Here is a 55,463-nt window from a genome sequence, read left to right on the forward strand (position 1 = left end):
CCGGCGGGTAGGCGGGCAGCCACCTGCGTAGCAGCGCCCACACGAGCGCGAGCTTGAGCACCCCGTGCAACGCCAGGTAGACGACGACGAACGTCCGGTCGCCGCTCGCGAACTCGTCGACCGCCCGGACGAGGTGCCGCGCCGGGGGAGCGTCCGGCGGCCCCACCAGGTCGCGGGCCAGGACCAGGACCACCACCCGGTGCATCCAGTCACCGGAGACGAGCAGCAGCGCGATCGCGCCGAGCAGCTCCGCGGCGCCGTCGACACCCTTGACCAGCAGCGCGACGCGGAACAGGCGCTCGGTCCACCGGGCGTTCTCCGCCGCCGGGCCCGTCATGCGGCGAGCGTAACCGCGGCGCACGCACACCCCGCCCCTCGTCGTGCTCCGGTGCGAGCAGAGCGGGAGGGGTGCGCGTGCGGATCGGGTCAGCCGGTGCCGACCTCGGTGCCGTCCTGGGACCAGCGGGTGTGGAAGGCGCCGTCGGCGTCGGTGCGGCGGTAGGTGTGCGCTCCGAAGTAGTCGCGCAGCCCCTGGATGAGGTTGGCCGGGCCGCGCTCGCGGCGGTAGCCGTCGTAGTAGCTCAGGCTCGACGAGAACGCGGGGATGGCGACGCCGTTCTCGGTCGCGGTCAGCACGACCCGGCGCCACGCGTCCTGCGCGTCGGCGACGGCTCCGGTGAAGTACGGGACCATGAGCAGGTTGTCGAGGTCGGGGTGCTCGGCGTAGGCCTCGGTGATCCGGTTGAGGAACTGGGCGCGGATGATGCAGCCGCCGCGCCAGATCGTCGCCATCGCGCCGAGGTCGAGGTCCCAGCCGTTCGCGTTCGACGCGGCGCGCATCTGCGCGAAGCCCTGCGCGTAGGCGACCACCTTGGACGCGTACAGCGCCTGGCGCACGTCCTCCACCAGCCGGTCCACATCGGGCGACCGCTGCGGGGCCGGACCGGCCAGCGTGGCCGACGCCGCCCGGCGCTCGTCGCGCAGCGCTGACAGCGTCCGCGCGAAGACGGCCTCGGTGATGCCGGTCAGCGGGACGCCGAGGTCGAGCGCGTCGATCGCCGTCCAGCGCCCGGTGCCCTTCTGCTCGGCCTGGTCGACGATGACGTCGACGAGCGGCTGCTGCGTCTTCTCGTCGGTCTTGGCGAGCACGATGCCGGTGATCTCGATGAGGAAGGACTCGAGGTCGCCGGTGTTCCACTGCTCGAAGATCTTCCCGATCTCCGGCGCGGACAGGCCGCCGACGTGGCTGAGCAGGTCGTAGGCCTCGGCGATGAGCTGGATGTCGGCGTACTCGATGCCGTTGTGCACCATCTTCACGTAGTGCCCGGCACCCCCCGGCCCGACGTGCGTGCAGCAGGGCGTGCCGTCGACGTCCGCGGCGATCGCGGTGAGGATCTCCTCGACCTCGCCGTAGGCCTCGAGCGGCCCGCCGGGCATGATGCTCGGCCCGTTGAGCGCGCCCTCCTCGCCGCCGGAGACACCGATGCCCATGAACCGCAGGCCGCGATCGGCGCAGTAGGCGGCGCGCCGGTCGGTGTCCGGGAAGTGCGAGTTGCCGGCGTCGATGATGATGTCGCCGGAGTCGAGCAGCGGGGCCAGCTCGTCGATGACGGCGTCGACCGGCTTGCCGGCCTTCACCATGACGACGATCTTGCGCGGCGTCTCCAGCGCGTCGACGAACTCCTGCAGCGTCTCGGCGCCGGTGAAGGCGCCCTCGTGGCCGTGGTCCTGCATGAACTCGGTCGTCTTCGACGTGGTGCGGTTGTGCACCGCCACTCCGAAGCCGCGGCGGGCCATGTTGCGGGCGAGGTTCGCCCCCATCACCGCCAGCCCGGTGACACCGATCCGGCTCTTCTCCGCCATCGTGCTCCTCCGTACTCGCTTCACGTGCCCCGGCCGCTGCCGGCGCTCCCGCGCCCGCCCCGCGGCCGGGTGGGGCCGAGCCCCATCCTGCCGGTCCCCCGCGGCCCGCCCGTTGTCCCCTTGGTCACGGTCCGGCGGGCCTCGCTCGGCGACGGCGTCGCGAGCCGGGCTCAGCGTCGGAGGAAGTCCAGCAGGAGTTCGCTCGCCTTCTCCGGCGCCTCCTCGAGGATCCAGTGCCCGCTGCCCTCGACGCACTCGAACCGGAAGTCGTCGACGAACTCCGACGACCGCCGCATCTGTCCCTCGGTCAGCGCCATGTCGCCGTCGCTCCACACCCCCAGCACCGGGATCCGGATCGGCGGCACCTGCGGGACCTCGGTCGGCACGAACGTGGCCGGGTCCACGTTGGCCCGGTACCAGTTCAGCGACGCGGTCAGCGCGCCCGGCCGGGACAGGTCGGCGATCTGGCGGGCGGGAAGCGCGTGCCCCTCCGGGAACGACGCGTGCGCCCAGGCCCGCAGGAACTGCCAGTCGTGCGCGGGAAGTGCCTGCTCGGCCACGCCGGGGAACTGGAACCAGAGCATGTACCAGGACATCGCTTTCTGCCGGAACCCGGCGGAGGCGAAGGCGACCGGGTGCCCGACGGAGAACGCGGCGTAGCGGGTCACCCGGTCCGTACTCATCGCGAGCGCCCAGCCGAGCGCGGAGCCCCAGTCGTGCCCGGCGAGCGCGAACCGCTCCACGCCGAGCGCGTCGGCCAGCCCGAGGACGTCGCCACGCAGCGCGCCCATCCGATAGTGCTCGACCTCCTCGGGACGGTCGGAGTCGCCGAACCCGCGCAGGTCCGGTGCGATCACCCGGTACCCGGCCGCCGACAGCGCCTCGACCTGGTGGGTCCAGAGCGTCGCCCGGTCCGGCCAGCCGTGCAGCAACAGCACGGGGTCGCCGGGACCGCCGGTGTCGTGGACGGAGAGCGTGACCTCGGGCAGCGTCGTTCCGGGGACGGTGATCCGCTGCGGTGCGGGGAGAGCCATGGCCGCGACGGTATCGGGCTCCCGGCCGGTAGGACGCGCGTGCGCGCCGATGGTCCCGGCCGGTGGGCCCACCGTGCGCGGCCGGGCGACCCCGGTGGGCCCACCGTGCGCACCCGAACGGTCCCGCGCCGAGAATGGCCCGATGGCCCGCAGCGACGCGACACCGCCCCCGGGGCCCGGCCGTCCGGGACCAGGTGGATGCACGACGAGCGAGGGCGGCGCGGCACGGCCCCCGGCCACCCCGCATCGCAGCGGCCGGAGCGGGGTCGTCGGCACGATCGGCGCGGTGGGCGGGGTCGTCGGCGGTCTGATCGGGGGCGGTAGCGGGGTCCTGTTCGTGCCCGCCCTCGACCGGTTCACGGCGATGTCGCGGGCCCGGGTGCACGGGACGTCCACGATCGCCAACATCGGCGTCTGCGTCGCGGGGGCGGCGGGTTACGCCGCCGGCGGTGGCGCGCTGGACCTGCGGGTCGGGGCCGGGCTGATCGTCGGCGCGACGATCGGCGGCGTGATCGGCCCACGGCTGCTGGCCCGGGCGTCGGAGAACCTGCTGCGGGTACTGCTGATCGCGATCCTGGTGCTCACCGCGGCGAAGCTGGCCGTCGACGCGTTCGCGCCGGCGCTGCTCTCCGATGCCCTCGTGCCGGATCGGTTGATCGCCGACCCGTGGTTCCTGCACTCGGCGACGACCGTGGTCGGGCTGGTCATCGGCGCGTGGGCCGGGGCGATGGGGCTGGGCGGCGGGTTGCTGGCGGTGCCGGCGATGGTGCTGCTGTTCGGGACCGAGCTGCACGTCGCGGCGGGGACGTCGCTGCTGATGTTCATCCCGAACTCGATCGTCGGCACGGTCGTGCACCTGCGCCAGGGGACGGCGTCGTGGCGGTGGGGCCGGTTGCTCGCGATCACCGCCGCGCCCGGGACGCTCGCCGGCGTCGCGCTCGGGCTCTCGCTGGACGCGGTCGTGCTCGGACTGGTGTTCGCGACGTTCGCGGCGGTGATGGCGGTGCGGGAGACGGTCCAGCTCCTGCGACGGCGACGCCACAGCAGCAGCTGAAAACACGTGCGCCCGGGGCCTCGGGAGCGCTACTCTGTGGAGTGCGCTCAAGTGGAGAACCGACAGCCCTACAGGCACAGTTTAGCACGGATGGGAAGAGCGTGAACAGTCCCCTGCTCGAGAGGGAGACGGCGGCGGAGACCGGACGGATCCGCCGGTTGCACGCGATGCTCACCGCTGAACTCGAGGACGCCACGGCCCGGGCACAGGGCAGGCTCGGCGCGGCGACGGGCGAGGAGCTCAGCGCCCGCTGGGAGCGCGACGTCGCGGTGCACCGCTGGTCGGAGCGGGCGCACGCGCTGCGGGCCGCCCGCTCGGGGCTGTGCTTCGGCCGGCTCGACCACGCCCCCGGCGCCACGAGCTACATCGGCCGCATCGGGCTCACCGACCCGTCCGACGGCGAGAGCGCGCTGCTCGACTGGCGGGCACCCGGCGCCCGGCCGTTCTACTGCGCCACGCCGGTCACACCGCTCGGGGTGACCCGGCGACGGCATTTCCAGCTCGCCGGCACCGCACCCGACGAGCGGGTCGCCACCTTCCACGACGACGTCCTGGACCGGTCCGCGCTCTCCGGAACCGACGCCGGCGCCGCGTCCGACCCGGCGCTGTTCGCCGCGCTCACCGCACCGCGCGGGTCGACGATGCGCGACATCGTGACGACGATCCAGGCCGAGCAGGACGAGATCATCCGGCTCCCGCTCTCCGGAACCGTCGTGATCGAGGGCGGCCCGGGGACCGGCAAGACCGCGGTCGCGCTGCACCGCGTCGCCTACCTGCTCTACACCCACCGCGAGCGGCTGGCCCGCAGCGGCGTCCTGGTCGTCGGTCCGAGCGCCGGGTTCGTGCACTACGTCGGCGGTGTGCTCCCCGCACTCGGTGAGTCGGCGGTGGTGTTCACGACGCCCGGCCGGCTGGCCCACGGTGTCGTCGCGACCGCCCTCGACGCTCCCGGAGTGGCCCGGGCGAAGGGCGGTCTGGCGATGGTGGACGTGCTGCGCCGCGCCGTCGCCGACCGCCAGGAGCTCCCGCGCGAGACGATCGCGATCGAGCTCGAAGACGTCACGGTCGAGCTCGACCGGGCGACCGCCGAACAAGCGCGCCGCCGGGCCCGGGCCACCGGTCTCCCCCACAACGCCGCACGCGCGACGTTCCGCGACACCCTCGGCCGGCTGCTCGTCGACCAGGGACTCGAGCGGCTCGGCCACAGCCTGGAGGACCCGCCGGAGATCGCCGAGCTCCTCGCCGGTCTCGGTGACCTGCCGGAGATCGAACCGGCGGGCGCGGCCGAGGTGACGGCCGAGATGCGCCACGGGTTGCGCGACAACCTGCGCTCGGAGCCCGGCTTCCACGCGGCCGTCGAGCGGCTCTGGCCGGTCCTGACGCCCGAGCGGGCACTGGCCGAGCTGCTCGCGTCCCGGGAGCGGCTGGCCACGGCAGGTGCCGGCACCGATCTCTCCGGGCTCTACCGCGCCGAGGGATCCCGGTGGACGGTCGCGGACGCACCGCTGCTCGACGAGCTGGCCGAGCTGCTCGGTGCCCCGCCCGCAGGCCCCACCGCAGCGACCGGCGAACCCGACGGCCACTACGCCACGGACGTGCTGGCGATCCTGGACTCGGCCGACCGGGACCTGGCCGGGGAGGACCCCGACGAGGCCCGCCCGACCGACTTCGTCACCGCCGACGTGCTCGCCGCCCGGCACGTCGCCGGCCTCGCGGGGACGGTCGCCGAGCGCGCGGCCGCCGACCGGGACTGGCGCTACGGGCACCTCGTCGTCGACGAGGCGCAGGAGCTGTCCGCGATGGACTGGCACGTGCTGCTGCGCCGCTGCCCGTCCCGCTCGATCACCGCGGTGGGCGACCTCGCCCAGCGCAGCGCCCCCGCCGGTGCGGACAGCTGGGCCCAGGTGCTCGGCCCGCACCTCGCCGCCCGCTGGACGCACCGCACGCTGACGGTCAACTACCGGACACCGGCCGAGATCATGGCACCGGCCGCCGAGGTGCTGGCCACGTTCGCCCCCGGCCACCGCCCGCCGGAGTCGGTGCGCGAGACCGGCGAGCACCCGTGGGAGCGCACGGTGCCCGCGACCGAGCTCGCCGCCGAGGTGCGCGCGGCCGCCGAGGACGAGCGGGCGCGGGCGGACGGCGGGACGGTGGCCGTGATCGCCGCCGACCCCGGGGAGCTCACCGGGCTGCCGGTGCCGGTGCACAGCCCGGTGTCGGCGAAGGGCCTCGAGTTCGACGCCGTCGTGATCGTCGACCCGGATCGGATCCGGGCGAAGCAGCCCGCGGACCTCTACGTCTCGATGACCCGGGCCACGCAACGACTGGGAATGGTCCGGCCCGGCTAGAAGGCGGGCCAGGGGATCGCCGGGCCGTATCCCTCGGGCCCGGGGAAGCGCGGCTCGACGAGGAGGTGGTCGATGCGCGAGCGCAGCGCGGCCACCTCCCGCCGGGTGACGTGCTCGCCCAGCGTGTCGGCGGCGTCCCCGGCCAGACGCGCGCGCAGCTCCTTGAGCTGCGCGGTGTGCTCCTCGCCGATCTCGTCGCCGATCCAGCCCCACAACACGGTGCGCAGCTTCGGCTCGGTGTGCAGGGTGAGGCCGTGGTCGACGCCGTACACGTCGCCGTCGCCGGCCAGGATCACGTGCCCGCCCTTGCGGTCGGCGTTGTTGACGACGACGTCGAACAGCGCCATCGCCCGCAGCCGCGGGTGGTCGGCGTGCACCAGCACCACCGGGTCACCGGCGCCGTCGCGGGCCCGCAGGACCGGCAGCCAGCCGTCCGGGACGCCGCCGGGCTCGCACAGCTCCACGAGGGACTCGGCGGCCAGCGCGATGGTCTCCTCGTCGATGTCGCCCTCGAGGTCGTCCGCGGGAGTCGGCTCGGTCAGCGCGCTCTCGTCCCCGGAGGACACCCACGCCTGGACCATGCCCGGCCCGAACGGCGCCTCCTGGCGCAGGACCGTCGGCGGCACGACGTGCAGCCCGGAGATCTCCGAGATGAGGTACGCCCCGACCTCGCGGCCGGCGAGCGTGCCGTCCGGGAAGTCCCACAGCGGGCGCTCCCCGCGGACCGGCTTGTAGACGCAGCGCAGCTCGACGCCGTCGGAGGTGACGGTGCCGAACAGGGTGGCGTTCGAGGCGTCGACCAGGCGCCCGGTGATCTCCATGCGACCGCGGTCCAGGACGTCGAGGACGGCCGGGTCCCGCAGGCCGGGAACCCCGCTCACTCGGCCTCGGCCACGGGGTTGCGGTCGTGGTAGCCGTTGAGCCGCACGCAGACGTGGCCCTCCGGGTCCAGCGGCTCCGCGCACAGCGGGCACGGCGCGCGCCCCGCGGAGACGACCTTCCCGGCGCGGTCGGCGAACGCCTTCGCCGCCGTCGGCGACAGGAACACCCGCAGCGCGTCCGGCCCCTCCTCGGTGTCGTCGAGGACGACCGACTCGTCGATCTCCTCCTCGGTCACCGCCAGGAGCTCGACGACGATCGAGCTGGAGTCCGCGTCCCAGCCCAGGCCCATCGTGCCGACCCGGAACTCCTCCTCGAGCGGAACGTTGAGCGGGTCGTTGTCGGACGAGCCGGACTCGGCAGGCGTGCCCTCGGCCAGGTTCTCCTCGCCGAACCGCTTCGCCACCTCACCGAGCAGCGCGGTGATCCGTTCCGCCAGCACCGTGACCTGCTGTTTCTCCAGCAGCACACTGATCGTGCGGGCGCTCTCGATCGCCTGTAGGTAGAAGGCCCGATCGCCGGGCTCGCCGACGGTCCCGGCCACGAAGCGGTCCGGGCGGCGGAAGACGTGGATGACGCGTGCCATGACCGTTGCCAGGGTAGGCGACACGGAACCCCGGGGCATCCCCGCCATCCCCCACCGGCGCCGTCACCACCGGCGATGCGAGATGGATCACCTTGTTCAGGCGTTGGTGGGCCCGCCGACGACGGCGTCGGACGGCGCCTGCTCCTCCGACGGCGGCTTCGGGACGAGGCTCGCCACGTCCCCGGACTGCTCGTTCATCCGGGCCACGAACGGGCGCAGTTCGGTGTAGGCGACGACGCTGACCGAGCAGGTGTCGACGACGATCCGCTGGAAGTTGTCCAGGTGGCTGGCCAGCGCGTCGGCCAGCACCGCCTTGATGACGTCGCCGTGGCTGCAGGCCAGCAGGATCGCGTCGTCGCCGTGCTCGGCACGCACCCGGGCGACCTGGCGGCGGACGGCCGCGACCGAACGGGCCTGCATCCCGGCCAGGGCCTCGCCGTCCGGGAAGGTCGCGGCCGACGGGTGCGCCTGCACGACCTTCCAGAGGTCCTCGGTGACCAGCTCGCTGATCTTCCGGCCGGTCCAGGAGCCGTAGTCGACCTCGGCCAGGTCGTCCTCGACGACCGGGTCCAGCCCGCGCGCGGCGGCGAGCGGCGCGACGGTCTGGCGGCACCGGATCATCGGCGAGGTGATGATCGAGGCGATCGGAAGGTCGGCGAGCCGGTCGACCACCGTCGCCGCCTGCTCCCGGCCGCGGGCGTCGAGCTCGACGCCGGGGGAACGTCCGGCCAGGACACCCGCGGTGTTCGCCGTCGAGCGTCCGTGCCGCAACAGGATCAAGGTCGCCACACGCGCAGAGGCTACGTGACGGGCCGGACCGGGCGTCACGTCGCGGAGATCGCCCCGATCGACAGTGCCGCCAGCAGGGCGACGCCCAGCGCGATCCGGTACGCCACGAACACGTAGACGGTGTTGTTCTGCACGAACTTCAGCAGCCAGGCGATCGCCGCGTACCCGACCACGAACGCGACCACCACGGCGACCAGCATCTGGATGCCCGACGGCCCGTCCCCGGCGAAGACGTCCGGCAGCGTGAACAGGCCGGCCCCGAACACCGACGGGATCGCCAGCAGGAACGAGTACCGCACGATCGCCGGGCGGTTCAGCCCGAGCGCCAGCCCGGCGGTGATCGTCCCGCCCGAGCGGGACACCCCCGGGATCAGCGCCATGGCCTGCGCGAAGCCGAGCAGCACGCCGTCCCGCACGGTGATCCGCTCGATCGGCTTGGTCTGCCTGCCGAACCGTTCCGCCAGGCCGAGCAGCACACCGAACACGATCAGCGTCGTCGCGACCAGCCACAGGTTCCGGGCCACCGTCTCGATCTGGGTCTTGAACAGCACCCCCAGGACGGCGATCGGGATCGATCCGATGATCACCAGCCAGGCCAGCCGGTAGTCGTCGGTGCGCCGGACCTGGGCATCGCGGAACCCGCGCACCCACGTCGTGAACAGGCGCCAGATGTCCTTGGCGAAGTAGACGATCACCGCGGCCTCGGTCCCGAGCTGGGCGACCGCGGTGAAGGCCGCCCCCGGATCGCGGTCGAAGAACAGCTCGGAGGCGATACGCAGGTGCCCCGACGAGGAGACGGGCAGGAACTCGGTCAACCCCTGGATGACGCCGAGGACGATCACCTCGAGCCAGCTCACGGGCGGCTCCTGACGGGTGCTCCGGCGGGCCGGGGTGGCTGAGCGATCACGGGCCGTCACCGTACCCCCGGAGATCCGGGTCACAGCGCGCGCCCTCGATCGTCCCGGCGCCCGCGCGCCTAGGCTCTGCAGACGTGCAGCGGAGACCGGTGGGGGCCAGCGGCCTGGAGGTGTCCCGGGTCGGTTTGGGCACGATGACCTGGGGTGAGGACACTCCCCCTGCCGAGGCGGCCGAGCAGCTGCGGGCGTTCGTCGACGCCGGCGGAACGCTGGTCGAGACGGCCGACGACTACGGTGCCGGCGCGGCCCAGCAGGTGCTGGGCGGCCTGCTGCGCCGGACCGTCGCCCGGGACGACCTCGTGATCGCCGGGCGGGGCACCGCCACCCGCGTCCCCGACGAGCGGGCCTCCCGTTCCGCGCTGCTGCGCTCGCTCGACACGACGTTGCACCGTCTCGGCGTCGACCACCTGGACCTGTGGCAGTTCCCCGGCTGGGACCCCCGGGTGCCGCTGGACGAGATGCTCTCCGCGGTGCAGATCGCCGTCTACTCAGGGCGGGTCCGCTACGCCGGGCTGGTCGCCCCGCGGGGCTGGCAGCTCGCCACGATCGCCGCCGGCGCCGCGGCCGGCCCGGACCCCGCGGTGTGCAGGCCGGTGTCGGCCCAGGTGGAGTACTCGCTGCTGGCCCGCGAGCCGGAGGCCGAGCTCCTGCCGGCGGCGCGCCACCACGGCCTGGGAATCCTGGCGTGGGCCCCGCTCGGGCGCGGCGTGCTGACCGGCAAGTACACCGACGGCACCCCGGCCGACTCCCGCGGGGCGAGCGCGCTGCTGGCGTCCTACGTCGAGGCGCGTCGCGGCGAGCACTCGGCACGGATCGTGCACTCGGTGCTGACCGCCGCCGACGGGCTCGGCACCTCACCGCTGGTCGTGGCGCTGACCTGGGTGCGGGACCGGCGGGGGGTGGCCAGCGCGGTCGTCGGGGCGCGGGACGCGGCGCAGCTGCGGGCGTCGCTGGCCGCGGAGGACGTGACCCTGCCTGCCGAGATCCGCACCGCCCTCGACGACGTCAGCGACCCGGTCTGACCGCTTCGTCCTGGCCGGGTGTCGGGACGGCGACCTATGGTGGTTCACGTCGGCGGCACCGGTCGTTCACCCGGTGAGCCCCGCCGGACGCGACACCGTGGCAGCACGAGCGGGAGGCACGGATGGTAGAGAGCGGACCTGAGGAGACCGGGACCGACGGGAATCGGTTCGCCGGGACTCGGGACGGGGAGGCCTGGACCGACGACCGGTACGAGTACCGCCCCGTCCACATCCACGGCGACGTCTCCCGGCTCACGGCATCGGTCCGCCTGGCCGTCCAGGCCGAGTTCTCCGGCTGGGAGCTGTCGCGCCTGCGGCTCTACCCCGGCGGGGTGCGCAAGGTCGTGCTGCGCCGGCGGTTGTCGCATCAGCAGGGGCTGCTCCCCGAGCCGACCTTCTGACCTCGGCCCCGCGCCACCCCCGCGACATGCACATTTCCGCCCCGCCAGGGGCCAATTTGCGTTGATCACCGCGCTCTGGGCCGGGCTGATCACCGCGCTCTCGGCCGGGGTGCGCCCGAGCAGACCGGGTCGGCCTCGGCGCCGGCGGCCGGTGATCACGGATCCGGAACCGAGACGGACGCTGGATGTCCAGATCTGTTCCGGATCCGTGATCACCGGGTCGGGCGGGCTCAGCCGCCGTACGGCACCGTGATGATCTCGAGCCAGTGGCCGGACGGGTCGGCGAAGTAGATCCCCCGGCCGCCGTCGTTGGTGTTGATCTCGCCGGCCCGGTTCGCGCCCGGATCGGCCCAGTACTGCTGCCCGCGAGTGGTCAGCCTGTCGAACGTGGCGTCGAACTCGGCGTCGGTGACCAGGAACGCGTAGTGCTGGGGCGTGATCTCGGCACCCTCATCGGCGTCGATGTAGTCGAGACTCACGCCGTTGCCCGTCTCGACGACCTCGAAGGGGCCGAACGGCTTCGGTTGCGGGAGACCCAGGATCTCGGTCAGGTAGAGGGCCCCGGCCCGCTTGTCCCGGGAGTGGACGATGGTGTGGTTCAGGTCAGCCATACGCCCAAGGGTGCGACCTCGACCACGGTTCAGGTCAAGCGCATATCTCAGTGGTCCTGCCAGCCGACCTCCGGCGGCCGTCCCGCCCCGCGCGGGCTCGGGACGCCGCGGAACCCGTACGGCGCAGGCTCCCGGCCCGGCTGCACGAACCAGCACTCCCCCGGCTCGCCGCGCTCGAGGATGCCCTCGATACCGGCCGCCACGTCGTCCGCGGTGAGCATCGGGAAGTCCCCGAACTGCTCGCGCACGCCCGCGATCAGCGGGGTGTCGGCGAACCCCGGGCACACCGCGTTCACCCGGATCCCCTCGGCGGCCAGGGTCGTCGCGGCGGACCGCACGTACCCGACGACGGCGTGCTTGGTCGCCGTGTAGAGGGCGCCCCTGGGCATCGCGACCAGCCCGGCCAGCGACGCCGTCGCGACCACATGCCCGCCGCCCGCGCGGCGCAGCGCCGGGACCGCGGCCGTCAGTCCGAACACGACGTGGTCGAAGTTGACGCCGACGATCCGCCGGTAGGCCTCCAGGTCGAGATCCTCGATCCCGGACTGACCCGCCGTCACACCCGCGTTGAGCAGCACGACGTCGAGGCGGCCGTACCGCTCCTCGGCCGCGGCGACCGACGCCGTCAGCGCCGCCGGGTCGGTGACGTCCGCCGGGAACGCCGAGCCGCCCACCTTGTCGGCGACCGCGGCCGCACCGTCGGCGTCCCGGTCCACCACGACGACCTGTGCACCTGCCGCTGCCAGCCGGTCCACCGCCGCCGCGCCGATTCCGGACGCACCACCGGTGACCAGGGCGACCTTGCCCGCGAGATCCATGCCGGACACCCTGCCACCCGCGACCACGGGCCGTCACGGGCCGGGCCGTCACACCCGGAGGGACGGCATGTGCCCGCTCACGCTGTTCGCAGGCTCTGCCCGCTGTTCCTGCTCACGCTGTTCGCAGGCTCTGCCCGATGTTCCCGCTCACGCTGTTCGCAGGAAGCGGTCGAGCACCCGGGTCCCGAACCGCAGCGCGTCCACCGGGACGCGCTCGTCGATCCCGTGGAACAGCGACGCGAAGTCCAGCTCCGGGGGCAGCCGCAGCGGCGCGAAGCCGTAGCAGTTCATGCCCAGCTTCGCGAAGGACTTCGCGTCCGTCCCGCCCGACAGCATGTACGGGACGATCTCCGCGGTCGGGTCCTCGGTACGCAGGGCAGCCTGCATCGCCTCGGTGAGTGCACCCTCGAACGGGGTCTCCACCGGCGGCAGGTCGCTGACCCACTCCCGCTCCACGTCCGGGCCGAGCAGCTCGTCGACCTCGCGCAGGAACGCCTCCTCCCGTCCCGGCAGCACCCGGCAGTCGACGACCGCCTCCGCCGTCGACGGGATGACGTTGGCCTTGTACCCGGCGTTCAGCATCGTCGGGTTCGCGGTGTCCCGGACCGTCGCCCCGATGATCCGTGAGATCGGGCCGAGCTTCGCCAGCGCGCCCTCGAGGTCGTCCTCCGGGTACTCGACGCCGGTCAGCTCGGTCATCCGCTCCAGGAACGCCCGGACGGTGTCCGTGATGACCAGCGGGAACGTGTGGTTCCCCAGCCGGGCGACGGCCTCGGCGAGGATGGTGACGGCGTTGTCGTCGTGCAGGAACGAGCCGTGTCCGGGCTTGCCCTTGGCGCGCAGCCGCATCCAGGCGATGCCCTTCTCGGCGGACTCGATCAGGTAGGCGCGCTGGTCCTCGCCGAGGGTCAGCGAGAACCCGCCGACCTCCCCGACCGCCTCGGTGCAGCCCTCGAACAGGTCCGGCCGGTGCTCCACCAGCCACTGCGCGCCCCACTTGCCGCCGGCCTCCTCGTCGGCGACGAAGGCCCAGACGATGTCGCGCGGCGGGACGACGCCGTCGCGCTTGAAGCGGCGGGCGACCGCCAGCATCATCGCGTCCATGTCCTTCATGTCGACGGCGCCGCGGCCCCACACGTAGCCGTCCTGCACGGCGCCGGAGAACGGGTGCACCGACCACTCGCCCGGGTCGGCCGGGACGACGTCGAGGTGCCCGTGCATCAGCAGCGCGCCCCGCGACGGGTCGGCGCCCTTCAGCCGGGCGATCACGTTCATCCGCTTCGGCATCCCGGACTCGACGAGCTCGACCTCGTAGCCGACCTCGCGCAGCTTCGCCGCCACGTAGTCCGCGGCCTCCGCCTCCCCGGCCAGCGTCTCCGGGTCCGCGGTGTTCGTCGTGTCGATCCGGATCAGCTCCGAACACAGCTGGACGACCTCGGCCTCGGCGCCGGCCGCCTCGCCGGTGGCCGTCGCGTCGCTGGTGGGAATGTCGCTCGCGTCGCCGGTCATGCCCGTCTTCCTACCACCGGACGCCCGTGCCGACCTGCGGTGACCCGCCGTGGCGACCCGGCCGTGGACCGGCCCGAACGCTCGGCTATGCTTCTCCCAGACGCGATCGGGAGATCGCGGCGTCCGAGTGGCGGAATGGCAGACGCGCTAGCTTGAGGTGCTAGTCCCCGTGCTAGGGGGTGGGGGTTCAAGTCCCCCCTCGGACACATCCACTATCTACACGGGGTCTCGCCGTGAGGTAGACGGCTCTTTCGGCTGGCTCGTAGCGAACGGCCAGATCTAGGGCCTTGTAGAGTCGTGCCAGGCTGGCGGGCTTGCCGTCGGCCAGCGTCGCGCCGATGTCGCCGAGTGAGTCGATCATCGCGTACACCTCGGCCCGGTCGAGGACACCGCCGGACGCGCCACGCTCGATCTCGGCCTGTGCGGCAGCGCGGTCCGCCTGTGCCTGGTTGACGGCCTCGACAAGGGCCAACGGGTCGATCCCGGCTTCGATCGCCTCGCGGTGGCGCCGCAACCGCTGCTCGGCGTCCGCGCGACGGGCCTTCGCCACCTCTGCGCCACCGGCCGACGTGGTGGCCCGCTGGTCCCCAACCAAGGTCGACACAGTCTCGTCCACGTTGTGCGGGGCGAACAGGTGACCGATCCATTCGTTGATCACTTGCGTGACGTGGTCCTCACGCAGGTTGACCGTGCGCGGATGGTCGGCCACAGCCGCAGATCCTGGAGCCATCGTTCTCGTGGCACAGCGGTAGTAGGCGCCCTTGCGGATCGTCGCACCCTGCATCCGCCGCGAGCACACCCCGCACCGCACCAGCCCGCGCAACACGTATGTCCTCGCAGTCGACCGCCCACCTCGCTCGACGGTGCGTGCAGTCGCCCCCTCTCTGTCAAGCTGATCATGGGCAGATGATCTACTCGAAACTGTTGGTTTGAGGGCGTGTGAAGGAGATCGTGTCCCTCGTGACTGAACGACCTGAGGGAGAGCCGGACCCGGAGGTGCGGGCGTACCGGCCGCCGCAGCGCTATAGCGCGGCGTACAAGCAGCGGGTCTTGGCCGAGTACGAGCAGCTCGACAAGGAGGGCAAGGGTGCTCTGCTGCGCCGGGAGGGTCTGTACACCCAGTTGATCTCGGTGTGGCGCAAGCAGCGTGACACGGGCGCGGCGGAGGCGTTGCAGCGTCCGGTCGGGCGGCCGAAGGCCGACCCGCGCGATCGGGAGCTCGCGCGGCTGCGGGCTGAGAAGGACAAGCTCGAGACGGACCTAGCCACGGCTCGGTCGGTGATCGAGGTGCAGGGAAAGCTCTCCGCGCTGCTGGATCAGCTCGCCACCAGCAGCCCCGAGCGGGACGGCGGCGAGCCGCGGTGACCACCCTTCCCGACGCTGAGCCCTCGACCGACACCGAGCCCGGTGCCACGGGCGAAGACGCCGGTGTGCACGTGTTCGCCCGGGCGCAGCGGGCGGCGTGTGAGCAGCTGAGCGAGCTGATCGGGCGCGCGGGGGCCTGCCGGGCGACGGGGGTGCCGCGGTCGAGCTACTACCACCAGCACCGGATCAGCCCGGCCGGCCCCGCCGCGGCCGGCGCCCAAGCCGCACCGCGAGCGGATTCAGCCGCGGGCGCTCTCGCCGGAGGAACGAGTACGGGTGCGCGAGCTGCTCAACAGCGAGGCCTACGTCGACGAGGCGCCGGCCACGGTGTATGCGAAGCTGCTCGACGACGGCGAGTACTACTGCTCGATCTCGACGATGTATCGCATCCTTCGTGAGCACGGCGAGGTCCGCGAGCGTCGCCGCCAGGCCACCCACCCGCCCCGGGTGAAACCCGAGCTCGTGGCCACCGGCCCGAACCGGGTCTGGACGTGGGACATCACGAAACTGGCTGGTCCGGCCCGGGGTGTCTGGTTCTGCCTGTACGTGCTCATCGACATCTACAGCCGCTACACCCCCGGTTGGATGGTCGCGGCCACCGAGGACGCCGACCTGGCGCACCGGTTCTTGGACGCCACGATCGGTAACCACGACATCGACCCGGACACGTTGACCGTGCACGCCGATCGCGGCGGCCCGATGAAGAGCAAGAGCGTCGCCGAACTGCTGTCGGACCTGCAGGTCAGCCGGTCGCACTCGCGGCCGAAGACCTCCAACGACAACCCCTACAGCGAGTCCCAGTTCAAGACGCTGAAGTACCGGCCGGCCTTCCCCGAGCGGTTCGACTCGATCGAGCACGCGCGCGAATTCTGCGGCGAGTTCTTCACCTGGTACAACCATGATCATCGCCACTCCGGCGTCGGGCTGCACACCCCGGCATCGGTCCACTTCGGAACCGCGCCGCAGATCCGCCGCCACCGCGGCACGGTCCTCGCCGACGCCCACGCCGCGCACCCGGAGCGGTTCGTCCACGGCACCCCGCAGCCCCCGAAGCTGCCCGGCACGGTCTGGATCAACCCACCCACCGAGAAGGAGGCGACGCCCGGCCCGACCAACTAATCCAGCGAAGAACTTGCCCAAACGATCTTGACAGGTACCGGTCGGCGGACTGCTGTCCTGCGGTGGGCTCATCACCCTCGCAGTAGCGAGCGCAGCCCAGCAGCTCGGGCTGATCACTCAGTCAATGCAGGTCGTGTTCGTGGCAACCGCGATCATCACGACCATGGCCACTGGCCCGCTGCTGAACCGCTTTCTCGGCCATCCATCGGCGGACTGAGCCTGGGTCCTACCGGGCTGGAGCCAGATCGGTGTCGAGGCCAGCGACCCGTCCCGCCGGTAAGTCCGCAACGCGAAGAAGCGATCTCCATGTGGGTCGTCGCGGAACTGAACGCTCATCGACCCAGTATCCGACTACAGGATTGATCGGCGCCATAGCCGTCGCCATAGGCCGTGTCGTCCTGGAATCAACTACGCCGTGCCACCAGCGGCCGGTGCGCGGCGGCGCGGGCTCTCGGCAAGGGCGGTGAGCAGCTCGTCGATGGCTGTCAGGCTGTGTGCGCTGACGATGGCGTCACAGTGTGGCCAGGCCGCGGCCATGCCGCCGACCAGTGGTCGGTAGCCGGTGTGTCGGGTGCGTGGGTTGGCCCACACGATGCGGTGCGCCAGCCGGGACAGCCGGGCCATCTGCCGGCCCAGGTGCTCCGGGTCGCCGGTCTCCCAGCCGTCCGAGACGATCAGGACGACGGCGCCGCGGGCCATCCCGCGCGCGCCGTGGTCGTCGAGGAAGCGGGCCAGCGCTGCGCCGATCCGGGTGCCGCCGGACCAGTCCGGCGGTAGCGCTGCCGCCCGGTCCAGCGCGGCCGGTGCGTCGCGGGCCAGCGCGCGGGTCAGTCGGGTGAGCCGGGTCGCGAACGTGAAGACCTCCGCGCCGGACCCGGCACGGGCGCACCAGAGAAGTTGGAGGAGCGCGCGGGCCCACGGCTCCATCGACCCGGAGATGTCGCAGAGCACCACGAGCCGCCGCGGCCGGGCGCGCCTGCGGCGCCGGACGATGGCGACCGGGTCGCCGCCGGTGCGCCGGGCTGCCCGCAGGCTCGCCCGCAGGTCCACCCTGTTACCGTTCGGGGCGCGCCGGGTACGGCGGGTCCGCCGGGGCGGCGTGGTCAGCCGGAACCGGCGCATCGCATCGGTGAGCGCGCGCAGCTCGACGCGGGTGAGCTCGTCGAAGGCCCGCCCGCCCAGGCGGTCCACTGCCGACGCGACGGTGGCCGTCGGTGTCTCCGGCGGCTCGGCGTCCGGTCCGTCCGGGGGCCGCGGCGCGGCCAGAGGCGAGCCTCCGGCCGCCTCGCCGGACCGGTCGTTCGCTGGCGGGCGCCCCGACTCGGACGGTCCGGTGGCCGCGATGTCCGGCGCGGTGGGGTCGCCACGGGGGCCGGACGGGTCGGCCAGACCGCCGAACACGGTATCGAGAACCCGGTCGAGCATAGGGATCTGCGCCGGGTCGGACACCAGGGTGGCCAGCGCGCAGTGCCGGAGCCGGGCCGTCGTTCGCGGGTCGACCGCGACGACCGCGTGGGCGAACCGCTCCGTGCGCTCCGGCCCGACCGGCAGCCCGGCCTCGTGGCAGGCCGCCCCGAACCGGGCCAGCAGCTCCGGCAGGTCGGCCGCCGGCTCAGCCACCGCCGACCATCTCGGCCAGTCCCACCGTCCGGGCCGTCGTGAGGTCCTCGTCGTACTTGAGGACCGTGCCCAGCGTCCGTTCCGCGGCGGCGACGTCTAGGTCGACGACACCGAGCACGTGCAGTGCCGTCGTCCAGCTGATCGCCTCCGCGACGCCGGGCGCCTTGAGTAGGTCCAGCCCACGCAGCCGGGACACGGCCCCGGCGACCCGCTCGGCCAGCCAGCCCGCCGACTCCGGCACCCGGCGCCGGACGATCTCGGCGACCCGGTCCGGGCCGGGGTAGCTGATCCAATGGTAGAGGCAGCGCCGCTTGAGCGCGTCGTGCAGGTCGCGGGTCCGGTTCGAGGTCAGGACGGTCACCGGGGGTATCCGCGCCCGACGGGTGCCCAGCTCCGGGATCGTCACCGTGGACTCGGCGAGCATCTCGAACAGGAATGCCTCGAACTCGTCGTCCGCGCGGTCGATCTCGTCGATCAGCAGCACCGCCGGTCGCGGCCCGGGGTGGTCGATCGCGGCCAGCAATGGGCGGGCCAGTAGGTGGTCGGGGGTGAACAGGTCGTCGTCGCGCAGGTCGTCGCCGCGGGACTCGGCCAGCCGGATCGAGAGCAGCTGGCGTGGGTAGTTCCACTCGTAGAGCGCCTCCGAGGCGGTGATGCCCTCGTAGCACTGCAACCGCAGCAGCGGGGTGTCCAGCAGTTCGGCAAGCGCCGTGGCGGCCCGGGTCTTGCCGACGCCCGGCTCGCCCTCGAGCAGCAGCGGCTGGCCCATCCGGACGGCCAGGAACATTGCCGTGGCTAGCGCGTCGTCGGTCAGGTAGCCGACGCCAGCCATGGCCTCGCGCAGCCCGTCGACATCGGTGGCGGGCAGGTCGGCGCCGTCCCCAGCCCCGGCGGTCGGCCGGCTCACCCCGTATACCTGCCCGGCTCGTCGAGGAACGCCTGCCGGCACCCGGATCCGCAGAACCAGTGCGTCGTGCCTGCGTGCTGTGCGGACAGGCTGGAGGGCACGGTCGCGACCGACATCCCGCACACCGGGTCGGTCGCCACGCTGCCGTCCGGATCGATGGTGTCGCGCTGGTCGGTGTCGGGCTCCGAACCGGTGGGCGTGGCCGGCTCCGGCACCACGGACCCGGGGGACGCGGGACGCGCGCCGACCCGTGCGGCGATCATCTCCGCGAACACCGACAGCGCGATCTCCGATGGCGAGCGGGAGCCGATGTCCAGCCCCGCAGGACTCGACACCCGCGCCACCTGCTCGTCCGGCACGCCCAGCGCGGCGAGCTCGTCCCGTACACCTGCCGCCCGCCGACGGCTGGCCACCAGCGCGACGTAGGGCACCTCGGCGGTCAGCGCGGCACGCAGCGCGGGAGCCTCGTCCCGGCCGTGCGAGGCCACGACCACCGCAGCGGTGTCCGGAGCGATCGTCTCGGTGGGGGACTGTCCGTTCTGGACGTCGTAGTCCAGGGCGGCACCGATCCGCACCAGCGCGCGGGCGACCGGTGCCTCGCCGAACACCGCGACCAGTGTGGGCGGGACCATCGCCTCCAGGAAAATCTCCAGCGTCCCGCCGGACAGGCACGGGTTGCCCACGGTCCGCAGGCCCTCCACCTTCTCGGCGCCCTCGTCGGCGTCCGGGGTGATCCGGAGCAGGCCCGACTCGCCGGCCCGCAGCAGGCGCAGGCTCTCCAGCCGGACGGTCGACTCTGCGCACGACCCGCCGACGAAGCCGTCGATCGTGCCGTCCTGGAGCACGAGAGCGCAGTCGCCGGGTTTGGCGCTGGTCGGCCGCTCGGCCCGGACGACGGTGGCGAGCACGAACGGCGTGCGGCCGGCGCGCAGGTCGCCGACGCGGGTGATCAGGGTGGCGTCCACGCCGATCACCGGATGGCCAGGTCGGGGCGGATCGGCCGCCCCTGGACGGCGCGCCAGACGTGTGCCGGCGTGAGCGGCATGTCCGCGTGTCGGACGCCGATCGCGTCCAGCACGGCGTTGACGACGGCGGCGGGGGAACCGACCGTGGCCGACTCCCCGACGCCCTTGGCCCCGATCGGATGATGCGGAGAGGGTGTCACGGTTTCTCCAAGTTCCCAGGCCGGGCAGTCCATCGACGTCGGCAGCAGGTAGTCCATGAACGACGCTCCGAGGTGGTTGCCGTCCTCGTCGAAGGCGACCAGCTCCATCAAGGCCATCCCGATCCCGTCGGCGAGCCCCCCGTGCACCTGGCCCTCGACGATCATCGGGTTGATCCGGACGCCGCAGTCGTCGACGGCGACGAACCGGCGGACCTCGACCTGCCCGGTACCCGGGTCGACGTCGACGACACAGATGTAGGCCCCGCAGGGGTAGGTCAGGTTGGGCGGGTTGTACACGTGCGAGGCGTCCAGATGACCCTCGACGCCCTCGGGCAGCTCGAGGTCGGAGTGCGCGGCCGCGGCGATCTCGCGGATCGACGCGCCGGCCGCCGGGTCGCCGCGCACCTGCCAGCGGCCCGCGGTCCACTCGAGGTCGTCCGGATCCACCTCGAGCATCGCCCCGGCGACCAGCCGGGCCCGCTCGCGGACCTTCCGCGAGGCGAGCACCGCCGCGGCCCCGGACACCGGGGTCGACCGGGATCCGTAGGTACCCAGGCCGAACGGGGTCCGATCGGTATCGCCCTGGACGACCTCGACCTCGTCCGGCGTGAGCCCGAGCTCCTCGGCAACCATCTGCGCGAACGTGGTCTCGTGGCCCTGCCCCTGACTCATGCACGAGACCGCGAGCACGGCCCCACCGCTCGGGTGCACCCGCAGCTCGGCGCCGTCGGCCATGCCGAGGCCCATGATGTCCATCAGGCGCCGGGGACCGGCGCCGACCGCCTCGGTGAAGAAGCTCAGACCCACGCCCACCAGACGCCCGCGACCGGTCCGGGTGTACTCCTCCCGCGCCCGCGCCTGTTCGGCACGTAGTTGCTGGTACCCGGCCATCTCCAGGGCGACCCGCAGGGTCTGCGGGTAGTTGCCGGAGTCGTACTCCCAGCCGGTGGGGGTGGGGTGCGGGAACTGTTCGGGACGCAGCAGGTTCGCCATCCGCAGCTCGGCCGGGTCCAGACCCAGGTCGTGGGCCAGCACGTCGACCATGCGCTCGACGAGATACGACGCTTCGGTGATCCGGAACGAGCAGGCGTAGGCGACCCCACCGGGCGCCTTGTTCGTGTAGACACCGGTGACCCGGCAGTGCGCGGCCTGCAGGTCGTAGGAGCCGGTGAACACGCCGAAGAAGCCGGCCGGGAACTTGGCGGGCTGGGACGTGCCGTTGAAGGCCCCGTGGTCGGCGAGGACCCGGACCCGCAGGCCCACGATCCGGCCGTCCCGGGTGGCAGCGATCTCGCCGTGCATGTGGAAGTCCCGGGCGAACGACGTCGCCATCAGGTTCTCGGACCGGTCCTCGACCCACTTCACCGGCAGGCCGGTGACCATCGACCCGACGATCGCGCACAAGTAGCCGGGGTAGATCCCGACCTTGTTCCCGAAGCCGCCGCCGATGTCCGGGGCCACCACCCGCACCCGGTGCTCGGGGATGCCGGTCAGCCGGGAGTAGAGCACCCGGTGGGTGTGCGGGGCCTGGGTGGTGGCGTGCACGGTCAGCCGGCCGCTGACGGGGTCGACGTCGGCGAGGATTCCGCAGGTCTCCAGCGGAGCCGGGTGCACGCGCGGGTAGACCAGGTCGCACGCGGACACGTGGTCGGCCGCCGCGAACACCGCCTCAGTGGCGTCCGGATCGCCGCTCTCCCAGTCGAACACGTGGTTGTCCGTGCGGCCCTCGATCTCGTCCCGGACCAGGGGCGCGTCCGGGTCGAGGGCGCTGCGGGCGTCGACCACGGGCGTCAGCGGCTCGTAGTCCACATCGATCAGGGCCAGCGCGTCCCGGGCGGAGTAGTGGTCCTCCGCGACGACGAAGGCGATCTCCTGTCCCTGGTAGCGGACCTTGTCCGTGGCCAGGACCGCGGCCACGTCGTGGGACGCCGTGGCCATCCACGCCATCCCGCGCGCCTCCAGGTCGGCGCCGGTCAGCACGGCGTGCACCTTGGGGTGTGACAGCGCGGCGCTGGTGTCCACCTCGAGGATCCGGGCGTGCGCGTACGGGCTGCGCAGGATCGCGCCGTGCAGCATCCCGGGCGCCGAGATGTCGTCGATGAACCGTCCCCGGCCGCGGACGAACCGCGCGTCCTCCTTGCGCGGGAGCCGTCCGTACGCCGTCGGTGCCGGTGCCGTGGGGACGACCACCGGGGTCGGTAGGGGCCGCGGAGCCACTGGCCGGGCCGTCACAGCGGGACCTGCACGATCCCGGGCTCCTGGCCTCGCTCGGGGAATCGGCCCGCCTCGGCCTCAGCCGCGTGCAGGACCGAGCGGACGATGTTCTCGTACCCGGTGCACCGGCAGGTCTGACCGACGATCGCCTCACGTACGTCGGCCTCGGTGGGGCTTGGGTTGTGGTCGAGCAGCCAGCGTGCGGTCATCAGCATCCCTGGCGTGCAGAACCCGCACTGCAACCCGTGACATGCGATGAACGAGCGCTGCACCTGGTCGAGGCCGGACCGCGACTCGAGTGACTCGATGGTGCGGACCCGGTGCCCCTCGGCCATCACCGCGAGCACCGTGCAGGCCTTGACCGGCTGCTCGTCGAGCCACACCGCGCACGCCCCGCAGTTGGACGTGTCGCACCCCCAGTGGGTGCCGGTCAGGCCCAGGTCGTCGCGCAGCAGGTGGACCAGCAGCAGCCGCGGTTCGACGTCGCGCACGTACTCGGTCCCGTTGACGCTCACCCTGATCTGCACCACGTCACCCCCGCGCCCGATCGACGGCCCGGTGCAGAGCGCGGACGGTGAGCTCCGAGGCCAGATGGAGCTTGTAGTCGGCCGGCCCGCGCTGGTCGGCGACCGGACGGCAGTGCGCGGCGGCGATCCGTCCGGCCTCGACGATCGCCTCCGACGTCGCCGGGCGGCCGCGCAGGTGGTCCTCGGCCTCGGGGGCGGAGAAGTTCGGTGCGCCGACCGCCGTGAGCCCGATCCCGACCTCTGCGACGTCGTCTCCGTCCAGCCAGACCGTGCAGGCGACCGAGGCCACCGCCCAGTCGCCCGCCCGCCGGTCGACCTTGAGGTGGGCACTGCCGCACCCCGGCCGCACCGGGACCCGTAGCTCGACCAGCACCTCGGCCGGGCCGACCGCGGTCTGGTACGGGCCGACGAAGAACTCGCGCATCGGCACGGTGCGGTCGCCGTCCCCGCCGCGGATCACCGCGATGGCACGCAGCGCGGTGAACACCGCGGACAGGTCCTCCGAGGGGTCGGCCTGGCAGACCGACCCGCCCACGGTCCCGCGGTTGCGCACCAGCGGGTCCGCGATCACCCGCTCGGCCTCGTGCAGCACCTCGAAGTGCTCACCGGCCAGCTCCGATTCCAGCAGCTCCGCGTGTCGGGTCATCGCGCCGATACGCAGCCACCGACCGTTCTCGCGGCTCGACTCGACCCGTATCCCGGTGAGTTCGTGGAGCCCGTTGATGTCCACCAGGACCTCGGGCTGGGCCAGCCGCAGCTTCATCATCGGGATCAGGCTGTGTCCGCCGGCGACCACCCTCGCCTCCGCGCCGTGCCGCGACAGCAGGGCCACCGCATGATCGACACCGGTGGCCCGCTGGTACTCGAACTGGGCGGGGACCTGCATCGGGACGGCTCCGGCTCGGCGCGGTGGGGTGTGCGTACCTCGTCATGGTGTCCCCGGACACATACCCGGGCAAGTGCCCTTAAGCCTTTGCTTAGGAGAGGTGTGTGCTCTGGGACACGACCGGGCAGAGTCCCGCGGATCATGTCGAACGCGAATGCTCCGTCGTCCGGTGCTCCGGGCGCGGACGACGGAAGGACGGGACCGACGATGACGACGGAACCCGATGGCCGAAGCGGCCGCAACCCCCGGATGGCCGAGTTGTTCGGCGAACCGGCCGAGGAGCCACCCCGACCCGGAGCGAGTCCGACGATCTTCGATTTTCCGGGGATGGTCGGCTTCCTGAAGGTCGCGGGTCAGCCGGTGGCCGGACCCTGGCCTCCACACCAGAACCCGCGGCCCGATCCGGAGGACGAGACCGGCCCGGTGGCCATCCCCGAACCACCGACGCTCGACGCCGGCCCACGCCACGCCGCGCACGAGGAGTAGAGACCGTGTACCCACCACGCTTCCGCTACGAAGCACCCCGGACGCTCGACGAGGCGCTCACGCTGCTCGCCGGGAACGACGAGTCCAAGGTCCTGGCCGGTGGCCAGAGTCTGGTCCCGCTGCTCAAGCTGCGGTTTGCGCAGCCCGAGCTGCTGGTCGACATCAACAACATCCCGGGACTCGCCTACCACCGGGAGACCGCAGAGGGCGGTCTCGAGATCGGCGCGCTGTGCCGGCACATCGATCTGGAGCGTTCGGCCCTGCTGCCGGGCCGCCATCCCACCCTGGCCGCCTGCGCACCGCTGGTCGCCGATCCGATCGTCCGGAGCCGGGGCACGCTGGTCGGCTCGCTCTGCCACTCCGACCCGCAGGGTGACTGGGCCGCGGCCATGATCGCGCTGGGCGGCGAGGTGGTCGCCCGCAGCGTGCGCGGCGAGCGCCGGATCCCGGTCGCCGAGTTCTCGGTGGGCCCGTTCCAGAACTCGCTCGAGCACGACGAGATCGCAGTAGGGGCACGGGTGCCCGCGCCCCGAGACACCCGGTACGGAACGTTCCTGAAGCTGGAGCGCCGGGTCGGTGACTTCGCGACGGCGGGTATCGCGGTCGCGTTGGAGATCGCGAACGACGGCCGGGTCACCCGGGCGGGCATCGCGCTGACCGGTGTCGGCGCCACCACGCTGGCGGCGACCGACGCGGTCGAGGCACTGGTCGGCGCCCGGCTGGAGCCCGTGGTCATCGAGCGCGCCGCCGAGCTCACGGCCGGGATCGCCCGGCCCAAGAGCGACCACCGCGGCAGCGCCGGGTTCAAACGGCAGGTCGTCGCGTCGTTCACCCGACGCGCGCTGTCCCTGTTCGCCCCGGCGGTGGCCGCCTGATGAGTACCCCGACGCAGAAGGAGGACGGTGTGGACCAGCGCCGCATCACGGTGTCCGTGAACGGGGAGTCGCGCTCGGCCGAGGTCGAGCCGCGACTCCTGCTGGCGCATCTGCTGCGCCAGGGTCTCGGACTGACCGGCACCCATATCGGATGCGACACCACCAACTGTGGGGCGTGCACGGTGCTCTACGACGGTGAGCCGATCAAGTCCTGCACGATGCTGGCGGTCCAGGCCGACGGTCACGAGGTGACCACGGTGGAGGGGCTGGGCACGCCCAGCGAGCTGGACCCGGTGCAGGAGGGCTTCAAGGAGGAGCACGGCCTGCAGTGCGGGTTCTGCACCCCCGGCATGATGCTCGCCGCGAAGGCGCTGATCACCCGGAACGACGAGCCGTCGGAGGAGGACGTGCGCTGGGCCCTGTCCGGGAACCTCTGCCGGTGCACCGGCTACCAGAACATCGTCAAGGCCGTGCTCTGGGCGGCCGACAAGGAACGGGCCAACGGGGGCGGGTCCGCAGAGGGCCCGTCGACCGCCGAGCACACCGACCTGACGGTCTGAGAGGGGTTCCGCGTGTCCCAGACACTGGACGAGGTCAAGATCGGCGGACTCGGCGCGAGCCGGAAACGAGCCGAGGACAACCGGTTCATCCGCGGCCGCGGCACCTACGTCGACGACGTGGTGATGCCCGGCATGCTGCACATGGAGATCCTGCGCAGCCCGCTGGCGCACGCCCGGATCAAGTCGATCGACACCTCCGCGGCATGGGCGATCCCGGGTGTGCGGCTGGTACTGACCGGTGAGATGGCCGCCCAGCGCAACCTGGCCTGGATGCCGACGCTGTCCTACGACACCCAGGCGGTGCTGGCCACCGACAAGGTCCGTTTCCAGGGGCAGGAGGTGGCCTGCGTCATCGCCGACGACCCCTACATCGCCCGCGACGGCGTCGAGGCGATCGTCGTCGACTACGAGCCGCTGACCCCGATCGTCAACCCGAAGCAGGCCATGGCTCCCGATGCCCCGATCATCCGGGACGACAAGGCGGGCCAGACCGACAACCGGTCCTACCGGTGGGACGTCGGGGACAAGGCCGGGACCGACACGGTGTTCGCCGAGGCGGACATGGTGTCGAAGGTGTCGATGCACTACCCGCGCAGCCACCCGTCGCCGCTGGAGCCGTGCGGCTCGATCGCCGACTACGACCTCGGCACCGGGAAGCTGACGCTCTACTGCACGTCGCAGGCGCCGCACATCGTCCGCTCCGCGGTGGCACTGATCGCCGAGCTGCCCGAGCACCTGATCCGGGTGATCTCGCCCGATCTGGGCGGTGGCTTCGGGAACAAGGTGCCGGTCTATCCCGGCTACGTGTGCTCGATCCTGGGCTCGATCCTGACCGGCAAACCGGTCAAGTGGGTGGAGGACCGGTCGTCCAACCTGATCTCGACCGGGTTCGGCCGGGACATGTACCTGGACGGCGAGATCGCGATGCGCCGCGACGGCAAGATGCTCGGGGTCCGGATGCACGTGACCACCGACCAGGGCGCGTTCTTCGCCGACGCCCAGCCCAGCAAGTTCAAGGTGGGCCTGCTGCACTCGGCGTTCGCCTGCTACGACGTCCCGGTCGGTCACATCACCGCGGACGGCGCGTACACCAACAAGTCACCCGGCGGCGTCGCCTACCGGTGTTCGTTCCGGGTCACCGAGGCGATGTACTTCCAGGAACGGATGGTCCAGGCCGCGGCCGACGACCTGGGGATGGACCAGGCCGAGTTCCGCCGGGTCAACCTGTTGCCCGACGACGCGTTCCCGGCCCGGACGCCGTTCGGGTTCCTGGTCGACTCCGGCCAGTACGGCAAGTGCCTCAAGGTCGGCCTGGACGCCATCGGGTACCAGGACTTCCTCGTCGAGCAGGCCGAGGCGCGCAAGCGCGGGCGGCTGCTGGGCATCGGCATCTCGACGATGACCGAGCCGCTCGGCGCGGGGAACAGCCGCGAGTACGACATCCTCGGCATCAAGATGTTCGACTCCGCCGAGCTCCGGGTGCACCCGAGCGGCAAGGCGATCCTGCGGACCGGGGCGCGCAGCCAGGGCCAGGGGCACGAGACCACCTGGGCGCAGATCGTCGCGCACGAGCTGGGCCTGCCGGCCGACGACGTCGTCGTCGAGGAGGGCGACACCGACACCGCCCCGTACGGGATGGGCACCTACGCGTCCCGGTCCACCCCGGTGGCCGGCGCCGCCGTGTCCATGGTCTCCCGCAAGATCCGGGCCAAGGCACGCAAGCTCGCCGCGCACCTGCTGGAGGTGTCGGAGGAGGACGTCGAGTGGGAGCTCGGCCGGTTCTACGTGCGCGGCGCGCAGGACCGCGGCGTGAGCATCCAGGAGTGTGCGGCCGCCGCGTACTCGAACATGCCGGACGGCATGGAGCCGGGCCTGGAGGGCAACGCCTACTACGACCCGCCGAACCTGACCTGGCCGTTCGCCTGCTACATCGCCATGGTCGAGGTCGACCCGGAGACCGGTGTGTGGGACGTGCTGCGGTTCGTGGCCGTGGACGACTGCGGCGTGCGGATCAACCCGATGATCGTCGAGGGCCAGATCATGGGCGGTCTGACCGAGGCGTACGCGATGGCCAGCATGCAGTTCCAGACCTACGACGCCGAGGGCAACATGGTCGGCTCGAACTTCATGGACTACCTGCTGCCCAGCACCTGGGAGACCCCCGGTTTCGAGCTGCACGAGGTCGTCACCCCGTGCCCGCACCACCCGATCGGTGCCAAGGGCGTCGGCGAGTGCGCGACCGTGGGCGGCCCGGCGGCGTTCGTGAACGCCGTGATCGACGCGGTCGGCCACACCGGGGTCCGCAACATCGACATGCCGGTGCTGCCGGACCGGGTCTGGGAGGCGCTGCGCACCGGACACGACTATTCCGGCGCGCCGCCGGTGAAGGGGGACTGAGCCATGCTGATCGAGATCGACTTCTCCGTCGGCGCCCCGATCGACAAGGTCTGGGCCGAGCTCCAGGACCTGCCCGGCCTGGTGCCCTGCCTGCCGGGAGCGGAGCTCACCCAGGACTTCGGTGGTGACCGCTACGAGGGCAAGGTGGTGCAACGCCTCGGGCCGGTGTCCCTGCGGTTCACCGGTGTCGCCGAGCTCGTGGACTCCAACGAGGCCACGCACACGCTGGTGCTGCACGCGGCGGGCTCGGAGGACAAGGGCAAGGGCAACGCCGACATGACGATGACCATGCGGCTGAGCAGCGTCGGCGGGAAGACCAAGGTCGACGCCTCGATGGACCTGCAGGTCTCCGGTGCGGCGGCGCAGTTCGGCCGCGGCATGATCGCCGACGTCTCCGGCGTGCTGATGCGCAGCTTCGCCGACTGCGTCGAGGCCAAGATCAACAGCGGTGGTGCGGGCGGGACCGGCACGATCGTGCGGGCCAAGCAGGCCAGCGCGATGAGCATCGGCATCTCCGCCGCGGTGATGGCCCTCAAGCGGGTCCTGCGCCGCTTCTTCGGCCCGAGTACACGGCCCTGACCTCACGAGGAGGACGACATGACTCTCTGGTGGATCGGAAACGCGATCCTGCTGCTGATGGTGTTCCCGGTGGTCGTGGCTCTGCTCAACCGCGTGCTCGCCGCGGTGGAGCGGATCCGCTGGGCCGCCGACGACATCCTCGCCGACGGCGGGCGGCTGGCCGGACGGCTGGAACCCGTCCCGCAGCTGCTGGCCACCACCGACGCGACGGTGAGGCAGGTGGCGGTCGGCGCCACCCGCTACGCCGGCAGCGTCGCCAAGCTGCTGTGAACGCTCCCGAACGGAACTCGCCCGAACGAGGAAGGAACGTGCCATGCCCGCTGCCGCCTGGGCGACGCTGATCATCGCGGCGCTCATCATCGCCGTCACCGGACTCGGACTGCTCCGGGTCATCCTGCACCTGCGACACGTCAGCACGACGCTCGCCACCCTGCCCGGGGGCGTCGAGTCGATCGCGGCGTCCACCTCGACCGTGCCCGATGTGGTGCCGTCGGTGAACGCCAACCTCGAGCCGGTCCGCGACTTCTGCGAGGCGGTATGAACCCCGGGGCCGATCTGACGGGGTGGTACGTGGGCTTCGCGATCGGGATCGTCGTGGTACTGGTCGTGGTCGCCCTGGTCGTCCCGATCCTGGTGCTCGCGCACCGGATCGGGAGGCAGGCACCGGTGATCAACGATGCACTCCGGGCGTCCGAGCGGAACACCCGCCCGCTCGCCGACCTGAGCACGACGATCGATCACGCCGACGTGATCACGGCCGGCCTGCGTCGCGGCCGGCAACGACTGGGAGGGTGACGATGGCTCCGGAAGAGATCACAGCGTGGTGGGTCGCCATCATCGCGGGCTTCGTGGTGGTGCTGGCCGTCGCGGCCCTGCTCAGCCTGCTCGTCTGGTTCGTGAAGATCATCGACCGGAGGGTGGTCGAGATCCGCGACACCCTGTCGACGGTCACGGACAACACCGGGTCGACGGCATTGATCCCGCAGACCGGTGACGCGGTGGACCGTGTGCTGGCCGAGGGCTTGGCGCACCACCTGTTCCTGGGACGGGTGCCGCTCGACCGTTCGGCTCCCGCGATGAACGGAGGTGGTCGGTGATGACCCTGATGGTCGTTCTGTCCGTGCTCGCGGTGGTCGCGCTGATCGCCGGGCTGGCCTTCTACCTGTTCTGGGTCGGCTCGCTGCTGACCCGGGTGGCCACCAACCTGGAGGAGAGCTCGGAGTCGGTGAGCAGGATCGACTCGGACGCCGAGAAGATCGAGCCCGGGCTGCAGCACATCAACCGCTCCGGCGCGACGGTGGCCGGTGCGCTGCCGCTGCTCTACGGCTTCGCGGAGAACATCGTGAAGGGCGCGACCCCGCAGCCCGAGCGCCCGGCGGTGGCCGTGCCCGCGTCCGGCAGGCGCCAGTCCCGGTTGATGGAGGCGGTGGGGTACCGGCCGCTCGGCTGACACTCCGCTCTTCCGGCCCCTGCGGCGCCGGCCCGCTCCCCGGGCCGGCGCCGCAGGGGCATGTCCGAAGAGCCGGCCCGGGAACGGGCGGCGCGGGCCCGGTGGCGGGCCCGCGCGCCGAAACCGGCTCAGATCCGCGGGGGCGGAAGCGGGGAGGTGCTCGGCGCGTCCGAGTACTCGCCGATCCACTCGTCACGCCATGACGCGTCGAACCGCTCCTCGTTGCACTTCGGCTCGTACATCCCGATCAGTTCCTCGGCGATCTGCTTGCGGTGCGCGGGACCACCGCCCGGAACATCGAGCGTCGCAATGTGCAGGTTCCACTTCGACCCGGCCCGTTGCACCCAGCAGGGGCTGCGCCGGTGTCGGAACGGCAGGCCCTGCGTGCTCAGGTCGTCGCAGTGGCCGACGTAGATCACCGCGAACCGCTCCCTAGCCTCATCGGGCTTATAGAGGATTGTGTAGACGGCGGGTGTCGAGGTCGGGGTCCAGCCACCGAGCAGCCGCGGCCCGGAGAAGGCGTAGCCGGCGAGCGAACCAAGGCGGATCACGGCGCGTCGTCCGGAATCGCGTCGGCTTCCTCGCTCAGCGCGTCCACCCGGGCGATCGGGAAGGCGGGCAACCCGACCTGCTCGACCACCTCGGTGAACACCGCCCGACCGCGTTCCACGGCCTCCGGCTCGCTGTCCGCCTCGACCACGATCTGCGCCCCGTAGCTCGGCGTGCCGATCCCGCTCGCGACGCCTTGATGGACGGCGACGGCGTCGGCCAGATTCAACACCTCGTCGTGGGTGATCGTCCGATCTCCCTCGGCCAGCACGCTCACGCTCCAGCGCACGCCTCGCTCCTCGCTCCTCGCTCCTCGCTCCGTCGATCAACGCAGTATCGGCAGCAACTCGGCCAGCCTTTCCAGGCTGTCCAGGTCGTGACCCGGCAGAACGACGTCCACGTACGGTTCTGCCACCATCATGCCCACCGGGAGCGGTCCGCGCCGCTCGGCGGCCCCGATGTGCGGGCTGACCCAGACGATCCGGTGGCAGAGGCGGTCCAGTCGCTGCATCGCCGTGGACAGCACATCGGGCGAACCGCGGTCGTGCCCGTCCGAGCAGATCACCACGACCGCCCCCCGGGCGAGACCGCGCCGGCCGTAGCGCCGGACGAACTCGTCCACGGAGTCCCCGATCCGGGTGCCACCCTCCCAGTCGACCACCCGATCGGCCGCGCGGCGCAGCGCGTCGTCCGGGCGCCGTGACCGCAGCGGATCGGTCAGGTGGGTCAGCCGGGTGCCGAAGCAGAACACCTCGACCCGGAACAGCGAGCGGGAGGCCCGCTGGGTGCTGTAGGCGAACTGCAGCAGCGCCCGGGAGTAGTCGGCCATCGATCCGGAGATGTCCAGCAGCAGCACCAGGGGCCGCATCCGCATCCGGCGCCGTCGCCAGGCCAGCTCGATCGGCACGCCGTGCGACCGAAGGCTGCGACGCAGAGTGGACCGCACGTGTGGCACCGACCCGGAGCGGGCCGGACGGCTCCGGCGGGTCCGGCGGCGCGGCGGGGACAGCCGGATCGTCGCCATGATCCGGCGCAGCGCGGCCAGCTCCTTCTCGGTACAGGTGGCGAACGAGCGTGTGCGCAGCAGGTCGATGTTCGAGGCGACCAGGCCGAGCTTGCCCGCCTCGTCCTCCTCCTCATCGTCCCCTGGTTCGGCGGCCGGGATCTCCACCGCGGTCTCGGCGGGCGACTCGGTGGTGGCGTTCACCCGGACCAGATCGTCCACCGGGTTGTCCCGGTCCAGAAAGAACTCCGCGAAGATCCGGTCATAGGCGGCGAGGTCGTCGCGGCGGGTGACCAGCGAGACACGCCCGGCCCAGTAGAGATCCATCAGGTCGGTCGGATCCAACGTGCCAGCGGCCGCGGAGAACGTCAGCATGTCGCCGGAGCCGACCGTCAGCCCCTCCGCGCGCAGCCGCCGGCCGAACTCGACGAGGATCCGGACGAGGTCGCCGCCCGGCCCGCTCACGTGGGGGCGGTCAGGTCGTCGAGCCGGGACCGGACCAGCTCCTCATCGTCGTGGTCCTTCACCACGGAGCCGAGCGTGAGCCCGGCGCTGTCCGGGCCGAGGTCCTCGCCGAGGAAATCCAGGGTCCGGGCCCAGTCGATGGTCTCGGCGACGCCCGGCGGTTTGGCCAGGTCCAGCTCGCGCAGGCGGTTGACCGCGCTCACCACCTTGCGGGTCAGCTCGGCGGGGATCCCCGGCTCGCGCACCGTGACGATCTCCACCTCACGCCCGGCGTTCGGGTAGTCGAGCCAGTGGTAGAGGCAGCGCCGCTTGAGCGCGTCGTGCAGCTCCCGCGTCCGGTTCGAGGTGAGCAGCACCAGCGGCGGGTCCTCGCTGCGGATCGTCCCGACCTCCGGGATGCTCACCTGGAACTCGGCGAGCAGCTCCAGCAGGAACGCCTCGAACTCGTCGTCGGCCCGGTCGATCTCGTCGATCAGCAGGACCGCGCCCGCGCCGGCCCGCACCGCCGACAGCAGCGGGCGTTCCACCAGGAACTCCGGACCGAACAGTGTAGAAACCACCGTATCGGGTGAATTTGCGGCCCGGCCGGTCTCTCCCTCGCTCATCGCCTGGATGTAGAGCATCTGGCGGGCGTAGTCCCACTCGTAGATCGCCTGGCTGGTGTCGATGCCCTCGTAGCACTGCAGCCTGATCAGCCTGCGCCCGAGCACCGTGGCCAGCGTCTTGGCCAGTTCGGTCTTGCCGACGCCGACCTCGCCCTCGAGCAGGATCGGCCGGTGCAGTGACAACGCCACGTGCACCGCGGTGGCCAGCCCACGGTCGGCGAGGTAGCCGCCGTCGCGGAGCATCCCGGTCAGCTCGGGAACCGAACCGGGGTTCGTCCCTGGGGGGTCCGGCGAGTCGGGATCAGCCATCGGCGCGCGGCTCACCCGCGTTGTCGATCAGCTCGGCCACGCTCACGCCCCGCGGATGCAGCTTGCCCTCCTGCGCCAGCCTCTCCCGCCAGGCTGCCCGGATATCGGTGTCGACCGGGGTGTTCGTGGCCTCGCCCTGGCTGACGGTCTCGGGGTCCATGCCGCCGAAGCCGATCGAGCGCATGTTCCGGCACACCTTCGGCCGGTTCTCGCGCAACTGTTCCTCGACTTCGTCCCGGGATCGCGCGTTGGCCGACCAGATGTCGCGCAATACGCCGATGGTCTGCCCGTCCCGGCCGGGGTTCCGCTCGTGCATCCCCGCTCCTCACCTCGTCGTTCGGACGTGTCCCGGATGGTCGCGGAAGCCGACGGCTGGCACAAACCCAGATAACCATTCACTTAGGTGTGCGGGCCGTCGTTCACGGTCCAGACTGGCGCCCGTGACGTTGACACAGCTGTCCGCGTTTGTCCTGGTGGCCCGCCTCGGATCGGTCAAGGCGGCGGCCGACGCGCTGTCCGTCAGCGAGCCGGCGGTGTCACAGGCGATCGCCGCTCTGCGCAAGTACCTCGATGACCCGTTGCTCGTCCGCGGCGGCACCGGGATGGAGATGACCGCGGGCGGTGGAAGGCTGCTCGCGATCGCCGCCCAGATGGTCTCGCTCGGGGCCGAGGCGGCGTCGGCAGTGCGCGCGGCCAACGGGTCCCCCGAGCAACTGCGCCTGGTCGCGCCCGCACCCGTGGTCGAGTTCGTGGTCGCACCACTGGCCGACGCGTTCAGTGCCCGATCGGCCGGACAGATCGAGGTTTCCGCTGGGGTGGCAGCCACCGACGAGATGGGGGTGCTGGTCTCCCAGCGCCTCGCCGACGTCGCGCTGGGCCCGGACCTGTCCGGCGATCCCAGCCTCGGACTGATCAGCCAGCCGATCTTCCGTTGCCGGATGGTCGTGCTCGGGGCACCGGGAACCCGCTTCCGCGGGGCCCCGTCGCAGTGGCCGTGGCTGGTCGAACCCAGCGCGCTGGACCCTGGCAGCGAGGTGAGCCGCCTGCTTCGTGGGCTCGGCGTCCCGGAGTCCCGGCTGAAGGTGTTCCCGAACCAGACAGCGGCCTGGGAGGCAGCGGTCCGGGGCGCCGGCGTCGCACCCGGGCTGACGCACCTGGCCGTCCACCAGATGCGGCGGCGCGAGCTGGTCGCGATCGACATCCCGGGCACCCCGCAGGACGTGGTCTGGCACGTCACCACGCTGTCGACCGACCGCCGTTCGGCTGCCGCGGGCTCGATGCGGCACTTCCTCAGCACGCCACAGGCGATGAAGCTCCTGCGCGAACCCGGGTCCGGCGTCCCGCCCTCGCGGTTCCGGCCACCGGTCTACGTGACGATCTGGAGCTGAGTCGGCCCGCCTGGCCCAGCCCAGCACCGGTCAGACTTCCCGGAGGTCTCGCCAGCTTCCACAACCTGATAGCCGGGTCCCCGAAGAGGACAGCGCAAAGTCATCGGTCGGCACTGGTCGGCCACTGGCCGCCCAGTCCCGGGGCGCCGGTTGTCGGCCGACTGCGAATGAGGACCAGCCCTGGACTCCGATCCACTAGTCTCAGTGCGACTAGTGCGGGAGGGCGTCGTGGGACGTGAGGCGACGGACCGGAAACCGGTGGCCGACCGGATGGTGACGGCCGTCCGCGCCGTCGTGGGGGTTCTGCCCGACGGAGAACCCCTCTATGCGCCGTTCGGAACGATGGTCATTGCTGGCCCGGTCGCTCAGTGCCACCTGTGCGGCGGCTGGTTCCGGTCGGTAGGAGCGCATCTGAAGGCCCACGGATGGGGGCGTACGGACTACCGGGAGGCACTCGGGTTGGAGCGCGGCCAGTCGCTGGAGGGCGAGGACACGCGCCGTCGGCGAGCAGGAGCGATGCGGCGCCGTCGCACCTCGGATTCGGCCGTTCGTGCCGGCTGCCGGATCGGGCGGGAGATGGCGAGTTCCGGGGAGCTGGCGTGGGCTGCGGCCTCAGCCGCCAGGGGGCGCCGTCAACCGGAACAACGTCGGCGCAAGACCCTCCGGACACTGGCCTCGATCTCGCCCCGGGCCCGTGCGGAGGGGACGACGCGCGCCTCGGTGGCGCGTCTGCGCGACGTGGCCGACCGGGTCGCTGTTGCGGCCGGCTACGACTGCCTCGGGGACCTCGTCCGGGAGCGGGTCGCGGCCGGCTCAAGCCTGGCCGGAATCAGTCGCGAGTCCGGCCTGCACAAGGATTGGCTGACACGCCACCTGGCCAAGGTCGCCCCGGCCGCGGCCCACGACATCGCCGAGGCCGTGTCCGGGCCCAGCCCCGTTCGTCATGACGTCAAGGTGTCGACGACGCGCTGAGACTGACCCTCTAGCGACGGGTTGGGACTGACCCCTCCATCGAGGCTGGAGGGGTGATCACGTTGGAAGAGTGGGCTGAGGTCCGTCGTCTGCACCGCGCCGAGGGCGTGCCGATCAAGGAGATCGTCCGCCGGCTGGGACTGGCGCGAAATACGGTGCGGGCGGCGTTGCGGGCCGACGCGCCGCCCTCGCGGGAGCGTGGACCGCGCGGGTCGTTGGTGGACAAGGTGGAGCCGCAGGTCCGGGCCCTGCTGGCCGAGTATCCGAGGATGCCGGCGACGGTGATCGCCGAGCGGATCGGCTGGACACACTCGTTGACCATCCTCAAGGACCGGGTGCGTGAGCTGCGGCCGTTGTTCGCCCCTCCCGACCCGGCGGACCGGATCGAGTACGCCCCCGGTGAGCTCGCGCAGTGCGACCTGTGGTTCCCGCCGGTCCCGATCCCGGTCGGTGCCAGCGGGGCGCGGGTCCTGCCGGTGTTGGCGATGACCTGCGGCTTCTCCCGGGTGACGGACGCTGTGATGATCCCGTCCCGCAAGGCCGGCGACATCCTGGCCGGGATGTGGGAGATCATCGCAGGGTGGGGCCGCTGTCCCCGCACGCTGGTCTGGGACCGCGAGGCCGCGATCGGCGGCACCGGGCGACCCGGCGTCGAGGCAGCTGCGTTCGCCGGGACGCTCGGGGTGCGGATCAAGCTCACCCCGGCACGGGACCCGGAGTCGAAGGGACTGGTGGAGCGGCGCAACGGCTACTTCGAGACCTCCTTTCTGCCCGGACGCAGCTTCGTCTCGCCGTTCGACTTCAACGCCCAGATCGAGACTTGGTTGACCGAGGTGGCGGGCGCCCGGCACCTGCGCTCGATTGGGACCACCCCCGCCACGCGGTGGCCGATCGACCGGGCCGCGATGGTCGCCCTGCCGCCGGTGGCGCCGCAGGTCGGGCTGACCGGGCGGGTTCGGCTGGCGCGTGACTACTACGTGCGCGTCGACGGCAACGACTACTCGGTCAACCCGGCCGCGATCGGCCGGTTCGTCGACTGGATCGCCACTCCCGCCCTGGTCGCGGTCACCTGCGCCGGGCAGATCGCGGCCACCCACGAGCGGGTCTGGGCCAGCGGCGCCACGGTGACCGATCCCGAGCACCGGGCCACCGCCCGCGCCCTGCGCACTGCGTTCACCGCCGCCCGTGACCGCGCCCGCCATGACACGCGCTCCCACACCGATGGGCACGTCGTGGCCCTGCGCGCGCTGCCGGATTACGACGCGCTCTACGGCGTGAACTTCGACCCCGCACCCGACCCGACCGCCACCGCTGAAGGGCAGTAGATGACCACCCCGAAGACGACCGCGACGACCAGCACGACAGCAGCCACGGAAGCCACGAAGACCGGTGGCGTGAGCACCGAGCTCGGCTCGAAGCTTGAGGTTCCCCCGGTTTCGCGGAGTCCGGGTTATCTGTGATCGTCGCGCTGGCCGCGATCGTAGGCGTCCTCGTACTCGTCAGGTGAGAGCCCGCCGAGCCCGGCCTGGATCCGGCGGGGGTTGTACCAGCCGTCTATGTAGCGCAGCAGGGCGTGCTCGGCCTCGGCGCGGGTGGCGAACGTCGTACCCGGCCAGTACACGAGTTCGATCTTGAGCGTGGACCACAGGTTCTCCGCGAGGGCGTTGTCGTAGCTGTCGCCTGTGGACCCGGTCGAGGGTGCGACACCGGAGTCGACCAGGCGCTGGGTGAACCGCAGCGCCGTGTACTGGGCGCCCTTGTCGCTATGGAAGATCAACTCGCCGGAGCGCGCCGATCGGGAGCGCAGCGCATGATCCAGGGCGGTGAGCACCAGCGCGGTGGTCGCCCGCTCACCGGTGGCCCAGCCGACGACCCGGTTGGCGAACGCGTCGCGCACCGAGGCCAGCCACAGCACGCCCTCGCCGGTGACCAGCCGCGTCAGGTCAGCGACCCAGAGCCGGTTCGGCGCGTCGGCCCGGAAGTCGCGCTCGACCCGGTCCGGGGCGGCGGTGTGGTTCGGGTCCTGCCGGGTCGAGCCGTGGCGCCAGCCCCGGCGCAGGTGCGCGCCCTGCAACCCGTGCTCACGCATGATCCGCTCGATGCGCTTGCGCCCGACCCGCACGCCCTGGCGACGCAGCTCCAGCCACACCCGCGGCGAGCCGTAGGTGGCGGCGAACTCGCTGACGCTGCGCACCTTGACGATCTGCTCGAGCAGCGCCGCGTCGTCGAGCTCGCGCCGGCTCGGGGCGGCCTGGCGGGCCCGCCAGTCGTAGAAGGTGGACTCCGGGATGCCCAGGACCCGCAGTACGAGACCGGCCGGGAAGCCATGAGTGTCGATGAAGCTCATGACCACCTCCGGGTCGGGCCGATCTCGCTGGCGAAATACGCACTCGCCGCGCGCAGGACCTCGTTGACCCGCCGCAGCTCAGCGTTCTCGGCCGCCAACCTGCGGTTCTCCTCAACCATGTCAGTGCTTGGGCGGTCATGCCGTTCGCCGGCGTCGGCCTCGGCCTGGCGGACCCAGTTCCGCAAGGCCTCGGGGTGCACGTTGAGCTGCTCGGCCAGCCGTTTGAACGACGGCCGCGGCTCGGACTGTCGATACAGCCGAACCGCCCGTTCCCGCAGCTCATCGGGGTACTTCCTCGGTGCTGCCAACAGAGCCTTCCTTCCCAGTCCCTCACGATGGGACCAGTCTTCGAAGACTCCGGCGAAGCGGGGGAAGCTCAGCTGGCCTACCTGACTCGCGTGTTGAAGACGCCCACGATCGCCCGCGTCTGGGACGACCTCGCCGCCCAGGCCCGCGACCTGAACTGGTCGCACGAGGAGTACCTGACCGCGGTCCTGGAGCGCCAGGTCGCCGACCGTGAGTCCGCCGGCACCACCATGCGCATCCGCACCGCCCACTTCCCGGCCGTGAAAACGCTGGAGGAGTTCAACCTCGACCATCTGCCCTCTCTGCGCCGAGACCTGCTCGCCCATCTGGCGACCGGCACGTTCGTGGCCAAGGCCGAGAACGTGATCCTGCTCGGACCGCCCGGGATCGGGAAGACCCACCTCGCGATCGGGATCGGGGTCAAAGCCACCCAGTCCGGGCACTCGGTGCTCTTCAACACCGCCGGCAACTGGATCACCCGCCTCGCTGCCGCGCACCAGGCCGGGCAGCTGGAGGCCGAGCTACGCAAGATCCGCCGCTACAAGCTGATCATCATCGACGAGGTCGGCTACATCCCCTTCGACCACGACGCGGCGAACCTGTTCTTCCAGCTCATCGCCTCTCGCTACGAACAGGGCTCGGTCATGGTCACCAGCAACCTGCCCTTCGGACGCTGGGGCGAGGTCTTCGGCGACGAGATCGTCGCCGCCGCGATGATCGACCGCCTCGTCCACCACGCCGAGGTCCTCACCCTCTCCGGCGACTCCTACCGCACACGCGCCCGCCGCGAACTCCTCGCCAAAGACCGCGACAACTAGCACGAACCGGGCACACAGGGGTCAATCCCAAACCGTCGCCAGGGGGTCACTTCTAACCCGCCGTTGACACAAGGTGCAGGGCCGGCTCAGAGCACTCGGGATCGACGACGTGCAGGCCTACCTTCGGGGGCAGCACGTCGGGGAGTGCCGAAGTATCCGGTCGATCTCACACGAACTCGGGATGAGCCGCCAGGCGGTGGAGGCCGCGTTGCGTCGCCACGGCATCCCGATCACCCGGCACGCCACGACCCGGGAACGGTGTCGGCAACGCGCCACCGATGTGGCGACCCGATTCGGCCACACCGACATCCACGGGTACCTGGCCGATCGCCGAGCACTGGGAATGAGCTGGCGCGCCATCGCCGCCGAGTGCGGCATGCCTGCCACCTGGCTACGTCGTCGGGCCGGCCTGAGGGACTGACCGCGTGAGTTGCCCTGTGTCAAGCCGCGGTCGGTTGATCTTGGTTGAGGATGCGTTGGAGCGCGTTGTGTCGGTCGGGGTCGTAGGCGGTGTTGGTGGTCCAGCAGGCCCAGATGATGTCGACCCAGGCGCGGGCCAGGATGCGCACAGCGTGTGGGTGGTCGTGCCCGCGGGCTCGGGCTCGTCGGTAGAGATCAGCCGCCCAGGGGTTGGCGTGTCGGCTGTCACCGGCGAAGTCGCAGAGGGCATCGCGGAGTTGTTTGTCGGCTCCCCAGCGGAAGGTGACCGAGCGGAGTTTGCCGGACTGGCGGGTCGAGGGTGCGACGCCGGCCAGGCAGGCCAGGGAGTCCGCGGTGGGGAACCGGCCGCGGGCATCGCCGATCTCGGCGAGCATGCGGGCGGCGCGCACGCGTCCGGAGCGGGGCAGGCTGGTGAAGATCGCCGTGTCGGGGTGCAGGTCGAGCTGCTCGCTGATCCGCGCGGCGAGGGTCTCGATCTGGGCGGTGAGGGTGCGCAACACGGCCACGAACGCGGCGGTCACGGTGGCGGCGCTGTCCCCGGCGGTGCCGGTGGCGCCGCGGGGGGCCTGGCGCAGTCGCTGGTGCAGGGTCTCGGGCAGAGCGCGCCCGCAGTAGCCCACCGAGGCCAGCCATGCGCCCAGGCGTTTGGGCGAGAGCCAGTCGGCGCGGTCCTGGCTGGTGAAGCGCTCCAGGAACGACATGCTCACACCCGAGTCGATGTCGGCGAACAGGCCGACCGCGCCGGGGAAGCAGATCTGCAGGTGCGCGCGCAGCTGGTTGGCGATCGCGACCCGGTGGCCGACCAGGTCACGGCGGGCGCGCACGCTCTGGCGCAGTGCGGTGGTGGATGCGGTGTCGACCAGCAGTGGGCGCAGCCGTCGCCGGTCGGTGCGCACGACATCGGCCAGGACGTAGGCGTCGAAGCGGTCGTCCTTGTTCCCGGCCGAGCCGTAGCGGCTGCGCAGGTTCTTGAGCTGCCCGGGTGGGATCACGTAGACGACCAGACCGGCCTGGCGCAGCGCGTCGACGATCGGCCCGTCGGGGCGTTCGATCCCGACCGCGCTCACCTGCGCGGTCAGGAGCCTGCGGACCAGGGTGCGCAGCCCGGCCGCGTCGTGGGCGATGCTGAAGCGGGCGATCTGTTCCCCGTCGGGGTCCACTACCGCGGCGGCGTGATCGGTGCTGGCCCAGTCCACGCCGGCGGTGGGTCGCGGCGACTCGGGTGCATCGGTGACACTCATCGTTGTCTCCTCGCTGTTGGCGCAGTGGGAAGACACCCGGTGGTCCCGGGACGCGGCTGCCGGTCGCTCACTGATCGGCGTTCGATGACGCACAGCCCTGTAGCCAGTCGGCGCGTCCTGGGCCACCGGACCTCGCAGAACTCACGCTGGACCTCGAGGGTCGAGCGAGCAGGGCGATGGCCCGGTGGGGACCTCAGGTGCGCCCGAATCCTGGATCAAGCTCCAGGCCCGGACACCAGGAGGGTGCACCAGTGAGCGTGCGGCGAGAGCGCTGCCCCACCGAGGCCCGCATAGTCGGGTTCGTCGGTTCCAGAGGTCCGAGAACTCGGATTGAGTGACCATAGAGTCGAGCGGTGGCGCGGTCTGGTGGGGGCGCTGGCGCCGGTCGTGCCGGCACGGGGCACGGGCATGCCCGACCGTGACACCCCGATCCGCGAGGGAGCGGCACCGGTCAGCCCGAGCCGCTGTGGATCGGGCCATCCCGATCCGCAAGACGCGCGCAGGCGCCTCCCCAGTGCTGGGCGATCATCTCGGCGGCGATCGACACCGCGGTCTCCTCCGGGGTGCGCGCGCCGAGATCGAGCCCGATCGGCGAGGACATCTTCGCGACCTCGGCGTCGGTGACACCTTTGTCCAGAAGTCGCGAGATGCGGTCCTCGTGCGTGCGCCGCGAACCCATCGCCCCGATGTAGCCGACCACGGGCAACCGCAACGCCACTTCCAACAGCGGCACGTCGAACTTCGGGTCGTGGGTGAGCACGCACAGCGCGGTGCGCCCGTCGATCCGGCCGGCGTCCGACTCCGCCTGCAGGTAGCGGTGCGGCCACTCGACGATGACCTCGTTCGCGCCGGGGAACCGGGTGGCCGTGGCGAACACCGGACGGGCATCGCAGACCGTCACCCGGAAGCCGAGGAACGAGCCCATCCTGGCCACCGCGGCGGCGAAGTCGATCGCGCCGAACACGATCATGCGGGGCGGCGGGGCGAACGACTCCACGAACACCGACAGGCCCTCGCCGCGGCGCTGCCCGTCCACGCCGTAGCTCAGCATCGCGTTCCGCCCGGCATCGAGCAGGCCGCGCACGTCGTCGCCGACGGCGTCGTCGATCCGGGACGATCCGGTGCCGCCCTCGACCGCGTCCGGCCAGACGATCAGGCGCTTGCCCAGCCGCTCGGCCGGGCCTGCCACGACGGTGGCCACGGCGACCGGCCGCTCCTCCCGGATGGCCTGGCAGATGCGGCCGAGCTGGTCGTAGGTCTCGGGCGTGACCTTCTCCACGAAGATGTCCAGGATGCCGCCGCAGGTCAGCCCGACCGCGAACGCGTCGTCGTCGGAGACGCCGTAGCGCTGCAGCACCGGGCGCTCCTCGGCAAGCACCTGCTGGCCCAGCTCGTAGACGGCGCCCTCGACGCATCCGCCGGACACGCTGCCGACCACGTCGCCGCACGGCCCGACGAGCATCGACGCGCCAGCCTGGCGCGGGGCGGAATGGTATGTGGCGACCACTGTGGCCAGCGCGACCGGCTCGCCGTTCTTCCACCAGTCCTCGAGCCGGTCGATCACATCACGCATGCCGCGTCCTTCACCGTCACGGCCCGACCGCGCGACCGACACATCCACTCAGGCGGAGTCACATCGCTCACCTCGATCGATGAAACCTTCGGGATCCTCCACAAGCAGATGGCGTAAGCTGGCTGTACGGAATCGGACCGTCCAGCGTTGGCGTCAGGGTGTCCCTGGCTCCTGCTCCGGAGCAATCGGAATTAAGCGATCGCTTAGAGCAACCGGAAATCGCCGCCAGTCAGAACCTCGATCAGCTTTTCGTGGTGGTTGACGACCAGTCCACTTCCGCCAAGCTTGACGTCGTCAGCAGCCTGCGCCGTTCCCCGGGTGCACGCCCGTCCCCCGACAGGCCCTCCACACGGGGGAGTCGGTGGCGCGCATAACGATCCTAACGTGGATTTCCCCATCCGAATGGGCCGCGCTACCCCGGTCGCGGCAGGAGGAGGGTCCGATGGATCCGATCGAGCAGGACAGCGCGCCCGCGACGGCGAAGGCCCTCGTCGGGCACCCGCGAGGGATCGTCGCGCTTGACGGGGGGGCGTTCGGCCCAGCCTACCGGGACGACGCAGCCCTCCAGCAGCTGGTCGCGACGACCCCGGACCTGGACGAGTACGTCAACGGGGTCGTCCTGCCGGCCGCGTCGCTGCACCGACGGGCCGACGACGGCCGGTCGCTCGCCAGGATCCTCAGCGACCACGGGCTCCTCCCGGGGGCACGGGTGGACACCGGGGAGCTGCCTCTCGCCGGGTCGCCCGGGGAGTCGGTCATCGGGGGGACGGACGGACTCACCGAGCGAATGACGGGGCTCGCCCGGGCCGGGATCCGATTTGTCACCTGCCGCTCGCGGACGGTGGTCGGCGCCGACGCGCCATCGGTCTGGGCAGTACGGTCGAACGCGAACGTGCTCGCCCGGTACGCACGGACCGCCCAGGACGTCGGCCTCGTCCCGCTGCTGCACTGCGGTGTCGCTCCCGACGGGACCCACTCTGCCGAACGGGGGGCGCAGGCACTAGCGACGGCGTTGACCCGCGTTCTCGCGGAACTGGACGACGCCGGGGTCGACCTGCGGGCCGTGGTCCTGAGCCCGGGGGTCGCGCTTCCTGGGCGACTGTCGCGGCAAAGCATCGCGCCTGCCGACGTCGCGAGGCTGACGGTCGAGATCCTTCGACTCGTGGTGCCGGTCGACGTCGCGGGCCTTGCGGTGCACGCGGCGGGCTCGGATCTCGATGTCGCGGTCGCGGTCCTGGCACTAGCGCAGGACCCCACCCTCCCCTGGCCGCTGACGTTCTGTTTCGGCCGCACTCTGACCGCACCCGCCATCCGGGTCTGGCGCGGGCACCTCTGGCTCACCTATCTTGGTCAGGTCGAACTCGCGCGCGGGGTGGAGCGGGCCTGCGCTGTGCTGCGCCCGCCACGGCCACGCCTGCGGGTCGCCCGACCGCACGATACGACGCGGCTCACGCGTTGATCTTCAACGGGTTCGTGGCTCGTTGAGGCGCGGGTTCGCCGGCCAGGCAGGTGAACTCCGGGGCGGTAACCGGGTCGGCAGGGTCAGACAGACCGAGGCCGCCCAGGGCCGCCGTACCCCTCGCCGCTTGACGGACACCGCTTCACCCTGCGCACCCGATCCATGTCAATCCCCGCTCGCTCGCAGTGTCGCGCTGACGAGGTGGAACGTCTCGGAGACCTCTCGACGCGCGCCTTCGACGCGGCCCGGTCTACCGCCCCACACATCGGCGACCCGCCTCAGTAGAGATCGGCGGAGTCCATAGGCAATCGGCCACCCGGCGGCAGCTCGCCGTAGGGCGGCGACGGGCGTGCTCATCGCGCGGCTCTCGCCGTTGGCTCGAGTGGGCAGGATCAGCATCCCGACCAGCCTCCTTGCGCCGGATGCCGGGACCGCGTCAAGAGTTGCCCGTGCAACGTCGTCTGGATACGCAGGTTCTGGACTCCGCCGCCCCAGAGTCACAGGTCTGATCGCGAGGAGGACCGTGGTGACGTCGACGTCTGTGAACCCCAGCGCCGTCATCACGCGCGCGAGCGTCAGCGTCGTCCCGAGTAGTGGCAGCATGGAGCGAATCTCGATCGTCGGTCAGGACATCCACCTCGATGACAGAGAGCAATCCGTGACGCTGTCAGCCCGGAGAACCTGGTCAGTGACTCGTCCGGCGGGCCTGTTCGTCCTGCACCCGAGCGCGCCGCGCTCGTCTCCCGCGTACTCTATCGCCCCCGATAGGTGTCCTCTCGACCTCGATCACCGTGTCGTCGCAAACACGATCATCGCAGGTCAGCGGGCACCCATCGCCATCTCACCGGCCAAGCCCTCGCGCTACTCGCGGATTCGGGTCAGACCGATGGAGTCTCACCTCAGAGCGTGTTTGAGAAGCGTCGGCGTGTCTGCGGGACGCGAGGGTGGATTGAGTCCACGGTGGATGGGTGGCTCGACGGAGGAAGCGGTATCCCTCGGACACCAGCGATGAGCAGTGGGCGCTGATCGAGACCCTGCTGCCCGCGCCTGGGTCGGGCGGGCGGCCGGAGAAGCACCCGCGCCGGGACGTGGTCGACGCGATCCTCTACGTGGTACGCGCTGGCTGCTCCTGGCGCGCCCTACCAGCTGATTTCCCGCCGTGGCAGACCGTGTACTGGTACTTCAACCGGTGGGAGCAGCAGCGGGTCACCGAGAAGATCCTCCCGATCGTGCGTAGACAGCTCCGAGCAGCCGAGGGGCGTGACCCTGAGCCGAGCGCGGGGATCATCGACTCCCAGAGCGTGCGTGGCGCCGATACCGTCGGCCGCGACTCCCGCGGCTACGACGCCGGGAAGAAGGTCAACGGTCGCAAACGATTCATCGTCACCGACACCCTCGGGCTGCTGCTCACGGTGATGGTCTGCTCTGCCGGGCGTCAGGACCGCGACGGCGCCAAGACCGCCCTGCTCGGCGCCTACTTGGCCACCACGGTGCGATTCGTGTTCGCCGACGCCGGGTTCGCCGGACGCCTGGTCGACTGGGCGCAGACCATCGTGGGCACCACGATCGAGATCGTGCGCAAACCCGCCGGTCAGCGCGGTTTCGTCGTCATCCCACGACGCTGGGCGGTCGAACGCAGCCTGGCCTGGTTGACCGCCCACCGTCGCTTGGCTCGCGACTACGAACGTCACCGGGCGACCTCCGAGGCGATGATCCGTTGGGCCGCGATCAACACCATGACCCGCCGCCTCGCCCGCGGCGGACCTGCCACCCGACAGCAGCGACGCACCTTCACCCAAACAAGTTGATCTTCTCAAACACGCTCTCAGTGCGTGTCGAGCTCCTCCCTACCGTCATAGTCGATCGGCAGACGGCGCCTGCAGACGTCCAGGACCGTCGCCTCATCAGGGAGCGGTTGGGTGGTACCGCCGTATCTATGCATCGCCTGTTGAGTGAGCGTGTCCAGCGTCGTCGCGTCGGCCTGGCCGCCGGCCCCGGTGCGGGGTTCGAGGCGGGAATGCCACCGCACCGTTCCGTCGAACGCGCAAACGCGCCCGACAAGAACGGCGCGGCTACCGGAGTCGAGGGAGAACGAGAAGCTGGCCTGCACACTCGCGGAATCCAGCGACTTGGCAGCATCGACGAAAGCTCGAGAACCGCGTAGCTGGTGCGCACACCCGGACCAGCTGAGGTTGCTGGAGCAGATTCGAAACAAGCTGCCGGCCGAATCGATGGCCAAGGTCTCGATGGAGCACCAGCAATGTCGTGTGGGTGCTGCATCGGCCGGACATTCCCAGATTCCGTATGTGCTCAGGTAGAGATCGCATCCCCAGGTGCAGGATCCTCGTCCGAGTAGGCGTTCGCGCTTGCCGAGCGGAAGTCGACGCCGGTCGTGTCGAAGCGTTCGTCGTAGTGAGTGTTTGTGAACTCGCACGGGCGCCCATTTCATCCGGGGACCTTGGGTCAAGCTGTGCAACGTCGGGTGTGCCGTGGCTAGCTGCGCTCCGATCGTGACCATGCGCGGCGCCGGAGAGCCTGCCGATACGCGCCGCTGGTCACACCACCCATGCGGGGGTTTTGGCGTGGTAGGAGGCCCGCGATGCGGGCCTGGGCGAGGTCGCAGGTCAGGAGCCTGACGCCCTCCTACTTCTGCAGGGCGAAGCAGTAGCAGGGCTTTGTTAGGTCGTGTCGGGGTAGGGGCGTTGGCAGGTGTGGCATGCGCCGGTCCAGATGTCGAGCAGGGTCTGGTGTCCCGTCCCGGGTTTGATGGAGACCATCAAACCTGGAGGATGATCGACCGATGGCCGCCCCGAGGAAGTACCCCGCCGAGCTGCGGGAACGAGCGATCCGGCTCGTGCTCGACGCGAAGGCCGCCCCGGATGGCGGGGGCGGGAACGTCTTCAAGCGCATCGGTGAGCAGCTGGGGATCAACCCGGAGACGTTGCGTGGCTGGGTGAAGCAGGTCGAGATCGACAACGGGACGCGGCCGGGCACGACCACCGACGACGCGACGCGGCTGGCGGAGCTGGAGCGTGAGGTTCGGGAGTTGCGGCGGGCGAACGCGATTCTGAAGTCGGCGTCGGCTTTCTTCGCGGCGGAGCTCGACCGCCCCAGCAGGTAGTCCTCGACTACATCGAGGCGAACAAAAACCGGTTCGGGGTCGAGCCGATCTGCGCGGTGTTGAAGGACGCAGGCGTGAAGATTGCCCCGAGTACGTTTCATGCGTCGAGGAAGCGGCCGCCCTCGGCGCGCTCGCTGACCGATGCCGAGAATATGAAAGAGATCGAGCGAGTGCACCGTGAGAACTTCAGCGTCTATGGCAGTCGGAAGGTGTGGGCGGCGCTGCGGCGCCAAGGCGGGGTCGACGGCCGTCAGGTGGCCCGGTGCACCGTGGAGCGGCTGATGCGCCGCCACGGGTTACGTGGGGTGTCGCGGCTGCGGGTGCCACGGACCACGGTCCGGGGCAAGGGGCAGGACCTGCGGCCGGACCTGGTGGACCGGGACTTCACCGCGCCCGCACCGAACCGGTTGTGGGTCGCCGACATCGAGCGCCACGAGGCGCTGCTGAACCGAGTGGAGGTGGAAGACCTTCACCGCCGCGGCGTCGCAGCGACGCGGTGAAGCTGGGGGCAGCCCGATCCGGGAGACGCCGGTGAGGGTGGAAGCGGCCCCGACAACGACGAGGCGGACCAGTACTGCCAGATGGTCCGGGCTCGGCAAGCGAGACGGAAAGGCGCACGTGAGGAACCAGCGGCTGAACGCCTCTCAAGAGACCCTCCAGCTCGAATCTGGCGGATCTGGGCTGGTCAGCAACGCGCACTCGCGCGACGGCGGGCACGATCATGCCGTCGCCCGGGGAACTCCTGGGCTGGGTGATGTCGCCGGTCGGGAGGCCACGGTGAATGCCTGCGGCGTAGCTGTGGCGATGTTGCAGGGGCATAGCTGGGCGCCGACCCCGTCGATCGGATCAGCAGTGAACGTGGGAACTATCCCGGCGGTCCCCGACCCGCGCTGTGTCCAGCAGCGTGGCGGGAAGGCCCGTCGTCGGCCGATGCTGTCGGGGTGGGGCGGAGGACCCGTAGTAGTCCGAGGCCGGGAAAGCCGGTCACATGGCGAAGGGGTCCAGCGTGTTCGCAGCACGGAAGCAGGAGGAGGAGCGCGCTGGTGAATATCGGCGATCCGTGGCCCGATCTCGATGAGGCCGAACTGCGGGTACTTGCGATGCAGAGAAAGCTGCACCACTGGGCGAAGATCGATCCTGGTCGACGCTTCGATGATCTCCACAATCTCATCTATGACCCGTTCTTCCTCGTGGTTGCGTGGGAACGGGTGCGCGGCAATAGGGGTGCACGCACCGCCGGAGTGGACGGGATCGCTCCGCGATCGGTCGGTTTCGGCGCTGGGGAACTGCTGTCCGGGCTGCGAGCACAGCTCAAGGCCGGATCGTTCGTTCCCCAGCCGGTGCGGGAGAAGGCGATCCCGAAGGCGTCGGGAAAGATCCGGCGTCTCGGGATTCCGACGACCGCTGACCGGGTCGTGCAGGCCGTGTTGAAGCTGGTGCTCGAGCCGATTTTCGAGGCGGACTTCAAGCCGTGTTCCTACGGCTTCCGCCCGAGGCGCCGGGCCCAGGACGCGATCGCCGAGATTCACTACCTCGCTTCGCCGACTCGGAACTACGAGTGGGTGTTCGAGGCTGATATCGCGGCGTGTTTCGACGAGATCGACCACACCGCGCTCATGGCGCGGGTCCGTGGACGGGTCTCTGACAAGCGGGTCCTGGGTTGGGTGGCGGCGTTCCTGCGGGCCGGGATCCTCTCCGAGGAGGGCCTCAACCGCGAGACGACCACCGGCACCCCGCAGGGCGGGATCCTGTCACCGCTGCTGGCCAACATCGCCCTGTCCGTGCTGGACGAGCACTTCGCGCGCAAGTGGGAAGCGCTCGGACCGGCCTGGACACGCGCCAAGCACCGCCGCGGCGGCGGCCCGGTCATGCGGCTCGTCCGCTACGCGGACGACTTCGTGATCATGGTGGGCGGGCGCCGCGAGCACACTGAAGCGCTCTGGGACGAAGTGGCGGCAGTGCTCGCGCCGATGGGCCTACGTCTGTCGGTGCACAAGACCAGGGTCTGCCACATCGACGAGGGGTTCGACTTCCTGGGGTGGCGCATCCAGCGCCGCGCTTGGCGAAGCCGAACGGGGAAGCGGGCGGTCTACACCTATCCGTCGAAGAAGGCGCTGGCCTCGGTCGTCGGGAAGATTCGAGACCTGACCCGCCGAGGGAAACATCGAACACTTGCGGACTTGCTACGCCGGCTCAACCCCAGGGGGTCGGCAAAGTCGCGGCGAGTGGGCGCTGAGCTGCGACGACACGCGGTCGAGGTAGGGGTGCGGGCACGGCCCTGGTGGTGATCATGGCGGTTCTCACGCCAGCCTTGATCATCGGAAGAGAGCCGTGCCCACGTCTGCATCATTGTCGATCGCTGCCGTCGCCGACCAGGTGGGCGGGGTGGAGCTACCCGATCCGGTCGCGCTGGCGCCGAGACTGGCCGATGCGCTGGGCGGGGTGGTCGATCCGCGCAAGCGTCGTGGGGTCCGGCACGGGCTGGTCGTGGTGCTGACGGCCGCGGTGTGCGCGGTCGCGGCCGGAGCGCGGTCGTTCGTCGCGGTCGCCGAGTGGGTCACGGACCTGCCGGCGGATATGGCTGCCGCGCTCGGGACCGAGGACCGATGCCCGTCGGAGTCGACGATCCGCCGGATCCTGGGCCGGGTGGACGCCGACCGGTTCGACGCGGTGATCGGCGGGTTCGTCCAGCGCCTGTGCGCGGCGACCGCGCCGGTCGGGCGGCGCCGGGTACTGGCCGTGGACGGCAAGACCGTGCGCGGCTCGCGCGGTGATGGCCCTGCTCGTCATCTGCTCTCGATACTCGACCAACAGACCCGGGTCGTGCTCGGCCAGGTCGAGGTCGCGGGCAAGACCAACGAGAGCACCGCGTTCACTCCACTGCTCGACACCCTGACCAGTATCGACAGCGAGGATGGTCTTGGCGCCACCGGCCAGGTCTGACCCAAGTATCGATTGACGCTGCCGTTGTCCTCGTGGGGATCCGTCGGCCGGGCCGGTGACGTCGACCCGGCACCGGCGGGTCGGGCTGTGTGACCTCATAGGAGCTTGCTTGCAGGAGCTCATCGCTGTCTTGTCCGTGCTCGACCAGCAGGTGCTCGCCAGGAACGACGACGAGCAGCAAGGACGCACGTGCTGGAAGCCCTCTCGCCCGACGACGTCATCGGTGGCGTCGACACTCACCTGAACACCCATCACGGCGCTGTGATCGACATCGTGGGGCGTCGGATCGACGACGCCGAGTTCCCCGCGACCGCCGGCGGCTACGAACAGCTGCTCACCTGGATGCGCAGCCACGGCCACCTCGTCCGCGTCGGTGTCGAGGGCACCGGGTCCTACGGGGCCGGGCTCGCCCGTCACCTTGCAGCCCAGGGCCTGAGGGTGGTCGAGGTAGACCGGCCCGACCGCCGGGCCCGCCGCCGCAGCGGTAAGTCCGACCCGCTCGACGCCTACGCCGCGGCGAACGCCGCGCTCAACGGCTCCGCCAGCGGCACACCGAAGAGCCGGGCCGGGCTGGTCGAGGCCATCCGATCGCTACGCGTCGCACGTCGCGGCGCGGTCAAAGCCCGCACGCAGGCGATCAATCAACTCCGGGCGCAGATCGTCACCGCCCCCGCTGAGCTCCGCGAGCTGCTGGGCGGGCTCACCTCGGGTGCGCTGATCAAGACTTGCGCTCGGCTACGCCCGGGCGCCCAGGGGGCCGAGCTCGCCGGGCTCGACCCCGCCATGGTCGTGTCGGCCGCAGCGAAGACGGCCCTACGGCGGTTGGCCCGCCGCCACCAGCATCTGTCCGAGGAGATCCGCGACCTCGACCGCGACCTGCAACCACTCGTGGCGGCCGCCGCCCCCGAGCTCGTCGCGCTGCCTGGAGTCGGACCCGAGGTCGCCGGTCAGCTGCTGGCCTGCGTGGGCGACAACCCGACGCGGCTGCACTCGGAGGCAGCGTTCGCGCATCTCTGCGGCGTCGCTCCGATCCCGGCCAGCAGCGGCCGCACCGACCGGCACCGACTCAACCGAGGCGGCGACCGCTCCGCCAACAACGCCCTCCACACCATCGTGCTGTCCCGGATGCGCTACGACCCCCGGACCAGGGACTACGTGCTGCGGCGTCGCACGCAGAGCCTCAGGACGAAGGAGATCATGCGCTGCCTCAAACGCTACGTCGCGCGAGAGGTCTACCGCGCCCTCCCTCGCGGGATCACCGGGCTTGACAGTCCATAGGAGCATCCTGACCGGCGTGGTGATCACCGCGGACGCGCTGCACACCCAGCGCGAGCACGTCACCGACCTGCGTGCCCGGGGCGCGCACTGGGTACTCACGGTCAAGGGCAACCAGCCCCGGCTGCGCCGCCAACTCGCCGGGCTGCCCTGGCGCGGGAGCGAGCCCGACCATCGCAGCGCCGAGACCGCGCACGGGCGTCGGGAGATACGCACCATCAAGGTCGTCACCATCGCGGCCGGGATCGAGTTCCCGCACGCCGCCCAGGCACTGCAGATCACCCGCAAGACCCGCCCCGCCAGCGCGCGGTCCGGCCGGCCTGACTTCGGTCATTTGCCTTAGAGCGTCCGGCAAATGATGTTCAGCGGAGTCGGCGGGTGGTCGGCCGGGTGGGCCAGCGGTAGAGCACGCGTGCGCGGTTGATCAGGCGGCGGATCACGGTCAACGCGGCGGCGAGGTTGAGGTAGAACTCGGCGATGTCGCGGCGCTTGTCGGTGAACCGGCGCAGCTTGCCGAACCCGTTCATCCACGCGTGCAAGCGCTCGACCGGCCACCGCCGCCCAGCCTGGATCGGGGCGGGTTCGCCCTTGAGCGCGATGTGGGCGTCATAGCCGAGGACCTCGAGCAGGTCGCGAGTCTTGGCCGAGTCGTAGCCCCGGTCCAGATGCATGCCCGGCAGATCGGGCAACGGACCGATCATGTCGCAAACCCCGGCCAGGGTGGGTTCGAGCAACGGCGAGTCGTGATCATTGGCGCGGGCGGCGACCAGGTGCAGCGGGATCCCGTTCCCGTCGCCGGCCACCGAGCGTTTGGTGCCCTGTTTGCCCCGGTCAACCGGGCTGCGCCCGGATACCTCACCGCCGCACGGGGACTTGGTGATCGACCCGTCCACGGACAGGTCATCGAGGTCGAGTCCGATCATCTGGTCGTAGCCGGCCAGGGCCTGGCGCAGCGTTTCTCGACCGACGCCGGCCCGGGCCCAGTCGTCAAGGCGGCGGCGGATGGTGCGGTCCGAGCAGCCCGGTGAGGCGAGGCGTTCGTAGCCGCTGCCGTGCACCAGCGCGGCGAGCACGTGTTCGAACACGACCCGGTCCGGGATCCGGCGACGATGACAGCCCCACGGATGGGTCGGGGAGAACTCGGGCCGTCGTTCGGACCCGATCAGGTCAGCGAACTCGACCCACAGCGGCTCGATCAGGGATGCTGGCAACAGAGGCACGGACCCTCCAGGCGATCACAGGACTTCAGCAATCCCATGATCACTTCTGGGTCCGTGCCTCTACCTGCAACGACACGCGGCGACCTCATTTGCCGGACGCTCTTAGTGCCTCAGTCCGCGTGCTGGCGGATCGCGTCGAGGACGGCCTGCTTGTCGGTGGGGACGGCGGGCGGGAAGGTCTGCTGGGCGCCGTTGATGGCGATGGTGGCCGAGCGCAGCGGTCGTAACTGGCGGACGACGTTGCGGATGGCCAGCCCGGTGCGGTTCTGGACCTCGCGGGCGACGGCGAGGGCTGTGAACACGATGGTCAGGTGCGCCTCGATGGAGCCGCGTTGGTGGTGGAACATCGGGCGGGCGCGTAGGTCGGTCTTGCTCATCCGGAAGGACTGCTCGACCTGCCAGAGGTCGTGGTAGTCGGCGATAATCTCGCCGGCCCCCGCGGTGGCGGCGGGGATGTTGGTGACGTAGCCCTTCAACCCGACCAACCGGTATGCCCGAGCCAAGGAGGCCTCGTCCAGGGCGCGGGAGCCGTTGGTGGTCTTGACGAACCTCGGCGTGCGGGCCGACTTCTCACCGGCGACGACCTCGCGGGCCCGGTTCTCCTGCAGCGTCAACGTCTTGCGGTCGCGGACCGCGCGCTTGGTCGAGAAGGCCCAGACCGCCCGCCACGACCCGGTGTGGTGTTCGGGGTCCCAGACCGGCTCGGCCTTGACCTTCGAGCTGTTCTCGCTGCGCCCGTTGCGGCGGTCGCGTGGGGTGAGGGTGTCGATGACCTGCCCGTCGACGAAGGCGTCACCGTGCCAGTGGAAGTGCGACTCCAGATCGACCGGGGCCTTGGTGACCCTGGAGCCGACGATGAACCGCAGCCCGGCCTCGTCGAGCTCGCGCAGATTCCCGGCCGACAGCATCCCGGCGTCCGCGACCACCACCATCCTGCCCGGCCCGGCGGGCAGTTCGTGGCGGGCCTGGAACGCTTCGATGATCGGCAGGATGGTCGCGGTCTCGGCCTTGTTGCCTTCGAAGCAGCCGATCTCGAGCGGGAAGCCGCGGCGGTCGACGAGTAGCCCGACGACGATCTGCGGGTCGACCCGGCGTTCCTTGGAGAACCCGACCTTGCGCAGGTCGTCCTCCTTCTCCGCCTCGAAGTAGAGGGTGGTGACGTCGTAGAGACACAACGACACATCCCCGCTGCTGCGCGCGTGGTCGAAGCAGGCCGTGGCGATGGTGTCGCGATAGCCGCGCCCGGCGCAGCGGACCAGGGTGCGGCGCATCGTCTTCTCACTCGCCGGTGCGACGCCCAGGTCGGTCAGCACCCGACCGGTGTCCAGAATGGACGTGGGCTCCACGATTCGGGCGATCACCAGGTCCCGGAACGTGTCGTCGCCGACCGCGTCGAACCCGAGGCTGTCGAAGACCCCCGCGAACACGTCGAACAGCACTCTCGACCCCGTCGCGACCACCTGCGGTGCACCCGCCCGCGGCGACTCGCCTGCCCGCCCCGTCGGAGCCGATGCAGCGAACAACCCCACCTCCGGTCCGACCTCGGCCGTGGGCGTGAGCAACGGGGTCTGACGTGGTGTCGGCTCGACTCCCAGGTCGAGGACCTCTTGGGCGGCGTTGTCGAGGAGCCCGTGCGCCTGCTCGACGAGCAGGCCCAGCTCGGCCTCGGTGTGGGCCGACCCGATGTGCGCCACGATCCGCCGACGCCCCTGCACGGACTCCGCGATCTGCACGGCCGTGGCACCCGAGGCCGTCCGGACCCGCCTCACCCACGCCACGACCCCGAGCGTAGGGCACCGATTAGTGCCTCAACCCGCCTCCACCAACCACCATCACCCCAGCTCAGCGCGCTGAGCAACCCGAGATCCGGCGGAGGTGACCGAAGTCAGGTGAGAGATACGGATCAGCAGATCCCGCAGCGTGCTTGGATACAGCACGTTGGCGTCGTAGACCACGACGAACGCCACCGGCCTACCCCAGCCCCATGTCCTGAGTCAGGGCGGTCAGCTCATCCGCTGCCTCCCGGCGTTGCTGGTCATCCAGGCGTCGGTACTCCAGCAGCGACGCCGCCTGGACTCGCCGGCGCTTACCGACTCTGCGGTAGGCGATCTCTCCCGCTTCGAGCAGACCGATCAGGAACGGGCGGGACACACCGAGCAGATCGGCGGCTTGCTGGGTGGTCAGCTCAGCATGAGCAGGAACCACCGACACTCCCCGGCCGGCCGCCATGTGCGCCAGGATCCGCGCCAGCAACTCGACAGCAGCCCGGGGTACAGTCAACGCCTCTTCGCCGTGCTCGTCATCAACGACCAGACGCACCGCATCCTGATCTGGATGACGAGCCAGGTAGTCCCTGACCTGCGGCAACGCCTCCACCGCTGTCCTGACATCGTTTCGGTCAGGCTGCATCTGACCAAGTGCGATCGTCACTGTCACCACCTCCACGCGCCGCCCTATAGTCGCATTATTCGCAACAGACGAAGCAAGTGCAACACGCGCACGCCGTGGGTCGTCACCTCCGACACCGACGAGGCGACCTGGGAGACACCGACCCGCGGCCCGGCGATGACCGGATCCTCCGTGTCGATCCGATCGCTCGGTGACCGCACGGGACGACTCGTGCGTACGTCTGTCCGCCGGACATTCCTTCCGCGAGCCGGCCGGGCGATGATGACTCCGCCCGGCACACGTCGACGGAGGTACTCATGGACGTCCGACCGATCGAGGACGGTGTGGTCCGGGAGTTCGGCGGCTCCGGGGAGCGGGTGAACCTCTCCTACGGCGCCTACCTGCATCTGGACGAGCTGCTGTCCGCGCAGCACCCGGTCAGCCGGCCCGAGCACCACGACGAGCTGCTGTTCATCGTGCAGCACCAGACCTCCGAGCTGTGGTTCAAACTGGTCCTGCACGAGCTGCGTGCGGTGCGCGACCGCTTGCGCGCCGACGACGTGCGCCCCGCGCTCAAGGGACTGGCCCGGGTCAAGCACATCCAGCACCAGCTGACCGAGCAGTGGTCGGTGCTGGCGACCCTGACACCGTCGGAGTACGCGGAGTTCCGCCGCTTCCTCGGCACCTCCTCGGGCTTCCAGTCCTTCCAGTACCGGGCCGTCGAGTTCGTGCTCGGCAACAAGAACGCCGAGATGCTCGACGTGTTCGCCCACGACGCAGCCGCCCGGACGATGCTGCGCACGCTGCTCGAGGAGCCGACCGTCTACGACGAGTTCCTGCACCACCTGCATCGGGACGGGCACGCCGTACCGGCCGAGGTCCTGAACCGTGACGTGACACAGCCCTACACCTTCACCCCGGACCTGGTGCCGGTGTTCCGCCACATCTACGAGCACTCCCACCAGTACTGGGAGGCCTACGAGACCTGCGAGGAGCTGGTCGACCTGGAGGAGAACTTCCAGCTGTGGCGCTTCCGCCACGTCAAGACCGTGGAACGCA

General features: G+C 71.0%; 61 protein-coding genes, 1 tRNA gene, 2 pseudogenes and 1 other annotated feature (2 of these 65 only partly in view). Of the genes and pseudogenes, 31 read left to right on the forward strand and 33 right to left on the reverse strand.

Features of this window, described 5'->3' with window-relative positions:
- The 3 genes from JOF36_RS30030 to JOF36_RS30040 all read right to left on the reverse strand — a co-directional run.
- Positions 1-337 carry the 5' portion of a DUF2127 domain-containing protein gene (locus JOF36_RS30030; RefSeq protein WP_210033618.1) on the reverse strand. 194 nt of this gene lie to the left of the window's left edge, so the window shows 337 of its 531 coding nt (coding positions 1-337); the start codon lies at positions 335-337; its stop codon lies off the left edge, out of view.
- Positions 338-426: 89 nt separating this feature from the next.
- Complete coding sequence (gnd, locus tag JOF36_RS30035) at positions 427-1,863, reverse strand: NADP-dependent phosphogluconate dehydrogenase (protein WP_210033619.1); 1,437 nt, start codon at positions 1,861-1,863, stop codon at positions 427-429.
- A 170-nt stretch (positions 1,864-2,033) separates the two neighbouring features.
- A complete protein-coding gene (locus JOF36_RS30040) occupies positions 2,034-2,897 on the reverse strand; it encodes an alpha/beta fold hydrolase (RefSeq protein WP_210033627.1) in 864 nt (287 codons plus the stop codon).
- Positions 2,898-3,039: 142 nt separating this feature from the next.
- Between JOF36_RS30040 and JOF36_RS30045 the strand changes: the two genes are divergently transcribed.
- Together JOF36_RS30045 and JOF36_RS30050 are read left to right on the forward strand one after the other, a co-directional pair.
- Entirely contained in the window at positions 3,040-3,951 is a 912-nt protein-coding gene (locus JOF36_RS30045; RefSeq protein ID WP_210033629.1) for a sulfite exporter TauE/SafE family protein, read from the forward strand.
- Between the two features lie 101 nt (positions 3,952-4,052).
- Complete coding sequence (locus JOF36_RS30050) at positions 4,053-6,299, forward strand: UvrD-helicase domain-containing protein (protein WP_307862662.1); 2,247 nt, start codon at positions 4,053-4,055, stop codon at positions 6,297-6,299.
- On the opposite strand, the gene JOF36_RS30055 is transcribed toward JOF36_RS30050, so the two are convergent.
- The 4 genes from JOF36_RS30055 to JOF36_RS30070 all read right to left on the reverse strand — a co-directional run bounded on the left by JOF36_RS30055 (position 6,296) and on the right by JOF36_RS30070 (position 9,410).
- A complete protein-coding gene (locus JOF36_RS30055; RefSeq protein WP_307862663.1) occupies positions 6,296-7,180 on the reverse strand; it encodes an SCO1664 family protein in 885 nt (294 codons plus the stop codon). The two genes, JOF36_RS30050 and JOF36_RS30055, sit on opposite strands and share 4 nt — an antisense overlap.
- Positions 7,177-7,764 (reverse strand): DUF3090 domain-containing protein, encoded by a 588-nt coding sequence (locus JOF36_RS30060; RefSeq protein ID WP_210033630.1) that lies wholly within the window; start codon positions 7,762-7,764, stop codon positions 7,177-7,179. The genes JOF36_RS30055 and JOF36_RS30060 overlap by 4 nt, the downstream gene beginning before the upstream one ends.
- Before the next feature lie 96 nt (positions 7,765-7,860).
- Positions 7,861-8,553 (reverse strand): histidine phosphatase family protein, encoded by a 693-nt coding sequence (locus tag JOF36_RS30065; RefSeq protein ID WP_210033631.1) that lies wholly within the window; start codon positions 8,551-8,553, stop codon positions 7,861-7,863.
- A gap of 35 nt (positions 8,554-8,588) precedes the next feature.
- The gene (locus JOF36_RS30070) at positions 8,589-9,410 is read right to left on the reverse strand and encodes an undecaprenyl-diphosphate phosphatase (RefSeq protein ID WP_210033632.1); all 822 of its coding nucleotides are present in this window, start codon (positions 9,408-9,410) and stop codon (positions 8,589-8,591) included.
- 134 nt (positions 9,411-9,544) lie between these two features.
- On the opposite strand from JOF36_RS30070, the gene JOF36_RS30075 reads away from it, so the two are divergent.
- Together JOF36_RS30075 and JOF36_RS30080 are read left to right on the forward strand one after the other, a co-directional pair.
- Positions 9,545-10,492 (forward strand): aldo/keto reductase, encoded by a 948-nt coding sequence (locus JOF36_RS30075; protein WP_210033633.1) that lies wholly within the window; start codon positions 9,545-9,547, stop codon positions 10,490-10,492.
- 122 nt (positions 10,493-10,614) lie between these two features.
- Positions 10,615-10,893, forward strand: a complete 279-nt coding sequence (locus tag JOF36_RS30080; protein ID WP_210036446.1) for a DUF5703 family protein — start codon at positions 10,615-10,617, stop codon at positions 10,891-10,893.
- Between the two features lie 230 nt (positions 10,894-11,123).
- Here JOF36_RS30080 and JOF36_RS30085 read toward each other — a convergent pair whose 3' ends face one another.
- The 3 genes from JOF36_RS30085 to JOF36_RS30095 all read right to left on the reverse strand — a co-directional run bounded on the left by JOF36_RS30085 (position 11,124) and on the right by JOF36_RS30095 (position 13,831).
- On the reverse strand, positions 11,124-11,504 hold the full coding sequence (locus tag JOF36_RS30085) for a VOC family protein (protein ID WP_210033634.1): 381 nt from the start codon (positions 11,502-11,504) through the stop codon (positions 11,124-11,126).
- A 47-nt stretch (positions 11,505-11,551) separates the two neighbouring features.
- On the reverse strand, positions 11,552-12,322 hold the full coding sequence (locus JOF36_RS30090) for an SDR family NAD(P)-dependent oxidoreductase (RefSeq protein ID WP_210033635.1): 771 nt from the start codon (positions 12,320-12,322) through the stop codon (positions 11,552-11,554).
- 147 nt (positions 12,323-12,469) lie between these two features.
- On the reverse strand, positions 12,470-13,831 hold the full coding sequence (locus JOF36_RS30095; RefSeq protein WP_245351030.1) for a M20/M25/M40 family metallo-hydrolase: 1,362 nt from the start codon (positions 13,829-13,831) through the stop codon (positions 12,470-12,472).
- 121 nt (positions 13,832-13,952) lie between these two features.
- Here JOF36_RS30095 and JOF36_RS30100 point away from each other — a divergent pair.
- A tRNA-Leu gene (locus JOF36_RS30100) sits at positions 13,953-14,037 on the forward strand.
- On the opposite strand, the gene JOF36_RS30105 is transcribed toward JOF36_RS30100, so the two are convergent.
- Positions 14,019-14,540: a hypothetical protein gene (locus tag JOF36_RS30105; protein WP_245351031.1), complete on the reverse strand. Its 522-nt coding sequence runs from the start codon at positions 14,538-14,540 to the stop codon at positions 14,019-14,021. The two genes, JOF36_RS30100 and JOF36_RS30105, sit on opposite strands and share 19 nt — an antisense overlap.
- 3 nt (positions 14,541-14,543) lie before the next feature.
- Positions 14,544-14,615 (reverse strand): annotated as a pseudogene (locus JOF36_RS41635) (hypothetical protein); the annotation flags it as partial.
- 176 nt (positions 14,616-14,791) lie between these two features.
- Here JOF36_RS41635 and JOF36_RS41640 point away from each other — a divergent pair.
- Both JOF36_RS41640 and JOF36_RS41475 read left to right on the forward strand, forming a co-directional pair.
- Complete coding sequence (locus tag JOF36_RS41640; protein WP_210026963.1) at positions 14,792-15,196, forward strand: hypothetical protein; 405 nt, start codon at positions 14,792-14,794, stop codon at positions 15,194-15,196.
- A 71-nt stretch (positions 15,197-15,267) separates the two neighbouring features.
- Positions 15,268-16,315 (forward strand): annotated as a pseudogene (locus JOF36_RS41475) (IS3 family transposase).
- 408 nt (positions 16,316-16,723) lie between these two features.
- On the opposite strand, the gene JOF36_RS30120 reads toward JOF36_RS41475, so the two are convergent.
- From JOF36_RS30120 to JOF36_RS30145, 6 genes are all read right to left on the reverse strand, one after another.
- Entirely contained in the window at positions 16,724-17,935 is a 1,212-nt protein-coding gene (locus JOF36_RS30120; RefSeq protein ID WP_307862664.1) for a vWA domain-containing protein, read from the reverse strand.
- Positions 17,928-18,767 carry an AAA family ATPase gene (locus JOF36_RS30125; protein ID WP_210036337.1) on the reverse strand — a complete coding sequence of 280 codons (840 nt, stop codon included), beginning with the start codon at positions 18,765-18,767 and terminating at the stop codon, positions 17,928-17,930. Before JOF36_RS30125 ends, JOF36_RS30120 begins: the two co-directional genes overlap by 8 nt.
- A 71-nt stretch (positions 18,768-18,838) precedes the next feature.
- Complete coding sequence (locus JOF36_RS30130) at positions 18,839-19,807, reverse strand: XdhC family protein (protein WP_210033638.1); 969 nt, start codon at positions 19,805-19,807, stop codon at positions 18,839-18,841.
- A gap of 5 nt (positions 19,808-19,812) precedes the next feature.
- Positions 19,813-22,197 (reverse strand): aerobic carbon-monoxide dehydrogenase large subunit, encoded by a 2,385-nt coding sequence (locus JOF36_RS30135; RefSeq protein ID WP_210033640.1) that lies wholly within the window; start codon positions 22,195-22,197, stop codon positions 19,813-19,815.
- Between the two features lie 38 nt (positions 22,198-22,235).
- Positions 22,236-22,748, reverse strand: coding sequence for a (2Fe-2S)-binding protein (locus JOF36_RS30140; protein ID WP_210033643.1), 513 nt, complete (start codon positions 22,746-22,748; stop codon positions 22,236-22,238).
- A gap of 4 nt (positions 22,749-22,752) precedes the next feature.
- Positions 22,753-23,634: an FAD binding domain-containing protein gene (locus JOF36_RS30145; protein ID WP_210033644.1), complete on the reverse strand. Its 882-nt coding sequence runs from the start codon at positions 23,632-23,634 to the stop codon at positions 22,753-22,755.
- 207 nt (positions 23,635-23,841) lie between these two features.
- Between JOF36_RS30145 and JOF36_RS30150 the strand changes: the two genes are divergently transcribed.
- Genes JOF36_RS30150 through JOF36_RS30195 form a run of 10 tightly spaced genes read left to right on the forward strand, consistent with a single transcriptional unit; the run spans position 23,842 to position 29,981 of the window.
- The gene (locus tag JOF36_RS30150) at positions 23,842-24,120 is read left to right on the forward strand and encodes a hypothetical protein (protein WP_210033646.1); all 279 of its coding nucleotides are present in this window, start codon (positions 23,842-23,844) and stop codon (positions 24,118-24,120) included.
- A 5-nt stretch (positions 24,121-24,125) separates the two neighbouring features.
- On the forward strand, positions 24,126-24,995 hold the full coding sequence (locus JOF36_RS30155) for an FAD binding domain-containing protein (RefSeq protein ID WP_210033648.1): 870 nt from the start codon (positions 24,126-24,128) through the stop codon (positions 24,993-24,995).
- Complete coding sequence (locus tag JOF36_RS30160) at positions 24,995-25,555, forward strand: (2Fe-2S)-binding protein (RefSeq protein ID WP_245351032.1); 561 nt, start codon at positions 24,995-24,997, stop codon at positions 25,553-25,555. Before JOF36_RS30155 ends, JOF36_RS30160 begins: the two co-directional genes overlap by 1 nt.
- 12 nt (positions 25,556-25,567) lie before the next feature.
- Positions 25,568-27,952 (forward strand): aerobic carbon-monoxide dehydrogenase large subunit, encoded by a 2,385-nt coding sequence (locus JOF36_RS30165; RefSeq protein WP_210033650.1) that lies wholly within the window; start codon positions 25,568-25,570, stop codon positions 27,950-27,952.
- A gap of 3 nt (positions 27,953-27,955) precedes the next feature.
- Positions 27,956-28,531: an SRPBCC family protein gene (locus JOF36_RS30170; RefSeq protein ID WP_210033652.1), complete on the forward strand. Its 576-nt coding sequence runs from the start codon at positions 27,956-27,958 to the stop codon at positions 28,529-28,531.
- A gap of 18 nt (positions 28,532-28,549) precedes the next feature.
- A complete protein-coding gene (locus tag JOF36_RS30175; RefSeq protein WP_210033653.1) occupies positions 28,550-28,801 on the forward strand; it encodes a hypothetical protein in 252 nt (83 codons plus the stop codon).
- 43 nt (positions 28,802-28,844) lie between these two features.
- Entirely contained in the window at positions 28,845-29,072 is a 228-nt protein-coding gene (locus tag JOF36_RS30180) for a hypothetical protein (RefSeq protein ID WP_210033654.1), read from the forward strand.
- Positions 29,073-29,101: 29 nt separating this feature from the next.
- Entirely contained in the window at positions 29,102-29,326 is a 225-nt protein-coding gene (locus JOF36_RS30185) for a hypothetical protein (protein ID WP_210033655.1), read from the forward strand.
- Between the two features lie 2 nt (positions 29,327-29,328).
- Positions 29,329-29,628: a hypothetical protein gene (locus JOF36_RS30190; protein ID WP_210033656.1), complete on the forward strand. Its 300-nt coding sequence runs from the start codon at positions 29,329-29,331 to the stop codon at positions 29,626-29,628.
- Positions 29,628-29,981, forward strand: coding sequence for a hypothetical protein (locus JOF36_RS30195; RefSeq protein WP_245351034.1), 354 nt, complete (start codon positions 29,628-29,630; stop codon positions 29,979-29,981). Before JOF36_RS30190 ends, JOF36_RS30195 begins: the two co-directional genes overlap by 1 nt.
- A gap of 128 nt (positions 29,982-30,109) precedes the next feature.
- Here JOF36_RS30195 and JOF36_RS30200 read toward each other — a convergent pair whose 3' ends face one another.
- The 5 genes from JOF36_RS30200 to JOF36_RS30220 are packed head-to-tail and all read right to left on the reverse strand — an operon-like array spanning position 30,110 to position 33,228.
- Complete coding sequence (locus JOF36_RS30200) at positions 30,110-30,532, reverse strand: hypothetical protein (RefSeq protein WP_210033660.1); 423 nt, start codon at positions 30,530-30,532, stop codon at positions 30,110-30,112.
- Positions 30,529-30,819 (reverse strand): hypothetical protein, encoded by a 291-nt coding sequence (locus JOF36_RS30205; protein WP_210033662.1) that lies wholly within the window; start codon positions 30,817-30,819, stop codon positions 30,529-30,531. The genes JOF36_RS30200 and JOF36_RS30205 overlap by 4 nt, the downstream gene beginning before the upstream one ends.
- Positions 30,820-30,855: 36 nt before the next feature.
- A complete protein-coding gene (locus tag JOF36_RS30210) occupies positions 30,856-31,998 on the reverse strand; it encodes a vWA domain-containing protein (RefSeq protein WP_307862665.1) in 1,143 nt (380 codons plus the stop codon).
- Positions 31,995-32,912 carry an AAA family ATPase gene (locus JOF36_RS30215; RefSeq protein WP_210033664.1) on the reverse strand — a complete coding sequence of 306 codons (918 nt, stop codon included), beginning with the start codon at positions 32,910-32,912 and terminating at the stop codon, positions 31,995-31,997. Before JOF36_RS30215 ends, JOF36_RS30210 begins: the two co-directional genes overlap by 4 nt.
- Positions 32,905-33,228 carry a hypothetical protein gene (locus tag JOF36_RS30220; protein WP_210033666.1) on the reverse strand — a complete coding sequence of 108 codons (324 nt, stop codon included), beginning with the start codon at positions 33,226-33,228 and terminating at the stop codon, positions 32,905-32,907. Before JOF36_RS30220 ends, JOF36_RS30215 begins: the two co-directional genes overlap by 8 nt.
- Positions 33,229-33,352: 124 nt before the next feature.
- On the opposite strand from JOF36_RS30220, the gene JOF36_RS30225 reads away from it, so the two are divergent.
- From JOF36_RS30225 to istA, 3 genes are all read left to right on the forward strand, one after another.
- Complete coding sequence (locus tag JOF36_RS30225; protein WP_210033667.1) at positions 33,353-34,300, forward strand: LysR family transcriptional regulator; 948 nt, start codon at positions 33,353-33,355, stop codon at positions 34,298-34,300.
- A 258-nt stretch (positions 34,301-34,558) separates the two neighbouring features.
- The gene (locus tag JOF36_RS30230; protein ID WP_210033670.1) at positions 34,559-35,272 is read left to right on the forward strand and encodes a hypothetical protein; all 714 of its coding nucleotides are present in this window, start codon (positions 34,559-34,561) and stop codon (positions 35,270-35,272) included.
- A 53-nt stretch (positions 35,273-35,325) separates the two neighbouring features.
- Entirely contained in the window at positions 35,326-36,597 is a 1,272-nt protein-coding gene (gene istA / locus JOF36_RS30235) for an IS21 family transposase (RefSeq protein ID WP_210026967.1), read from the forward strand.
- Between the two features lie 125 nt (positions 36,598-36,722).
- Here istA and JOF36_RS30240 read toward each other — a convergent pair whose 3' ends face one another.
- Both JOF36_RS30240 and JOF36_RS30245 read right to left on the reverse strand, forming a co-directional pair.
- Positions 36,723-37,619, reverse strand: a complete 897-nt coding sequence (locus tag JOF36_RS30240) for an IS3 family transposase (protein ID WP_210026740.1) — start codon at positions 37,617-37,619, stop codon at positions 36,723-36,725.
- Positions 37,616-37,927, reverse strand: a complete 312-nt coding sequence (locus JOF36_RS30245; protein WP_210026741.1) for a transposase — start codon at positions 37,925-37,927, stop codon at positions 37,616-37,618. Before JOF36_RS30245 ends, JOF36_RS30240 begins: the two co-directional genes overlap by 4 nt.
- 27 nt (positions 37,928-37,954) lie before the next feature.
- Between JOF36_RS30245 and istB the strand changes: the two genes are divergently transcribed.
- Together istB and JOF36_RS30255 are read left to right on the forward strand one after the other, a co-directional pair.
- Positions 37,955-38,743 carry an IS21-like element helper ATPase IstB gene (istB, locus tag JOF36_RS30250; RefSeq protein ID WP_210033671.1) on the forward strand — a complete coding sequence of 263 codons (789 nt, stop codon included), beginning with the start codon at positions 37,955-37,957 and terminating at the stop codon, positions 38,741-38,743.
- 181 nt (positions 38,744-38,924) lie between these two features.
- A complete protein-coding gene (locus tag JOF36_RS30255) occupies positions 38,925-39,164 on the forward strand; it encodes a hypothetical protein (RefSeq protein ID WP_210033675.1) in 240 nt (79 codons plus the stop codon).
- A 19-nt stretch (positions 39,165-39,183) separates the two neighbouring features.
- Here the strand turns inward: JOF36_RS30255 and JOF36_RS30260 are convergent, their stop codons facing one another.
- Both JOF36_RS30260 and JOF36_RS30265 read right to left on the reverse strand, forming a co-directional pair.
- Entirely contained in the window at positions 39,184-40,425 is a 1,242-nt protein-coding gene (locus tag JOF36_RS30260) for an IS110 family RNA-guided transposase (protein ID WP_210033677.1), read from the reverse strand.
- Between the two features lie 451 nt (positions 40,426-40,876).
- Positions 40,877-41,998, reverse strand: a complete 1,122-nt coding sequence (locus tag JOF36_RS30265) for an XdhC family protein (RefSeq protein ID WP_210033678.1) — start codon at positions 41,996-41,998, stop codon at positions 40,877-40,879.
- A gap of 442 nt (positions 41,999-42,440) precedes the next feature.
- Here JOF36_RS30265 and JOF36_RS30270 point away from each other — a divergent pair, with 442 nt between their 5' ends.
- Positions 42,441-43,457, forward strand: a complete 1,017-nt coding sequence (locus tag JOF36_RS30270; RefSeq protein WP_210033680.1) for a class I fructose-bisphosphate aldolase — start codon at positions 42,441-42,443, stop codon at positions 43,455-43,457.
- Positions 43,458-43,622: 165 nt separating this feature from the next.
- Here JOF36_RS30270 and JOF36_RS41480 read toward each other — a convergent pair whose 3' ends face one another.
- On the reverse strand, positions 43,623-44,060 hold the full coding sequence (locus JOF36_RS41480) for a class I fructose-bisphosphate aldolase (RefSeq protein ID WP_210033682.1): 438 nt from the start codon (positions 44,058-44,060) through the stop codon (positions 43,623-43,625).
- Positions 44,061-44,425: 365 nt separating this feature from the next.
- Here JOF36_RS41480 and JOF36_RS30280 point away from each other — a divergent pair, with 365 nt between their 5' ends.
- Entirely contained in the window at positions 44,426-45,265 is an 840-nt protein-coding gene (locus JOF36_RS30280; protein ID WP_210024799.1) for an IS5 family transposase, read from the forward strand.
- Between the two features lie 17 nt (positions 45,266-45,282).
- On the opposite strand, the gene JOF36_RS30285 is transcribed toward JOF36_RS30280, so the two are convergent.
- Positions 45,283-45,696, reverse strand: a complete 414-nt coding sequence (locus JOF36_RS30285; RefSeq protein WP_210033685.1) for a hypothetical protein — start codon at positions 45,694-45,696, stop codon at positions 45,283-45,285.
- A gap of 561 nt (positions 45,697-46,257) precedes the next feature.
- On the opposite strand from JOF36_RS30285, the gene JOF36_RS30290 reads away from it, so the two are divergent.
- The 6 genes from JOF36_RS30290 (at position 46,258) to JOF36_RS30315 (ending at position 51,139) form a co-directional block, all read left to right on the forward strand.
- Complete coding sequence (locus tag JOF36_RS30290) at positions 46,258-46,578, forward strand: transposase (RefSeq protein WP_210033687.1); 321 nt, start codon at positions 46,258-46,260, stop codon at positions 46,576-46,578.
- Positions 46,539-46,667 (forward strand) — a sequence feature (AL1L pseudoknot). Its footprint overlaps the gene before it by 40 nt.
- On the forward strand, positions 46,653-47,078 hold the full coding sequence (locus tag JOF36_RS30295; protein WP_210033688.1) for an IS3 family transposase: 426 nt from the start codon (positions 46,653-46,655) through the stop codon (positions 47,076-47,078). Its footprint overlaps the feature before it by 15 nt.
- A 543-nt stretch (positions 47,079-47,621) precedes the next feature.
- On the forward strand, positions 47,622-48,866 hold the full coding sequence (ltrA, locus tag JOF36_RS30300; RefSeq protein WP_307862666.1) for a group II intron reverse transcriptase/maturase: 1,245 nt from the start codon (positions 47,622-47,624) through the stop codon (positions 48,864-48,866).
- Positions 48,867-48,909: 43 nt separating this feature from the next.
- Complete coding sequence (locus JOF36_RS30305) at positions 48,910-49,521, forward strand: ISAs1 family transposase (RefSeq protein ID WP_210033691.1); 612 nt, start codon at positions 48,910-48,912, stop codon at positions 49,519-49,521.
- A 189-nt stretch (positions 49,522-49,710) separates the two neighbouring features.
- On the forward strand, positions 49,711-50,799 hold the full coding sequence (locus JOF36_RS30310) for an IS110 family RNA-guided transposase (RefSeq protein ID WP_210033693.1): 1,089 nt from the start codon (positions 49,711-49,713) through the stop codon (positions 50,797-50,799).
- A 16-nt stretch (positions 50,800-50,815) separates the two neighbouring features.
- Positions 50,816-51,139 carry a hypothetical protein gene (locus JOF36_RS30315; protein ID WP_210033698.1) on the forward strand — a complete coding sequence of 108 codons (324 nt, stop codon included), beginning with the start codon at positions 50,816-50,818 and terminating at the stop codon, positions 51,137-51,139.
- Positions 51,140-51,158: 19 nt separating this feature from the next.
- Here JOF36_RS30315 and JOF36_RS30320 read toward each other — a convergent pair whose 3' ends face one another.
- The 4 genes from JOF36_RS30320 to JOF36_RS30330 all read right to left on the reverse strand — a co-directional run bounded on the left by JOF36_RS30320 (position 51,159) and on the right by JOF36_RS30330 (position 54,461).
- Complete coding sequence (locus JOF36_RS30320; RefSeq protein ID WP_210026896.1) at positions 51,159-52,016, reverse strand: IS5 family transposase; 858 nt, start codon at positions 52,014-52,016, stop codon at positions 51,159-51,161.
- A gap of 110 nt (positions 52,017-52,126) precedes the next feature.
- Complete coding sequence (locus tag JOF36_RS30325; protein ID WP_210027851.1) at positions 52,127-53,794, reverse strand: IS1634 family transposase; 1,668 nt, start codon at positions 53,792-53,794, stop codon at positions 52,127-52,129.
- Positions 53,795-53,848: 54 nt separating this feature from the next.
- Entirely contained in the window at positions 53,849-53,983 is a 135-nt protein-coding gene (locus tag JOF36_RS40420) for a hypothetical protein (RefSeq protein WP_281071925.1), read from the reverse strand.
- 4 nt (positions 53,984-53,987) lie between these two features.
- A complete protein-coding gene (locus JOF36_RS30330; RefSeq protein ID WP_307862667.1) occupies positions 53,988-54,461 on the reverse strand; it encodes a helix-turn-helix domain-containing protein in 474 nt (157 codons plus the stop codon).
- A gap of 260 nt (positions 54,462-54,721) precedes the next feature.
- Between JOF36_RS30330 and JOF36_RS30335 the strand changes: the two genes are divergently transcribed.
- Positions 54,722-55,463, forward strand: the 5' portion of a protein-coding gene (locus JOF36_RS30335) for a tryptophan 2,3-dioxygenase (protein ID WP_210033699.1). The gene runs 116 nt beyond the window's last position; the window shows 742 of its 858 coding nt (coding positions 1-742); it begins with the start codon at positions 54,722-54,724; its stop codon lies beyond the right edge, outside the window.

Source organism: Pseudonocardia parietis (genome assembly GCF_017876315.1).
Taxonomy (GTDB): Bacteria; Actinomycetota; Actinomycetes; order Mycobacteriales; family Pseudonocardiaceae; genus Pseudonocardia; species Pseudonocardia parietis.

Bases quoted from the DNA above. Each gene is read 5' to 3' on its own strand.
- gnd (WP_210033619.1), bottom strand. From the start codon at position 1,863: ATGGCGGAGAAGAGCCGGATCGGTGTCACCGGGCTGGCGGTGATGGGG.
- JOF36_RS30040 (WP_210033627.1), bottom strand. From the start codon at position 2,897: ATGGCTCTCCCCGCACCGCAGCGGATCACCGTCCCCGGAACGACGCTG.
- JOF36_RS30045 (WP_210033629.1), top strand. From the start codon at position 3,040: ATGGCCCGCAGCGACGCGACACCGCCCCCGGGGCCCGGCCGTCCGGGA.
- JOF36_RS30060 (WP_210033630.1), bottom strand. From the start codon at position 7,764: ATGGCACGCGTCATCCACGTCTTCCGCCGCCCGGACCGCTTCGTGGCC.
- JOF36_RS30080 (WP_210036446.1), top strand. From the start codon at position 10,615: ATGGTAGAGAGCGGACCTGAGGAGACCGGGACCGACGGGAATCGGTTC.
- JOF36_RS30085 (WP_210033634.1), bottom strand. From the start codon at position 11,504: ATGGCTGACCTGAACCACACCATCGTCCACTCCCGGGACAAGCGGGCC.
- JOF36_RS30090 (WP_210033635.1), bottom strand. From the start codon at position 12,322: ATGGATCTCGCGGGCAAGGTCGCCCTGGTCACCGGTGGTGCGTCCGGA.
- JOF36_RS30095 (WP_245351030.1), bottom strand. From the start codon at position 13,831: ATGACCGGCGACGCGAGCGACATTCCCACCAGCGACGCGACGGCCACC.
- JOF36_RS30125 (WP_210036337.1), bottom strand. From the start codon at position 18,767: ATGGCTGGCGTCGGCTACCTGACCGACGACGCGCTAGCCACGGCAATG.
- JOF36_RS30145 (WP_210033644.1), bottom strand. From the start codon at position 23,634: ATGCAGGTCCCCGCCCAGTTCGAGTACCAGCGGGCCACCGGTGTCGAT.
- JOF36_RS30150 (WP_210033646.1), top strand. From the start codon at position 23,842: ATGACGACGGAACCCGATGGCCGAAGCGGCCGCAACCCCCGGATGGCC.
- JOF36_RS30160 (WP_245351032.1), top strand. From the start codon at position 24,995: ATGAGTACCCCGACGCAGAAGGAGGACGGTGTGGACCAGCGCCGCATC.
- JOF36_RS30170 (WP_210033652.1), top strand. From the start codon at position 27,956: ATGCTGATCGAGATCGACTTCTCCGTCGGCGCCCCGATCGACAAGGTC.
- JOF36_RS30175 (WP_210033653.1), top strand. From the start codon at position 28,550: ATGACTCTCTGGTGGATCGGAAACGCGATCCTGCTGCTGATGGTGTTC.
- JOF36_RS30180 (WP_210033654.1), top strand. From the start codon at position 28,845: ATGCCCGCTGCCGCCTGGGCGACGCTGATCATCGCGGCGCTCATCATC.
- JOF36_RS30190 (WP_210033656.1), top strand. From the start codon at position 29,329: ATGGCTCCGGAAGAGATCACAGCGTGGTGGGTCGCCATCATCGCGGGC.
- JOF36_RS30195 (WP_245351034.1), top strand. From the start codon at position 29,628: ATGACCCTGATGGTCGTTCTGTCCGTGCTCGCGGTGGTCGCGCTGATC.
- JOF36_RS30215 (WP_210033664.1), bottom strand. From the start codon at position 32,912: ATGGCTGATCCCGACTCGCCGGACCCCCCAGGGACGAACCCCGGTTCG.
- JOF36_RS30220 (WP_210033666.1), bottom strand. From the start codon at position 33,228: ATGCACGAGCGGAACCCCGGCCGGGACGGGCAGACCATCGGCGTATTG.
- JOF36_RS30240 (WP_210026740.1), bottom strand. From the start codon at position 37,619: ATGAGCTTCATCGACACTCATGGCTTCCCGGCCGGTCTCGTACTGCGG.
- istB (WP_210033671.1), top strand. From the start codon at position 37,955: ATGGGACCAGTCTTCGAAGACTCCGGCGAAGCGGGGGAAGCTCAGCTG.
- JOF36_RS30255 (WP_210033675.1), top strand. From the start codon at position 38,925: ATGAGCCGCCAGGCGGTGGAGGCCGCGTTGCGTCGCCACGGCATCCCG.
- JOF36_RS30260 (WP_210033677.1), bottom strand. From the start codon at position 40,425: ATGAGTGTCACCGATGCACCCGAGTCGCCGCGACCCACCGCCGGCGTG.
- JOF36_RS30265 (WP_210033678.1), bottom strand. From the start codon at position 41,998: ATGCGTGATGTGATCGACCGGCTCGAGGACTGGTGGAAGAACGGCGAG.
- JOF36_RS30270 (WP_210033680.1), top strand. From the start codon at position 42,441: ATGGATCCGATCGAGCAGGACAGCGCGCCCGCGACGGCGAAGGCCCTC.
- JOF36_RS41480 (WP_210033682.1), bottom strand. From the start codon at position 44,060: ATGCTGCCACTACTCGGGACGACGCTGACGCTCGCGCGCGTGATGACG.
- JOF36_RS30290 (WP_210033687.1), top strand. From the start codon at position 46,258: ATGGCCGCCCCGAGGAAGTACCCCGCCGAGCTGCGGGAACGAGCGATC.